Here is a 41451-nt window from a genome sequence, read left to right as displayed (position 1 = left end):
AGAGACAAAACATAACCGGATGCGCCCTAACTTCTTCGGCGCGCCCGCCCAGTCTTACCTCAAATCTTTCCGCCGTCCTTCCCTCCGAAGCATCGCTTCGTCGTTCCGTCTGGCGTCCCGTTGTGCGCCTCAGCGCCGCCGGTGAGGGGGTATTTACGGTTCTCGACCGACACCCGCAAGTGGTTTTTTCAAAAAAAGTGCATCGATCCGAAATCGGCCGCTCTGTACGGCGTTTGCGCCTTGTTTCATTGCGCTTCGCGGGTTCCGGCTCCGGGCCGCTTCGTTCAGGTCGCGGCCGGTTTCGGCCGGTCGGGGCGGAATCAGGCCCGGAATCATCGCCCCAGCCGGGTGGACCGGCCCGCGAAACCGCGTCGCGGGCCCCGAGTCACCGGCTCAGGCCACCGGTTCCAGCCCGACCGACCGGGCGAGCGCATCTGCCGCTGCCGCCGCCGAGTCGCCCGCCCAGGCGACGTAGTGGTCGGGGCGCACGAGGATCATGCTGGCGCCATAGGCCGTGTCGGCGGCGTCCTCGACGAGCGTCAGGGGCAACCCCTCGCGCTTCGCCAGAGCCTCGACCTCGCCGGCCGCGCCGGGCCGACCGAAGTTCAGGAGCGTGAACCCCTGCCCCAGCCGGTGGAACACGTTGGTGCCGTCCGAAAGGATCTGCGGGGCAAGGTGATGGCCCGGCCGCGCCTCGAACCGATGGTCGCCCCGGGCGCTCGGTGTGCCCCCCTCCCCCGCCACGATGGGCGAGCCTTCGTAGTTGGGTTCGAAGTTCGCGACCTCCGCGGCGGTCGCGTTGCGTTTCGCCCAGGCGTCTTCGAATGCCGCGCGATCCGTTTCCGGATTGTAGGTCTCGAGGAACCGGCGGTCGTCGTCGATGAAGAACTCGATGAAATCGCGCGCGGTGGAGGCAAAGACCGGCCGCCGCTCGGCGTCGTAGCTGTCGAGCAGCGCATCGCGCCCCCACCCCTGGAGCCGGGCCGCGATCTTCCAGCCCAGGTTGCGGGCGTCCTCGAAGCCGGTGTTGATCCCGTAGCCGCCGTAGGGCGGATGGGAATGGGCCGCGTCGCCCGCCACGAAGATGCGGCCCGCCCGGTAGCGCGTCGCGATCGACACCCGCAGGTCCCAGAACCCGACATAGTCGATCTCGAGGTCGAAGGGCTGGCCCACGACCTCCTGCAGAAGCGACTCGAAGTCATCCTTCTCGGTCGAGCCAGCGGGCACCGGGGCGTGGAAGAAGAAGCTGCCGATGTCGACGCGGCCGAAGAACTGCCAATAGCCCTCGAGGTCCGGGTGGAGCACGTTGTAGAACGCCTTGCCCGGATAGCGCTTGAGCATCTCGTGCAACTCCATCGAGCGGAACACCAGGAGCACCATCAGCTTGTCGTGGTCCGACTGCGTCTGCGGGATGCCCCCTGTTTCGCGCACGGTCGAGCGGCTGCCGTCGCAGCCCACGACGTACTGGGCGGTGAGCGTCTTCTGCCCCGGCCCGTCCCGCTCGGCCGCCACGACGGCGGCGTGGTCGCCCGTGTCCTCGACCCGCTCCACCGACCAGCCGTAGAGGATGTCGATGCACTCTATCTCGCGCGCACGCGCGCGCAGGACGCGTTCGGTTTCGTACTGCGGGAGGCGTTCGTTCGTGGTGAGGTAGTACTCGTTCACGCTGGCCCGGTTCAGCCAATCGTAGTGGTAGTCGCTCATCAGGTGCTTGTAGAGGGTGAGCCCGCCGATCCCCACCTCGTCGGGGATCGAGCGCGCGGCGCGCAGTTCCTTCTCGCAGCCCCAGAAATGCAGCGTCTCGGTGGTGCGCTGGGTCAGGTTCTGGCCCTTGGGGATCGGCTGCGGTTCCGGGTAACGCTCGATCACGAGCACGGGGATGCCGCGCTGGCCCAGCTCGATGGCCAGCCCCATGCCGACCGGCCCCCCGCCCGCGATGATGACGTCGTAATCGGTGCCGTTGGCCATATCTCAGATCATCCCCTGTTCCAGATAGATGTGCTTGGTCTCCATGAAGTCGTGCAGCCCTTCGGGCCCGTGCAGGCGCCCGAGGCCCGACTGGCCGTATCCGCCCGTCTCGGCCTCGGCCGCCAGGCGCATGTGGCTGTTGAGCCAGACGGTCCCGGAGCGGATCGCGCGGCTCATGCGCATGGCGCGCGAAAGGTCCGTGGTGAAGACACTGGCCGCCAGGCCATAGGGCGTGGCGTTCGCCTTGGCCACCGCCTCGGCCTCGTCCGCGAAGGTCTCGATGGAGACGATGGGGCCGAAGAGTTCGTCCTGCACGAGCGATGAGGACACATCGTCGATGCGGAAAAGGCTGGGTGTCAGGAACGCGCCTTTGTTCAGCGCCTCGCCACGCAGCACCATTTCGCCCTCGTCGCCCGCGCGCTCGATGATCGCCTTCAGGCGGTCGAGGTTCGCGCGGTCGATCAGGCTGCCCATCTCGCTTTGCGGGTCGTTTCCCGGCCCCACGCGCACGGCGGCGAAGGCGGCCTTGATCCGGTCCTCGAACGCCTTCGCGATGCTTTCATGGACAAGAAAGCGCGCGGCAGCGACGCAGATCTGCCCGGCCATCGTGAGCGCGCCGTGGGTGAGGTCGGTGACGGCCTGGTCGATATCGGCATCCTCGAAGATCACGGCGGGCGCCTTGCCCCCGAGTTCGAGCCCGACACGTTTCAGCGTGGGCGCCGCGGCCGCCATGATCGCCTTGCCGGTGGCGGACGAGCCCGTGAAGGAAATGGTGTCGATGTCGGGCGAAGACACGATGGCCTGCCCCACCTCGATCCCGTTCTCGTTGATCGAGTTGACCACGCCCGCGGGCATGGAGGGGCTTTCGGCCAGACACTGCATCACCCGGGCATGGACCAGCGGTGTCTGGTGCGCGGGCTTGATGAGACAGGTGCAGCCGGCCGCGAGCGCCGGCCCGAGCGAGCGGATCAGAAGCGTCACCGGTGCGTTCCAAGGCACGATGATCCCCGCGACCCCGGCGGCCTCCCGGTGGAAGAGCGACATCTGGCCCGGCATGATCTCCTGCATCGTGCCGCGCAGGTTGCGCGCGAGTCCGGCGTAGTACCGCACCTCGGAGATCGAGCCCATCGTCTCGCCCAGCGCTTCGGAGCGCAGCTTGCCGTTCTCGGCGACGATCAGGTCGATGATCTCGTCCTTCGCCGCCTCCATCCGGTCGGCGAATTCGAAAAGCGCCTGCGCGCGCATCCGGGGGGCGTGGGCCCAATCGGTGGTGAAGAACGTCTCGCGTGCCTGCCGCGCCGCCTGCTCCACCATCGCGGCGGAGCCTGCGTGATACTGTCCAAGCACGCTGTCGTCGGCCGGGTTCACGCTGTCGCCCAGCGCGCCCTCCGCGATCCAGCTGCCCCCGATAAAATGCCGTGCGGTGTCGTAGGTCATGGCGCCCTCAGATCGACAGGCCGAGAAGTTTCGCGGCGTTGTCCTGGTAGACCTTACGCCGAGTCTCCTCGGGGATGTCGAGCTCGTCGAGGATGCGGATGGTCTCGCGGATGTACATCGGGCCGGCCTCCGGGTCGAAGGGCGCGTCCGAGGCGAACATCACGTGGTCCTCGCCGAAGAACTCGATCGCGTGCTTGATCGCGGTGGCCGAGCCGAAGGTGGCGGTATCGGCATAGAAGTCCTTGAAGTACTCGAGATGCGGCTTCTTCAGCGCCTTGCGCACGGCGGCAAGATCGCGGTCCGTGGTCCGCGCGCCCATCTGGTCCCAGCCGGGGCCGACGCGGCCCTCGAAGAAGGGCACCATGCCGCCGGCGTGGTGGGTGACGACGTTGAGGCCGGGGTGCCGGTCGAACAGGCCCGAGAACACCATGCGCGCCATCGCGGCCGACGTCTCGTAGGGCCAGCCGAAGGTCCACCAGATCTCGTATTCCGACTGATCCTCGGTCAGGTAGTCGGGGAAGTTCGCGCCCCGCGCCGGGTGCATCCACACCGCCTTGCCGCTCTTGGCCATGTATTCGAAGAACGGCTCGAACTCCGGCAGGTCGAGCGGCTTGCCCCCGACGTTGGTGAAGATCTGCATGCCGACCGCGCCCAAGTCCTCAATGTTGCGGCGCGCTTCCTCGACAACCGCGTCGGGGTTGTTCATCACGGCCGAGCCGATGAAACCGGGGAAGCGGTCCGGATATTGCTGGCAAAGCTCCGCCATGCTGTCGGAGGCGATCTTCGCCAGGTCGAGCGACTTGTCGGGATCCGCGTATTTCTCGAACGGCGGCGAGGCGAGCGACAGGATCTGGCAGTAATCCTCGCCGAACATGTTCATCACCTCGAACCGGCGGTCGAGATCGGTCATCATCGGCACCGCTTCCGAGCGCCGGGTGATGTCGGTGGTCTCGCCCACGTGGTCGATCAGCGCCTCGTGAAAGGGTTTCGGCCAGATGTGGTTGAAGATGTCGATCTTTTTCATGTCGCTCACTACCTTTTGCGTCGTTCAAAGTTCTCCGAGGACCACGTCCTCGATGCGCATGTGCGTCAGGGCATCGCTGAGCCGCGTGGCGGCCGCCCAGATTTCGCCTGACAGCTCTTTCAGCTTCGCGTCGTCCAGCGTGTCGCGGTCGACGGTCAGGCACAGGACCGCCACGGGCGCCCTGCTCGCGTCGAAGACCGGGGCGGCGATGCCGACCACCCCGTCGGTCACCTCGCCGCGCGCGATGAGCGTGCCGCCCTTTCGCATCTGGCGCAGGTTGTCGGCGATCTCCTCGACCGTGTCGCCCATCCCCAGTTCGCGCAGGTCATCCAGGTTCTCGCGGATCTTCGACAGCATCTGCCGGCGCGGCAGGTGGGCGAGGATCGCCCGGCTGATCGCACCGCGCGCCAGCGGCATCGGGCGCCCGCGCGGGTAGCTCGACTTTGGTTCCGGCGAAGAGACCTCGGAGGCCACGCAGAGAAGCTTGTTGCCGTACCATCTAACCAGAAGCGCGGTCGCGGGATGCAGGGCGGCCAGGTCCTTGAGAACCGCACTGCCCTCCAACAGCAGCGCGTCGGACTTGCGCATGAGGAAGTCGAGCTCGACCACGCGCGGGCCCAGCGTGAGGCCGTGGGGGCCGTTCTGGCTCAGAAAGCCCGCGTCCTTCAGGGTCTTGATGTAGCGGTAGAGCGTGGGACGGGTGTAGCCGAGTTCGGCCATCATCTCGTCCGCGGTCCATTCCAGCCTGTTCTCCGTGAACAGGTCCAGAATGCCCAGGATACGCTCCGCGCTGCCGACCCCCGTGCTCATGCCCGCACCTCCGCCGTCGCGCGGCTGCGCCGGATCTCGTTGCCCATCAGGGCGATGCCGCCAAGAACCCCCAGCGCGTCGGAATAGATCGCCCCCTCGAACATGCCCGCGGGCATGAGCGAAAGAAGGCCGAAGACGGCGAACAGCACGCGTTTGCTCTTGCTCAGGCGCTGCGAGAAGTAGCCCGCAAGGGCCGAAGAGATCAGCCAGACCCCCACGATGGCGGTGACGAGCGCCAGCGCGATCTCGAACGGCGCACCGATCAGAATGAGCGTGGGCGAGAAGACGAAGAGCACCGGGATCACGTAGGCCGACCAACCGAAGCGCATCGCGGCCCAACCCGTCGCCATGGAGGGCGACTTTGCGATCGAGGCCGCCGCGAAGGCGGCGAGCGCGATGGGCGGCGTGATCATCGACATCATGCCGAAATAGAGCACGTAGAGATGCGCCGCGATCGGCTCGATCCCCACTTCGACCAGCGCGGGCGCCACGAGAGCAGCCAGCAGGACGTAGACCCCGAGGGTCGGAAGCCCCATCCCGAGGATGATGCAGACGATGGCCGACAGGGCCAGCAGGATCACCGCGCTGCCGCCCCCGATCTGGACCAGCAGGTAGGTCAGGTTGAAACTCAGGCCGGTCACGTTCAGCACGCCGATCACGATCCCGGAGGCGGCCGAGATCAGCAGGATCTCCACGACCCCGAGCCCGGTGCGCGACAGGGCCGACAGGATGGTGCGCAGCGTCGGACGAACGCCGTCGTAGCCGATGACCATCGACGTACCGATCAGGGCCAGCGCGGACCAGAGCGCGGCACGCTCGGGCTGGTAGCGTTGCCAGAACAGCAGGTAGATGAGTACCGCGAAGGCCAGGACGAAGTGCATCCCGACCATGACCTTGCGCCGGTCGGGAATATCCTCCTTCGGGATGGCCCGGATGCCCAGCTTGGCGGCTTCGAGGTCCGCCTGGATGAAAAGCGCGACGTAATAGAGGATCGCCGGCACGAGCGCGGCCAGGACGATCGAGGAATAGGGGACGGCCAGGAACTCGGCCATGAGGAAGGCGGAGGCCCCCATGACGGGCGGCATCAACTGCCCGCCGGTCGAGGCCACGGCCTCGATCGCGCCGGCCTTGTGGCCCGGGTAGCCGTCCCGCTTGATCATCGGGATCGTCACGACCCCGGTTCCCACCACGTTCGCCACCGCCGAGCCGCTGATCGACCCGAAGAGGCCCGAAGCGAGCACGGCGATCTTCATCGACCCGCCACGGTAGCGACCCATGCCGATGATCGCGGCGTCGGTGAAGAAGTGCGAACCGCCGGTGAGATTGAGAAGGACGCCGAAGAGGATGAAAGCCACGACCACGGTCGAGGCGATCGACATCGGCAGTCCGAGAATACCGTTGGAATCGAACGCCATGTAGCCCGACAGAAGCTGCCAGTTCTGCGGCCGGCCCTGAAGGCGGCCCGGGAACACGTCGCCGAAGAGTGCATAAAGAAGGAAGACGGCGATGATGATCACCAACGCCCAGCCGGTCGCCCGGCGCAGCGCCTCGAGCGTCAGGACGATCGCGATCAGGCCGGGCAGCCAGACCTCGAGCGGACGCGCGAAGATCATCAGGACGAGTTGCGGATACTTGACCGCGATGAAGCCGAAGGCGGCCATGGACGCGAGCGCAAGCACCACGTCGTAGATCGGCACGGTGGTGCGCTCGCTCCCCTGCCGGGCGGGCAGCGTGAGATACGCGACGGGCAGCACGAAAACGAGCATTGCCGCGAAGAATTGCTGCGGGTAGAGCCCCAACCCGAAGTACCGGTTCACCGACAGCGCCCAGCCGATGGCCGTGAGCGTCATGAGGGTGGCCAGCACGTTCGCGATCGGGCGCCAGACCGAGGGCGGAAGGCCGAAACCGGCCTCCCTTGTTTCCATAGCCGCCATCAGGGGGTCCTCAGTTCAAGCCCATCTCTTCGAAGAAGCGCAGGGCGCCCGGGTGGAACTCGGCGATGCCGGGATCGCCTTTCATGTTCTCCGGCTTGAACGCCCGCATCGGCGGGAACGTCTCGCCCATGACCGAGGCCTGTTCGTACATGGCCTTGGCCATCTCGTAGACGACGTCATCCGGCACGTCGGCATGGGTGAACACGACCTGCGGGAACGCGATGTAGGTGGTTTCCTCGAGGACACCCGGCATCGCGCCTTCGGGCAGGCTGGTGAAGAAGGCGGTGGGCCAGTGCTCGCGCGCGGCGGCAAGCGCCTCGTCGCTGTCGTCACCCACGCCGAGCGCACGCAGGCCGCCGACGGCCGCATCGGCCTCGCGCACCTTGCCCGCGCCGTGGGCGAAGATGAAGCCGACCGTGTCACCGGCCATGAACGCATCCGCGCCCGCGACCACCGAGGCGACCGAGACCTTCTCGACATCGTCACGCGTCATGCCGGCCGTGGCGTAGAAGGCCGACAGCTGCGGCAGGATGGTGTTCTGCGCGGTGTAGCCGTCCGTCATCGGTTTCCCCTTCAGGTCCGAGACCGACATGATGTCGCTGTCCTTGCGCACGAAGATCGCTTCGACCAGCGGCTGCAGGTGGCCCACGACGCGGATGTTCGGGTTCTCGACCCCGTTCCACCAGGCATCCCCGGTGATCGCGTAGTTGACCTCCTGAAGGTTGGCGACGCCGAACTCGATCCCGCCGGAATTCACGTAGGGAATGTACTGGTTCGGGCTGGTGGCGGGCTGGATCGTGGTGTTCAGCCCGTTGGCGTTGGCCGCGTTGGCGACCGATGTGCCGATGTTGTGAAACAGCGATCCCGGGTTCGACGTGGCGATGCCCACGTTCTGTGCCAGGGCGGCGCCGGTACCGGCCACAAGGCCAGCCGCCATCGCCGCGGACGCAATGAGTTTCCGCATTTTCTTTCCTCCCTAGTTGCGTCGCTCCCCTCCCCGGGAGCGAACCAAAATCTCACGAAATGAGATTCGGGTTCAGTTTGGGGTTGCTAAACATGGATGACAAGCACAATTTATCGACACGGCCCCGTACCGGGCCGAGGGAGGACAGTGATGACAGACGCGGACACCCCCGCGCCCGAGACCGGCGCAGAGGCGCTGCTGACCGGTCTGAAGGCCAGCGGGATCGATTACTTTTTCGCCAATGCGGGCACGGATTTCCCCTCGATCATCGAGGCGTTCGCGGCGCGCGACCCGGATACGATGCCCACGCCCGTCACCGTCCCGCACGAGACGGCGGCCGTCGGCATGGCGCATGGCTACTACCTCGCGACCGGCAAGCCGCAATCGGTCATGGTGCACGTGAACGTGGGCCTCGCGAACGCGGTGATGGGCGTGCTGAATGCCGCGTCCGACAACGTGCCGCTGGTGATGATGTCGGGGCGCACGCCACTGACCGAGGCGGGATACGCGGGCAGCCGCAAGTCCCCGATCCAGTATGGCCAGGAGATGTACGACCAGACCGCGCTGGTGCGCGACGCGGTCAAGTTCAACTACGAGATGCGCTACCCGGACCAGGGCGGCATGCTTGCCGCGCGCGCCGTGTCGCTGGCGCAGTCGGAGCCGCGCGGGCCGGTCTACCTGAGCCTCCCGCGTGAACCGCTCGCCGAGATGGTCAAGGCGCCGCGCCGCTCCGATCCGTCACCGCGCCCGGCCGCAACCCCGGCGGCGCCCGACCCCGAGGCGGTCCGGGCGGCGGCGGAGATGCTCGCCATGGCCGAGCGCCCCCTCGTCATCTGCCAGCGCGGCGACCCCGAGGGGCGCGTTGCGGCGGCCCTGTCCGAGTTGGGCCGGCAGCACGGGATCGGCACCGTCGAGCCCTTCGTGATCCGTAACGTGATGGCCTCCGACGGCCCGGCCTCGTTGGGCTATGCGCCCACGATGGCAAAAGAGGCCGACGTGATCCTCGTGGTGGATTCCGGCGTGCCGTGGATCGAGGAAACCCAGGCCCCGCAACCGGACGCGAAGATCATCCATATCGGCGCCGACCCGAATTTTGCCCGCATGCCGGTTCGCGGCTACCGCTCCGACCTTTCCATCACCGGCGACCCCGCGGCGACGGTCGCGGCGATCAGCGATGCGATGACGACGTCCGGGGACCGGCTGAAGGCGCGCCGGGACGACCTCGCCCGACGCGCGGCCGACCGGGACGCGCGGCGTGACGCGATGGTGTCAGAAGCGCGCGGCGCCGAGCCGATGGGGGCCGAGTGGCTCAGCCATTGCCTGTCGGAGATCATGGACGAGGACGCGGTGATCATCAGCGAACTCGGGCTGGTGCCCGGCGCGATGCGGATCAAGGGTCCGAACCGCCTGTTCTCCAACCCTCATTCCGGCGGGCTGGGGTGGGCGCTGCCCACCGCGCTCGGCGCCCAGATGGCGCGCCCCGGCAAACTCACCATCGCGGCGATGGGGGACGGCTCCTACATCTTCGCGAACCCCGTCGCCTGCCACCAGATCGCCGAGGCGCTGGACCTGCCGATCCTCGTCATCGTGAAGAACAACGCGATGTGGAACGCGGTGCGCCGCTCCGTCGTGCTGTCCTATCCCGAGGGGGCGGCGGCGCGCGCGAACGAGATGCCGCTCACCTCGCTCTCCCCGGTCCCCGACTTCGCGGCCATCGCCGGGGCGAGCCGGGCCTACGCGGAACGGGTGGAGACGGCTGACGCCCTGCCCGCCGCCCTGGAGCGCGCGCTTCACGCGATCCGGAGCGAAGGGCGCGCAGCGCTCCTCGACGTGCGCGTCGCGGTGTCGGACAGCCACTGAGGCGCGGCGTCTACCGCAGAAGGCCCATTGCTGCGAAATCAGCCCCGCGCGCGGTCGCAAGCGCCTCGGTCGAATCGTAGAGCAGCTCCAGCGCGTAATGCGGGTTGTGGACGTGGATGCCCGGATCGGCGTTCACGACCTTCCAGTTGTAGGCGGCGCGCAAGAGCCGCGGTGTCCAGCCGTTGTAGGCCACGGGCCGCCCGTCCGACTGATCGGCCACACCGTCGAGGTTGGCATCGGCGAAGAAATACGGGTAGCGCGCGCCGTCATAGAGCAGGCCGATCCCGGCGATCTCCTCGGCATAAGCGGTCATCTCGCGCATCAGCAGGTCGCTGTTGGCCCGGATGTCCGCCGCGATCCCCTTCTCGGTGTCGCCGCTGCCGTCGTAGCTCTGGCGCGAGATGCGGATCTCGTCCGGCTGGCCGGTCTGATGGCAGGTCAGGCAGATCGCCTCGTTCACCGTCAGGGCGTGCGGCTCGTGGCACGACAGGCAGGTCGCGACCGGCTTGGCATGCAGGAAGCGGCCGGAGTAGGTCTTGCCGGGGTAGTGATACCCCACACCACCATAGCCGCCGAGCCAGGTGGCCCCCGCGATCTTGTAATGCGGATTGACGAAGGACAGCTCCGGGTTCACCGCGTCGTCGGGCATGTCAGCGGTCGCGCCCGCCACCCGTTCGCCCGCGGCCCGGCCCGTGTGGCAGGTCAGGCACGGCACTTCGGCGGCCTCGGCCGGATGCGCGACGCCCGATGGCAGGGTCACCGTTTCGATCGTGGCCAGCCCCGGGTTGTGGCAGGTTTCGCAATCCACCACCCCGCCGGTGGGAACGGGCGATTGGAGCGGCCCGGGCGTGCTGCCATCCAGGCCGTGGAAGGCGCGAAAGCCCTGCCCCGAATGGCACGCGGCGCAGGCTCCCGGGATCTCGCCGTCCTCGTCCCAGTGAGAGAACGCTTCGGCGCCTGCATCGGCATGGGCCGAGCGCGCCCAGAGTTCGATCTGGCGCGCATTGCCGATGGCGATGCTTTCCGGCGTGTAGGGACCGGCGTCCGGAAAGACGTAGGTGGACAGTTCCTGACCCAACGCCTCGATCTCCCCCTCCGGTTCGGATTGGGCGAAAAGCGGCGGGGCCACGACCACGGCGAGCGCCGCGCAGAACGCCGTGATGCGTCGCGGCAGCCGGGAATTCTTGTGCATGATATACATAAATTCCTTCCGTAAAATGAAGGGGTTGGCAGGAAGCACTCTACAGGTAATCTGGATTCGTCACAAATTCTCGATAGCATCGGGACATCACACCGCGACCCGAAGGAGCAACGCGTGGCTTCTCGAAGTGCCATCGGATTGACCGTGCCCACCGGGGCGCCCGCGCGGGCCCCGGCGGACAGCGCGACCCGTATCACGAGCGAGGCCTCGATCAGTTCGCCGTTTCGCGGCGATTTCCGCGTTGAACTCCTGGTCGAGCCCGGCGACCGCGTGGCACAGGGCCAACCCGTGCTTCGCGCGATTAAGGCGCGTGACTTCGCCATCACCGCACCGATGCCCGCCCGCGTCGCCCGGATCGACATGGATCCCGGCAAGCGATTGAATTCGGTGCTCTTCTACCATGATGGCGAGGGCGGGCGGCATCGGTTCGACATACCGAAGGCCACGGACGGGGCCGCGATCTGGACACTTCTGGCCAACGCGGGCCTCTGGCGCGCCTTCCGCCAGCGCCCGGGCATGGTCGCGGCGTTCGGCGCGGCGCGGCCCGCCGCGATTTTCGTGATGGCCCACGACACCCGCCCCGGGGCGGGCCGCCCGCTCGACTGGGTTCATGACCGGGGGGCCGAGCTCGCGGCGGGTCTGAAGGCGATCGGGGCGCTCACCGAGGGCCCGGTCTTCCTCGTGACCCCGCGCGGCGCCGAGGTCGACATCCGCGATGCCTCTGACCGCGTCACGCGGATCGAGGCGCCCGCGCCGCACCCCTGGGGCCTAGCCGGGCCGCATATCCTGTCGCGCGCGCCCGCCAGTTTCGAGCGCCCGGTCTGGGACATCCACGTGGAAGCGGTCGCGGACATCGGCGCGCTCCTGAGAAGCGGCTACGTGCCGGAGACCAAGCATGTCGCGATCACCGGTCCGGGCATGCGCGCGCCGCTTCTGCGACGGGTGCAGCACGGCGCCGATATCCGCGAACTCATGCTGGGCAAGGTGGTCCCGGGCCGCCACATCGTGCTGGCGGGCTCCGCCATCGACGGCACGCGCGCGCGCTGGGTCGGGCACGGCGTGCACCAGGTGACCGCGCTCATGGATGCCGGCCCCGAAAAACCGCCGCACTGGCTGCGCGCGGCCCTCGGCCGGTCCGCGCGCCCCCTGCCCCTCGTGCCCACCGCCGGGCTCGACCAGGCGCTCTGTGGCGCGGTGCCGGTGATGCCGCTGATCCGCGCGATTTCCGCCGGGGATACGGAAAGCGCCCGGGCGCTCGGGGCCTTCTCGCTCGTCGAAGAGGACCTGGCGCTCATCGACTACCTCACCCAGGCCGCGCCGAAGGTCGCGGACATGCTGCGCACCCTGATCGACCGGGCCGAGGCGGAGGAGGTCGCGCCATGATCAAGGGGCTTTGGACCCGCGAAACCGTCGCGCTCTTCCTGCTGCTCGCGCTCCTGCCACTTGCGGTCACGTGGATCACGGCCGAGCGGTGGGACGGGATCGTACGCCTGCTCGTCACGCTGGTGATCGTCTACGCCTGGCAGCTCGCCTTCATGCTGCTGCGCGCGCAGCCGCCCTCGCTCGCGGGTGTCATCACGGCGCTCGCCATCGCGATGCTCGCGCCCGCCGCGCCCGGCCCCTTCGCCTACGTGCTGGGGGTGAGCTTCGGCGTGGTCATCGGCGAACTGGTCTTCGGCGGCTGGGGACGCAACATCCTGCATCCGGCGACGGTCGCCATCGCGTTCCTTGGATTCGGCTACCCCGCCGCGCCCTGGCCCGAGCTGCCGATCACGGCGACCTGGGGCGCGCTCGCGGCCCTCGGGATCGGGGTCGCCTTCGGGCTCGTGTCGATCCGGCTGATGGCGGGCGCGGCCATCGCGCTCGGGCTTGCCGCCCTCGCGGGCCTGCCGGTCGCCGACCCGTTCATCGCCCCGGCGATCCTCGTCACCTTCACCCTGCTCACATGCGACCCGGTCACGAGCGCGGCCACGCAGCTGGGCCGCTGGGCGCAGGGCCTGCTCTACGGCGGCCTCATCGCGCTGTTCCTTTCGCTCTGGACAGGGGCCGCCACCGTACAGCTTGCCCTGAGCGCCGCGCTGATCGCCAACCTGACCGCCCCCCTTCTGGACGAGCTCGCGCTGCTCGCCTGGCACGCCCGACGGAGACGACGCCTTGGCTGACCTGAACCCTATATCGCTGTGGAAACGCTTCCTCGCCCTGCCCAACGACAATCGCGGCAAGACGATCGCGGTGGCGATACTGGTCGCCGCGTTGTGCTCGCTGTTCGTGACCGGGGCGACGGTGGTCCTGCGCCCAATCCAGCAGGCGAACCGGGCGGCGGAAACCCAGCTTCGCCTCGAAGCGCTGATCGACGCCATCCCGGGGATGGAGGCGATGCTCGAGGCCGACGACGGCGCAACGCTTTCCACCGTGGTCGTGGACCTCGAAACCGGGATGGCGGCGCGCGACGTGACGCCGGACACGCTCGACGCCGCGCTTCAGGACCCTGCCAACTATGCCAACCTCGACGACAACCAGGACATCGCCGGGATCGACACGCGTCCGCGCTACGTCCAGATCTACATCCTGCGCCGCGACGACCGGGTCGAGACCGCGATCTTCCCGATGATCGGCTCGGGTTACAACGGGCCGATCGAGGCGATGGTCGCGCTCACCGGCGACATGAACACGATCGCGGGCATGACCGTCACCCGCCAGTCGGAGACCCCGGGGCTTGGCGCGCGGATCGAGGAGCCGGGCTGGCAGGCCGGGTTTCAGGGCACCCAGGTGCGCGATCCGGCCGGCACGATGAAATTCGCCGTGGCACGCGGGCCGGCCGTCTCGCCTTACGAGGTCGACGGCATCACCGGCGCCTCCCGGACCGGGCGCGGCGTTACGCAGATGGTGCGCTTTTGGCTGGGCCCGGACGGCTATGGCCCGGTGATCGACGCGATCCGGCGGAGGGAGTTCTGAGATGGCCCGCCGCACGCTTCGCCACATCTTCTTCACGCCGCTGATCCGGGAAAACCCGGTGACGCTCCAGATCCTGGGAATCTGCTCGGCGTTGGCGGTGACCACGTCGCTCGACACAGCGCTGACCATGTCGGTGGCCCTGACCACCGTACTGGTCCTGTCCGCGGCGATCATCAGCCTGATCCGCCGCCACATCCCGGTCAGCATCCGGCTGATCGTCCAGATCCTGATCGTCGCGTCGCTGGTGATCGTGATCGACCAGGTGCTCCAGGCCTATTTCTTCGACATCAGCCAGCGGCTGTCGGTCTTCGTCAGCCTGATCACCACCAACTGCCTCGTGCTGGGTCGCGCCGAGTCGTTCGCGCGCCACAACCCGGTTCTGCCGTCGGTCGTCGACGCGGCGGGCAACGGGCTGGGATACTCGCTGATCCTCGTGGTGATCGGCACCCTGCGCGAACTTTTCGGCAAGGGCACCCTGATGGGCGTGCCTGTCCTGCGCACGGTCGAGGATGGCGGCTGGTTCACACCGCTGAGCCTCATGCTCCTCGCGCCAAGCGCGTTCTTCCTGCTGGGGCTTCTCGTCTGGGCGATCCGCGCGACGCTCAGCGAGCAGGCCGAGCCCCTGGCCCACACGCCGCCCGACCGCCGGGAGGCCGCGGAATGACCGATCTTGGCGCCCTCTTCCTGCGCGCCATGTTCGTGGAGAACATGCCGCTGACCTTCTTCTTGGGGCTGTGCACCTTCCTCGCCCTGTCGCGCCGGGTCGACGCGGCGTTGGGGCTGGGTGTCGCGATGACGCTGGTGCTGGGCCTGACCGTCCCGCTCAATCGCGTGGTCTATGACCTGCTCCTCGCCCCCGGCGCCTGGGGCTGGGCGGGTTACCCGGAGCTCGACCTGAGCTACCTGTCGCTGCTGGCGTTCATCGGCGTGATCGCGGCCACCGTGCAGCTTCTCGAGATTCTTCTCCAGCGCTTCGTGCCCACGATCCACGCGGCCTTCGGGGCGTTCCTGCCGCTTCTCACCGTGCAATGCGCGATCCTCGGGGGGAGCCTCTTCATGGTGGAGCGGCGCTACGACCTGGCCGAAAGCGCGGTCTTCGGGCTCGGGTCCGGGGCGGGCTTCGCGCTGGCGGTGATCATGCTGGCCGCGATCCGCGGCCGGCTGGCCTATGCCGACCTGCCCGCCGGGCTGCGCGGCCTCGGCGCGGCCTTCCTGCTGACGGGCATGCTGTCGCTCGGGTTTTCCGCCTTCGCCCAGATGGTGACGTCATGAGCGAGATCCTCGTCGGATCCGGCGTCATGGTGGCGCTCGTGCTGATCCTCAGCCTCGGGCTTCTGGTGGCGCGGCGGGCCTGGCTGCCGCGCGGGGCGAGCCACGTGGTGGTGAACGGCGGGGACCCGATCATCGCGCAGCGCGGCGAAACGCTTTTGTCCACGCTCCACGGCGCGGACATCCCGATCCCCGCGGGCTGTGGCGGCAGCGGCACGTGCGGGCTCTGCCGGGTCGAGGCGACGGGGCCGGGCTGCAACGCCGTGCAACCCACGGAGACGAGCCTGCTGTCCGCGGCCGAACGGCGGGCACACACGCGGCTGGCTTGCCAGGTCGTGCTGGGCGGCGACGTGGACGTGACGGTGCCCGGCGACATCCTGGCCGCCGAAACCTTCGCCTGCGAGGTGGTGTCGAACCGCATGATGGCGCCGCTCATCCGCGAACTCGTTCTGCGCCCGGTCGAGCCGCGCGGGATCGCGCTACGCGCGGGCGGGTTCATGCAGCTCACGGCGCCGCCCTACGCGCTCGATTTCGCCGAGATGGAGGTCGACGCGGCCCACGCGCTGGCCTGGGACCATGCCGGCTGGCACCACCTCACGGCGCGCTCGGAGGAGCCCACGACCCGCGCCTACTCGGTCGCCAACCGGCCCGAGGACGAAGGCACCCTGGTCTTCAACATCCGGCTCGCCGTGCCGCCTGCGGGCCGCGAGGACGAAATCCGGCCGGGAATCGTATCCTCATGGCTGTTCGCGCGCGCGCCGGGCGACATGCTCGACGTGTCCGGACCCTTCGGCGAGTTCCACGTGCGCGACACCGCGAACGACATCGTCCTCGTGGGCGGCGGCGTGGGCATGGCCCCGCTGCGCGCCATCGCCCACGAACAGATCGCGGCCGGGGGCGATCGCCGGATCACCTATTTCTACGGGGCGCGCACGGTCGCGGACCTCTACTACGTCGAAGAGTTCGAGGGCATGGCGGCCGCACACCCGCGTTTCGACTGGGTGCCTGCGCTCTCCGACCCCGCGCCGGGCGACCGCTGGCAGGGGCCGACGGGTTTCATCCATACGGTGCTCGAACGGCACCTCGCCCGCCACCCGGCGCCCGAGACTTGCGAATTCTACCTTTGCGGCCCGCCCCTGATGATCTCGGCCGTGCTCGCGACGTTGCGCAGGCTCGGTGTGGAGCGGCAGATGATATATTATGACGACTTCGGAGGGTAACGCGATGCAAGACGGTGCCATATTCGGACGGCGGCATGTCCTGGCCCTGGGCGCGGGGCTCGCCGCCACGGCCGCAGGGCTGGCTGCCACACCGCTCGTCGGCCGCACCCCGGCAACCCGGACGGTGACGCGCGGGGCCTTCGGGACCACGTGGAGCGCCACCCTGCCGGATGGCGTGGACCTGGCGGTCTTCGTCCAGGCCGCCGACGCGATGCTCGCGGACCTCGACGCGGCGCTGTCGCCGTGGCGCCCGGACAGCGCGGTCAGCGTCTTCAACCGGGCCGGGCGCGGCGGGCACGCGCAAGGGCGCGACCTCCTTGCCGTGGCGCGCAGATCGCTCGGGATCGCGGCGGCGAGCGGCGGTCATTTCGACCCCACCGTGGGCCCATTGGTCGCCCGCTATGGCTTCGGCCCCATAGAAACGGGCGCACCCAGACCGGACTGGCGGCACCTCGCGGTGGAGGGCAAGGCGTTGGTGAAAACGAATGCCGGCACGACCTTCGACCCCTGCGGCATCGCCAAGGGGCACGCGCTCGACCGGCTCGCCGCGTTGGCGCAAGACACCGGCGCTCAGGCCGGTTTCGTCGAGTTCGGCGGCGAAGTCGTGGCCTGGGGCCACCACCCGGACGGACGCATGTGGCAGGCGGGGGTCGAGGACCCGCGCGCCGGCTCCACCGGCCTTGTCGGGATCATCGCGCTGGACGGCGCCGCCATCGCCACCTCGGGCAACCGGGTGAACGGCTACGATTTCGCCGGTCGCAGCTACGGCCACATCATCGATCCGGCCAGGGGCGCGCCGGTCCGAACAACGCTTCTCTCGGTATCGGTCGTGGCCCCCACGGCGATGGAGGCGGATGGCTGGGCCACCGCGCTCATGGCCGCCGGGCCGGGCGACGCCCACGGGCTCGCGCGCGACAACGACCTGAACGCCCTCATCGTGAGCCGTGAGGGCAGCGGGCTCGCCCTTACCCGCACCGGCCGGATCGCGGCCCTGATGAAGGAGGTGTGAGCGATGGAAGTTATCATTGTCTTCGCCATCACCCTGGCCAGCGTCCTGGGCCTGGCCGCCGGGCTGCTGCTCACCGGGCGCGCGCCGCAGGACAGCTGTGGGGCGGCCGCCTGCTCCGGGGCCTGCGACGTCTGCCCGCGCCGCAAGGAAGGACGCGCCGATGGCTGAACGCGAAATCCGGACGATCATGTCGCGCGACATGCTGATCTTCCAGGAAACCACGCCCATGCGCGACGCCATCGCCAAGCTCGTGGAAGGCGCGCAGCCGCTGGCCTGCGTCTGCGGCGAAGAAGGGGGGCTTCTCGGCGTGTTGACCCCGAAGGACTGTTTCACCACCGCCCTGAACGCGAGCTATTACCAGCAATGGTCCGGCGTGGTGGCCGACCACATGACGCGCACGCCGCGCACCCTTCCGGCGGATACCGACATCATCGCGGCGGCGGAGACGTTCCAGACCGACCCGTTCCGCGCCTACCCGATCACGGACAACGGTGCGCTCGTCGGCGTGCTGTCGCGCCACGACCTGCTGCGCGCCTTCCTCGACCTGGGCTGACCGCCCGCACCCTCAGGCTGTCAGACCGGCGTCCCGCATCGCCTCGAAGACTGTGTCGAGATGGTCGCGCATAGCCTCCGCCGCCCCGCCGGGATCGTTGCGCGCGATGGCGTCGACGATGGCCTGGTGCTGATCGCTGTGACGCCCGGTGAACTCGGTCACGCCGAGGCGGCGATATGTCAGCTCCCACTCCCGTTGCCAGGCCGCGTGACGACGCGCCCCTGCGAGGTAGTCGAGCAGGCCGAGGAGAATCGGGTTCGCCGTCGCCTCGGCGATCGCGCGGTGGAAGGCCGCATCCACCCGTTCGCAGGCGGCCCGCGTGGTCGCGCGCCGGCCCTGGGCCACGAGGTCGGAGAGATAGGCCACTTCCGGCGCGCTCGCCAGACCGGCAGCCTCACCCGCCACGGAGGGTTCGATGATGCGCCGCGCCTGCATCAACTGCAGCGGTGAAGCGCCTTGAACCAATATGTTTTCACGGATCGGATGCCCAAGGGGCCGCGGTCCGTAGAACGTGCCTTGGCCCACGTGCCGCCAGACCTCGTTCGCCCGTTCCATCACGGCAAGAGCCGCGCGCAGCGTCTCCCGGCTGCATCCAAGCTCCCGGGCCAGTGTCCGTTCGGCAGGCAAACGGTCCCCCGCCGCGAGCCCGCGATCCTCGAGCCACCGCCGCAGATCAACCAGAACCTGTTCGCTTCGCGCCGACATGGACCCCTCCGTTCCAGACCAATTTGCAGACCATTGCGCGCCCGTGCAACAGGCCACGCAACAAAGGAGCGTCGCCATGCTGACCATCATCGTGCTTGCCCTGGCCGGGTTCGCCGCCGGGGCCGTCAACGCCATCGCCGGCGGGGGCACCATTCTGTCCTTCCCCGCCCTCGTCTGGGCCGGCGTGCCGCCGATCATGGCCAACGCGACCGCGACCTTCGCCGCGCTTCCCGGATACATCGGCAGCGCCTGGGCCTATCGCAGCGACATCGACGGGGACGGCCGCCCCTCGCCCGCCCGGATCGTGGGCGTCGCGGTGCTCGGCGGACTGCTGGGGGCATTGCTCCTGCTGGTCACGCCCGAAGAGCTGTTCTCGGGCGTCGTGCCCTGGCTTCTGCTTGTGGCCACCGTCACCTTCGCCGCCGGGCCGATGCTGGTGCGCCACCTGGTGCGCACCGGGCGCAGCCTCTCGGAAATCGCGGCGCTGGCGCTGGTTCTCGCCGTCTGCATCTACGGCGGATATTTCAACGGCGGGCTGGGCATCCTGCTGCTCGCCGCGTTCGGAATCATCGGGATGACGAACCTGCACCGGATGAACGGGCTCAAGAACCTGATCTCCGCCGCCCTGTCGTCGGTGTCGGTGCTGGCCTATTCCATCGCCGGGTTGATCGACTGGAGCGCGTTGCTCGTCGTCGGGCTATCCTGCGCAATCGGGGGCTACGCGGGCGCGGTGCTGGCCCGGCGCATCCACAACACGGCGTTCCTGCGCGTGATCATCGTCGCGATCGGGCTCGCGATGACCGTGACCTTCTTCGCCCGCTCCTACGGCTGACTACTCGATTAGGTAGCGCGCGTTGAGCGGCAGGCTCGCCGCGCCCAGGGGCCGCGCGTCGGCCCCGAGGCTTCCCGCCTCGATCCGCGGGCGTGACATGCCGGTCATGTCGATCCCGTCCAGCACCTCGGCCGTGCGCGCCGTGAGGTCGGCCAGCATGTCGCGCGGCAGCCAGCCGTCGATCAGGATCGCCTCGAGGTCGAGCGTCGTCTGCGTCGCGCGGATCGCGTAGGCCAGCGCATGCGCGGCCTCGGCCAGCCAACCGTCGACGATGCCCGCCGGCAGGTTCCAGTCCTCCGGGTTTTCCCAGATATGGCGCACGTCGAGCCCCTCGCGGATGAGGCGGCTTTCCAGCGTGGAGAGCGAGGCGAGGTCGATCAGCGGCCGGATCTCGCCGTTCAGGTCAGGGACGAGAAGCGGGCCGAACCCGGCCGCGTTGCCCGTCGCCCCGGTGAAAAGCGATCCGCGCAGGACCAACCCGCCGCCGATGAAGAAGGCGATGTAGAAGCTTGCAAAATTTGCCGGCAGGTCGCTGCCGCCGAAGACGAGTTCGGCCGAACAGGCCGCGGTCGCGTCGTTCTGCAGAAAGACCGGAAGGTCGATGCGCTGCCCCAGCTCGGTGCCCAGGTCACGCGTCTTCCAGTCCGCCATGAGCTCGGGGGAGACGCCGATGCGCGGGGCCCAGCTCCACAGGTGGAAGGGCATGGCGATCCCCAGCCCCGCGACCCGGGACTGCCGACCCTTGCCCAGCGCCTGCGTGATGTCTTCCGCGCGGCTGACGGCGAAATCCAGCACCTTGTCGAAGCCCGGGTAGTCATAGACCTGCTTGCGGCGCTCGACGATGCTGCCAAGGAAATCGGTCAGCACCAGCTCGACGGATCGCCGCCCGACCTTGAGCCCCATGAAATAGGCCCCCTCGGGGTCGAGCGACATCGGGATCGAGGGCTGCCCCACCCGGCCGCGCTGCGGATCGCCACGCTTGATGAGCCCGTCTTCCTCGAGCGCGTGGATCAACCGGGCGGCGGTCTGGGCGGACAGGCCGGTGAGGCGCGCGATCTCGGCCTTGGCAAGACTTCCCCGGCGCCTGAGCAGCGTCAGGACCAACCGTTCGTTGCGCGCGCGCATCTCGCTCTGGTTGGTTCCGGACACGGCAAGACCGCCGGCGCCCGCGCCGGTTTGCTCGATCTCGTTCTCGTTCTGCGTCGGTCCTGATTCCACCGGGCGATCCAATCATTTTTCCGCGCCGGCCAGAAGCCCGCACAATAATAACTCTCTGGAAGTTATTTATTGACTTGGACGCCGAGTCGGGTCAAGAGTCGAGCTCAACGGGCTGGGAGGGCCTGTTCACAAGTGGAGGAACACATGCTGAAAACTGCGAAGCTCACCTCGATCGGCGCGGCCGCCCTGTTGGCGGGAAGCGGGGCCGCATTTGCCGAGGCGCACGACGACGTCTCCGCGTGCCTGATCACGAAAACCGATACCAACCCCTTCTTCGTGAAGATGCGCGAAGGCGCGACCGCGGCCGCCGAGGAACTCGGAATCGGCCTCAACAGCTATGCCGGCCAGGTCGACGGCGACAACGAAACCCAGGTCGCAGCGGTCGAAACCTGCATCGCCAACGGCGCCTCGGGCATCCTGATCACCGCGTCGGACACGGCCGGTATCGCGCCCACGATCCAGCGCGCCCGTGACGCGGGGCTGCTGGTGATCGCACTCGACACCCCGCTCGACCCGGCGGATGCCGCCGACGCGACCTTCGCCACCGACAACTACGAGGCGGGCCGCCTGATCGGCGCCTGGGCACGCGAACAGATGGGTGACGAGGCCGAGAATGCCGTCATCGCCACGCTGAACATCAGCCTCGCCCAGCCCACCGTGGGCGTCCTGCGCAACCAGGGCTTCATGGAAGGCTTCGGCGTCGACCTTGGCGATCCGAACCGTTGGGGCGACGAGCCCGACGACCGCGTCGTCTGCGACGAGGTCTCGGCCGGCAACCAGGAAGGCGGCCGGACCGGCATGGAGAACTGCCTTGCCGTGAACCCGAACATCAACCTCGTCTACACGATCAACGAACCGGCCGCCGCCGGCGCCTACGAGGCGCTGCTGGCCATCGGCCGCGAGAACGACGTGATGATCGTGTCCGTCGACGGCGGTTGCCCGGGCGTGCAGAACGTGGCCGACGGCGTGATCGGCGCCACCTCGCAGCAGTACCCGCTCGACATGGCGCGTCTCGGCATCGAGGCGATCTACGAATACGCCACCGAGGGCACGGTGCCGGAGCCGTCCGAAGGGCTCGATTTCTTCAACACGGGTGTGAACCTCGTCACCGACGACCCGGTCGACGGCGTCCCCTCGATCTCGGTCGAGGAAGGCCTGGAGCGCTGCTGGGGCTGACCCCGACAGCACGGCGGGCGTGATCGCCCGCCGACATCCTGTATAGTGCAGACGTGAAAACACCGTCCTGCCCCCGCGACCCCGGGGGCGGGACGCTTCAGCCAGCGCGCCGAGGGAGGGCGGACATGGCCAACCAGGACAATTACGAATCCGCCGTGAACGCGAGCGACAAGCAGGCCGAGTTCGACTACGAGCGCAAAGGTATCGTTCACCGCATCCAGCACACGCTTCACATGACGCCGTCCCTGGTGCCCCTCGTGGTGCTCCTGGGCGCGATCATCGTGTTCGCGGTCATCCTGGGTGGACGTTTCTTCTCGGGGCCGACACTGACCCTGATCCTGCAACAGGTGCAGATCGTGGGCATCCTCGCCGCCGCGCAGAGCCTCGTGATCCTGACCGCCGGGATCGACCTGTCGGTGGGGGCCATCGCGGTCTTCAGCTCGGTCATCATGGGACAGTTCACGTTCCGATACGGCATCCCGCCCGCCATCGCCGTGGCGCTCGGCCTAGCCGTGGGCACCGGGATCGGCGCGATGTCCGGCTGGCTCGTGAGCAAGGTCAAGCTGCCGCCCTTCATCGTGACGCTGGGCATGTGGCAGATCGTGCTCGCCGCGAATTACCTCTATTCGCGCAACGAAACCATCCGCAGCCAGGACATCCGCGAACAGGCCCCCTTCCTGGGGTTCATGGGGCAGCGCTTCGAAGTGGGCAGCGCCGTCGTGACCTTCGGCGTCGTCACGATGGTGCTCATCGTGGTGATCCTGGCCTATTGCCTGCGCTCCACCTCCTGGGGCCGCCATGTCTATGCCGTGGGCGACGACGCGGAGGCGGCCGAGCTGGCCGGCGTGAACCGCCACGGCACGCTCATGTCCGTCTACATGCTCACCGGCTTCATCTGCGCGATCGCGGGCTGGGTCATGATCGGGCGCCTGGGCTCGGTGTCGCCGTCGGCCTCGACCGGCGTCGTGGGCAACATCCAGTCGATCACCGCCGTGGTGATCGGGGGAATCTCGCTCTTCGGCGGGCGCGGTTCGATCTGGGGCGTCTTCTTCGGCGCGCTCATCGTGGGCACCTTCGAACTGGGCCTGCGCATGGCGGGCGCCAACGCACAATGGACGCTGCTTCTCATCGGCGTTCTCATCATCGGCGCCGTCGCCGTCGACCAATGGATCAGAAAGGTGTCGCTGTGATGTCCACCGAACCCATCCTCTCCGCCCGCAACCTCGTGAAGCGCTACGGCCGCGTCACCGCGATCGACCACTGCGACTTCGAGCTGATGCCGGGCGAAATCCTCGCCGTGATCGGCGACAACGGGGCCGGCAAGTCGAGCCTGATCAAGGCGGTGTCGGGCGCCGTGATCCCCGACGAGGGCGAGGTCTTCCTCGAAGGCAAGCGCGTGCGCTTCAACTCCCCGATCGAGGCGCGCGAACACGGGATCGAAACCGTCTACCAGACGCTCGCCATGAGCCCGGCCCTGTCGATCGCCGACAACATGTTCATGGGCCGCGAGATCCGCATGGAAGGCATCCTGGGCTCGGTCTTCCGCCGGCTCGACAAGAAGAAGATGGAAGAGATCGCGCGCCAGAAGCTCAACGACCTGGGACTGATGACGATCCAGAACATCAACCAGGCGGTCGAGACGCTTTCGGGCGGCCAGCGCCAGGGCGTCGCCGTGGCGCGCGCGGCGGCCTTCGGATCGAAGGTCATCATCCTGGACGAGCCGACCGCGGCGCTCGGCGTGAAGGAAAGCCGCAAGGTGCTCGAGCTGATCCTGGACGTGCGCTCGCGCGGGATTCCGATCATCCTGATCAGCCACAACATGCCGCACGTGTTCGAACTGGCCGACCGGATCCACGTCCACCGGCTGGGCAAGCGGCTCTGCGTGATCGACCCCAAGGACTACACGATGTCCGACGCGGTCGCCTTCATGACCGGCGCGAAGGAGCCCGAGGCCGTTGCAGCCTGAAGCCATGGCCCGCACCGCGCAGGCCGCCCTCGCGGACCTGCCGGCCGGGCGCAAGATGGTTGCGCTGGCGGGCCCGCCCGCGGCCGGCAAGACGACCGTGTCGCGCCTTCTGTGCGACCGGCTCAACGCGGACGGCCGCAGCGCCGTGGTGTTGCCGATGGACGGGTTCCACCTCGACAACCGGCTGCTCGAGACGCGCGGACTGCTTGACCGCAAGGGCGCGCCCGAGACCTTCGACGCCGCGGGCTTCGCACGGGCCGTGGCGCGGGCGGTGGCCGGCGAGCCGCTGGTCTTCCCGGTCTTCGACCGGCGTCGCGATATCGCCATCGCCGGGGCGGGGTTCCTGCCCGCGGAGACCGAGTTCGTGCTGGTCGAGGGGAACTACCTGCTGCTCGACAGGGACCCTTGGGCGGCGCTCGCCGCGATGTGGGATTTCGCGATCTGGATCGACGCGCCGGAAGCGGACCTCGAACAGCGGCTCGTGCAGCGCTGGCGCGACGAAGGGCTGGACGAAGCGCAGGCCCGGGCACGCGCCGTGAACAACGACCTGCCCAACGCGCAGATGATCATGGCCCGGCGCGGCGCCTGCGACCTGCACCTGTCGGCCGATCCGCTGGCAGGCTAGCGCCCCCTGCCCCTTACTTCCCGATGCTCTTGTGGCGCGACGTGAAGGTGAAGCGGCGCGCGATGTCGCGCAGCATCGCCGTGGTTCGCACGCGGGTGACGCCGGGAATGTTGTCCTCGGCGTGGAAGCGCAGGAACATCGCTTCGCGCTGCATGTCGTCGGGCAGAAGCTGGAGCCGCACGCCGTCGGTCATCTGCTCGTTGACATAGGCGGCGACCGGACCGACCCCCGCTATGTCGATCGTGCCGCGCGTACCGATATCGTAGAACCGACCCCGCACCCGGGCCGAGGCCAATGCAAGGCTCGTCATCCAGACCTGGGCGGTCTCCCCGCCCATGACGAGGCGCACCTGCTCCGGCGCATCGGCGACGTGACGTTCCCGCCGCGGCAGCTCGAAGCAGGCCACGATGGTCACGATGAGCACGAGCAGGTTGTAGATCGTCCAGAACAGGATCACCCACTTGCCGTCGCCCGCGTCGTAGAACGCGAAGCGGTCGGTGAAGATCCCGAGGGCGAGCCCCAGCACGGTCAGGGCCAGCAGGATCGCGAACGGCAGCAGCATGCGCCACTGCACCACGATCCGGCTGCGGTCGCCGCCCTTCGCGGTGACGCTGAAGGCGTGGCCGTGCGGCTTGATCAACCCGGTGATTGCCGCGCGCGCGATGGGATAGGCCCCGACCAGCTGGCTCACGTCGTTCAGGATCGGCACCACGTGACCGCGCGACATCATGTTCAGCGTCACGAGCACCCAGGCGTAGTAGGCCCCGAAATAGCTTATCACGTCGGCCAACTCGGCGTTCACCACGGTGATGTTGAAGAACCAGTAGAGCAGCGGGAACACCAGGGCCGCGAGGCGGAAGGTGAAAGTCGTCAGCCAGTAGAACACGGAGTCCGTGACGCTCCACCGATCGCGCAGGCGCAGGTTGTTCCTGCCCAGCGGGCCCAGCGAACTGCGCGCGATCTGCATGAGACCCAGGCACCAGCGCGCGCGCTGGGTGACGTATTCCTTGAGACCTTCGGGGGCGAGCCCCTCCGACAGCGCCTCGTTCAGGTAGACGGTGCGCCAGCCCCGGTCCTGGAGCGCGAGCGTGAGCATGAAATCCTCGGTGATGCTCTCGGTCGGGAAGCCACCGATATCCTGGAGCGCCTTGAACCGAATGACCGAGGACGTGCCGCAGCAGAACGCGATGCCCCAGGCATCGCGCGAGGGCTGCATGTGGTCGAAGAAGAAGCGCTGCTCGTCCGGATAGGACCGGGAGATCCCGAGGTTGTGCTGGATCGGGTCGGCGTTGAAGAAGTGCTGCGGCGTCTGCACCAGCGCCACGTCCGGGTCGTGGAAAAGCGCGAGCGACCGGCGCAGGAAGCCCCGGTGCGGCACGAAGTCCGCGTCGAGCACCGCCACGTAGTCGGGCGGCGTGTCACGCTCGGCCAGCCGTTCCAGGGCGTGGTTGATGTTGCCCGCCTTGGAGTGCTTGTTGTCCGGCCGGCGCATGTAGCCCACGCCGACGCGGTCACAGTAGTCGCCCAGCCAGTCGCGGCGCCCGTCATCGAGAACAAGCACCTCCTTGTTGGGGTGCCTCAGCGCCTTTGCGCCCACGATCGTGCGCTCGAGCACGTCGAGCTCTTCGTTGTAGGTCGCGATGAGCAGCGTGACCGAGGGCATCGGCCCCGGCGCCCACCAGTTCGCGTTCTCTGTCGCCTCGGCGCTGCGTGACTTCACGCGCATCATGATGAAGAAGGCGCTGATCGACCCGATGAGCGCCAGCGCCTCGAGCCCGAGAAGCGCCCAGCTCGCCGCCCAGTCGACGGTCAGGCCGAAAGGCGCGACCGTCTCGGTCGCACGCCACCAGATGTAGCGCACGGCGAGCACCACCGCGACCAGCAGCACCACCGTGCGATGCGAGCTCTTCCTCTTGTTGAAGACGAAGGGCATGACGGCCGCGATGCCCGCGATGAGGGCCAGCTGGTTGACGGCGGAGCCGAACTCGGACGGGTAGATCATGGCGTGGTGCTCAGTTCAGCAGGCGACGCAGCGGATCCAGCGGACGGTCCTCGAAGAAGACCCGGCCCGTACGCCCGATGCCGCACCCTTCCGACATGGGCGCGCGGCGCAGCTCGGGCACGATGAGCGTCACGTCGTAGCGTTCAAGGTGTTCGCGGCTGGGCTTGACCGCCAGCGAGTCATAGATGGTCGCCGCCCCGGACCCGGCCAGGCGCGCAACGGTGCCCTGCATCATGTGATCCTCGCCGGAGAGCCGGAAGGCCGCCGGGTCGCCGGTACGCAGACGGTTGTAGACGATCTCGGACACGCTGAGCGACACGACGGAGGACGCGCAATCCGCCACCTGCATCACCGGATCTCCACGCTGAACTGTCACGCCGTCCGCAGTCATCTTGTCCCAGATCACGCCGGCGGCGGGCGCGGTCACGTCGGCCGCGGTCAGCCCGATCAGCCGCTCGCGTTCGCGGTCGATCCGCTCCTCGTAGGCGGCGAGCACCGCCTTCGCGGCGACAAGGTCGTCCTGGATGCGGGTCGCCTCGAGACGCGCGGCGCCACTCCAGTAGGCATAGTTCCAGGCCGCCCCGGCGGAGTCGTCGAGGAAGATCTCGCGCCGCGCGGCGTCGATCTGGAACCCCAGGAGCGTCGGCGCGGCGAGCGAACCATCGAGCGTATCGTCACGCGACACGACCTGGTCCGTCGCGTTCGGCGCGGGCGTTGCCGACTCGGCGCCCGGATCGCGCAGCGGAAGTTCGACCGTGTCCCCCGCCTTCCGGCGCAGTTCCCGCAGGCGCGCGGTCGCGTAATCCTCGTAGGTGGCGGAGAGCCGGTCGCGCCGCTGCTCGACAGCGCTCTTGCGCGCTTCGAGCCGCGCGACCTCGGCCTCTGCCTTGTCGCGTTCCAGGATCAGGTCGTTCAGGCGGACGCGGTCGGCCCGGCTGTCCGTGACGGAAAAAAGCACCGTGTTCAGCGAGACTTCCGCCCCCACCGCGCGCGGCGACAGGGTGACCTCGCCGGCGACCGGCGCACGCACGGTGACGAGCGGTGCGTTCACGAAGGCGTCCGAGCTTGCGCCGGTGACCTGTTCGGCCACGATGATGTAAAGCGCACCGATGATGACGAGCGAGCCGACGACCAGTCGAAGATAACGCATGACGATTGTCCCAAGAAGTTCAGTTGGATTCGTAGGGCGTGTTTCTTACCCCAGCGTTAAGCAAAGGAAAGGATGAGATTGTCAAAAGTTTGGAAACTTCTAGGCGGAGCAGGTTTTTCCTTCGCGGCGCGCCACGGATGCCAGCAGTCCGAGGGTCGCCGGGTAATAGGGCGCGCCGTCCCCGCCCGTGGCGATTTCCGGCCCGCATGTGACGAGCCGCGCAATGGCGCGGTATCCCGCGAACGTGCTTGTTTCCAACGCCCGCCCGCCTCTCGTAAGCACCACCGGAGTTTCGCCCCCGCCTGCGAAGACCGGGATTTTCTGGCGCAGCGCGGGATGCGCGGCCTGCCCGGACCAGGAGAGGTAGAGCGCCACCCGGATCGCGTCATAGCCGTGATGGCCGCTGAATCCCTCGGCCCGCGTGAATCCGGTCGCGGTGAGCCGCGTCCAGTCGGGGACGAGCCCCGTTTCCGCCAATTCGCGCAGCAACGTCTCGCCATGGTCGGCGGCGCGCACCAGTTCGACCATCCCGGCATAGGTTCCCAGCTCGCGTAGCGCGCGCGGCATGACGTAGGACGGGTTGAACACGAGCGGGCCCGCGGGCTCCGGCGCGCGCGCCCACGGCAGGAGCACGGGTTCGGTCGGCGCGCGCGGATCGGGAGCAAGGCATTGGCCGCCAAGCGCCCGCGCGATGGCTTGAACCTCGGGCCGGGCCACGCCCCAGTTCGAGAACACCTCGGCCCGCATCAGCGCCCAGGCCCGCAGGAGATCGCCATCGGTCGCGCTGTGCAGATCGTCGTCGTCGCGCCGCCCCGGACGCCAGCGCCAGGCCATCAGGGCGTCGCCCCGCACCAGGAGATGCGCGCGCGTCCACGCCTCGATCGCATCGAAGGCCGCCCGGTCGCCATGCGCCTGGGCCAACAGGAGACCGTAGGCCTGCCCTTCGGAATGGCTGGCATTGTCCTGCAGATGATCGATGACGCGCCCGTCCGGCGCGAGGAAGCGATTCTTCCATTCCTGCCAGTCCGTTCGCGCCGCCGCCGAGAGTGGCGTCACGAAACTGTGGCCAATTGTGGCACCGGTGAGTCCGGCCAAAAGGGTACGGCGATCCATACCTATCCTTTATGAGAGGAAACGGCGCGACGAAAGCCTGCGCACCGCCACATCTCACCCCAGGGTTGTGCTTCGGAAACCATGTTCTCGCCCTAATCTCGACAAAAGGAAATGTGAACAATTGGTTAATTCGCAGAGAGGCATGACCACCATGTTGAGCATTGACCGCACTCCCTACTACCCCCGAATTCAATACGCGCTTCTCGTCTGCGCGGGCGGGGCGATCCTTCTGTCGATCCTGGTCCTTTTCCTGCCGGCTCAGCGCAAGATCGACGAAATCGCGTTCGAAGCACAGAGCGAGGTGACGCAGCACGCGGCCCGGTCGCTGCAGCTCGCCGCGTCGAACGTCCTGGAACGCGAGTGGGACAGTCTCGTGGGCTTCAGCGCCTATGTCGACGTTGACGACCACACCACCAGCCGCAACCTGTCGGACGTGGCCGCCATGGTGTCCGAAGGCATCTACTGGGCGGCCGTCACTGACCTGAGCGGCACCGTTGTCGCCGCGACTTCCGGGGTCGATGAAGGCACCGACATGTCCGACAGGGCCTGGTTCCGGAACGGGCTGCGCGGCGACCAGGTGGAAACGATCCCGGCCGCGGCCGGCGAGCCGGGTCATGGTGTCATCAACATGTCGCGCCCGATCCGCGACCCGATTTCCGGCCGTGTGAAGGGCGTCGCCGTCTACCGGCTTCAGACCGCGTGGCTCGAGACCTACATGGCCGACGCGGCCGATCGCCTTGGCGTCGACCTGGCCATCCTCGACCACCGCGGCGAAACGTTGTACGCGCACGGCGACCTGGTCGGTGCGGTCCTTGAGCCCAGCCTGCGCTCGAGCGCGGTCCTGGGCACCACCTTCCAGCCCCAGGTGTCGGGCGGCGCCGGGGAGCGCTATGTCTCCGGCATCCTGCCCGACATGATCGAGGGCGACATGCCGGCGTTCGGTTGGTCTCTGGTCGTGCGGGTTCCGCTGGCCGCCGGCCCGACCGCACTGGGGGGTGTCATGGCGTCCATGTTCTGGCCGATTGCCGCCCTCTTCACCGCGATCGCGGCAGTCGCCCTGATATTCGCCCTGCGGTACCTCAAGCCGTTGGCGGACCTGGCGCGCGACGCCGCGGCCATCGCGGACGGTCACGTGATCTACCCGCCCGAGGCCTACAGCACGCACGAAGCGCATCTTCTGTCGACCGCGCTGGCCCGGCTGCAATCGCGGCTGCACACGCTGACGACCGCGACCGACGACAAGAAGCGCTACAAACGCGTGGCCTAACACGCCACGAGAGGGGCAGGACATCGCCGGGGCGGCCCGACCGCCCCGGCGATTCGCGTTTTCCCGGTCCGAACCCACGCCGGGCACACCGCCACGCAACGGGGCGTTTTCCGATAAGTTGAGCCCGCAACACGGGGCACCCACCACACCTGCCCACCGTCAGCGGAAAAACGCAGATCACCTATACCATTGCGATCGGAATGTATTGATGTTCGTAATGAAACTCATAGATTGAATTGGGGGAGATAATAATGCTCATGCAATTTCGCAATGCGTGGGGTGCTCGGTGCGCCTGACCGTCAAGCAGATGGAAGTCCTGCACGCGATCGTCGTCGCAGGGTCGATCACGGCTGCGAAGCGCGTGCTGCAATTGTCGCAACCCACGATCTCCCAACAACTCGCCAAGATGGAGCGGACGCTTGGCACCCAGCTGATCTACCGCGGCCGCGGCGAGGCGCTCAAGCTCACGGCCGCCGGCGACTACTGGTACAAGACCGCCAAGCGCATCCTCACCGAGCTCGACCAGGCCGAACAGCAGCACCGCATGCTGTTCGACGAGAAGCGCCTTACGCTCCACTTCGGCACGACCCCGTCCCTGCGCGGGCGCTTCACCGAGGCCGCGGCGCGCACCGCGCTGGAGCAGAACCAGTTCGCGCGCTTCGATTTCGACTGGGCGATCACCTCGGAAGAGGTCGTCGAGAACATCAATGCGCACAAGTACAACTGCGGTGTCGTCTCGTCCGCATCGATCGACGACCAGCGCGCACAGTTCCACATCGAGCATCTCTTCCGCGACCAGATCGTCTGGGTGGTGCCCACGTCGGTCCCCGACGCGGCGATCGAACGGGCCCTGACGACGTTCGACGTGCCGGACGATGCGGAAGCGCTGACGCGCTACGTGGACGTGACCCCGGCGATCCCGTGGCGGGAGCGTTCGGACAACTGGTTTCGCACCATGCTGCCCTTCGCCTCGCCGTTCTTCGGCTGCATCACGCACCAGGCGGCGGTGGATTTCGTCGCCGCGGGGCTGGCCACCTGCCACACGCCGATCTCGCTCCTGCCGAACCTGCCCACCACGGTCCGCGACCGCATCAAGGTCTACGACATCGGCCAGCACATCCGTGACGTGGTCTTCGTCATGCCGCGTCACCTGCGCAGCCTGAAGCCCTTCGCGACCTTCTCGGACCGGATAAGCACCTATGCGCGTGAGACCTATTCCGACGTCGGCGCGAGCGAGAACATCCGCCCCCTGCCCGGCGTGGCGCATACCCACAAGGCTGCGGAATAACTCGAAAATTCATTTTCACAATGTAAGGCATTGAACCATCTGATCGGACTTCACGTTCCAATGGTTCCAGCCGCTGCCGGACGCTTGGCGTTCGGGGCGGATGGTTACGAAGGGAGGAATGTGAAAATGAAGATCACCAATCTGTCGGTTGCCGCCTTGGCTGCAACCGGACTTTTCGTGTCAGGAGCCGTCGCGGAGCCCGCGACGCCCGAACGACTCGAAATGTCCGCGATGGGTGACGAGGCCGCGAACTGGCTGACGGTTCACGGCAATTACTCGTCGCATCGCTATTCGCCGCTCGACGAAATCACGCCCGAAAACGTGGGCGACATGGAGCTTGCCTTCGCCGTCCCACTGGGCGGCACCGAGCCGTCGGCCTTCGGCGCCGGCGCGATGGAGACCACGCCGCTCGTCAAGGACGGCAAGTTGTACGTCACGGACCCCTGGGGCACGCCGTACAAGATCGACGTCTCCTCGGGCGAGAAGGGCCAGATCGAATGGATCTGCGACACGGCCGTGGACCGCGACCCGAGCCTTGGCATCCTCGTCGCGAACCGGGGTCTCGCGCTTTCGGGCGACTTGGTCGTGACCAACCTTCCGGATGGTCGGGTCGTTGCCTGTGACGACGCCTCCGGTGATATCGTCTGGGAAAAACAGGTCGCCGATCAGCCTGGAGAAGGGTTTACTGGCGCGCCTCTCGCCGTTGGCGATAAGATCATCGTCGGCCAATCCTACGGTGACTGGGCCACGCGCGGCTGGATCGCCGCTCTCGATGCGGCCACCGGCGACGAGATCTGGCGCTTCTACACCGTGCCGGAACCGGGCCAGCCCGGCTCCGAAACCTGGCTCTGCGAGGAATCGGGCAACCCCGATTGCTGGAAGACAGGCGGCGCCGCGGCGTGGGTGACGGGCTCCTATGACCCGGAAACCAACACGCTGATCTACGGCACTGGCAACCCGGTCCCGATGTATGACCCCGAGTATCGCCCCGGCGACAACCTCTACTCGAACTCGGCGATCGCGCTCGATGCCGACACTGGCGAACTGAAGTGGCACTTCCAGTATACGCCGGGCGACTACCTCGACTACGACGAGGTCGGCTCGCACCTGCTGATCGACCAGGAAGTCGACGGCGAGATGCGTAAGGTCGTGGCCCACTTCGGCCGTAACGGCATCTTCTACAACCTCGACCGCAACAATGGCTCGTTCATCAACAGCGGTCAGTATGTGGAGAAGCTGAACTGGACCCCGGGCATCGACCCGAAGACGGGCAAACCGGTCAACTACGATCCGAACGCTTCCCTGCAGAGCTACGCCGAGGATGTCACGCTTCGGCGTGACGGTGGCCCGATCGAGAACTGCCCGCACCTGCAAGGCGGCATCAACTTCTGGCCCACCGCCTACAACCCGGAAACCGGTCAGGCCTACGGCCACTCCATCGAGGGCTGTTCGGAACTTGAAACCGTTCCGGTGGCCCCGGAGGATGTGATTCCGGGCACCATCTTCACCGGTGGCTCGAACTCCGACAGCGGTGAGATGGACGGTTCGATCCTGCGTGTGAACGCGGCGACCGGCGAAGTCGACAACAAGACGATCCGCGAATACCCGGGCTATGCCGGTGTCATGCTGACGCCGGGCCTGGTGTGGGTCGGCGAGCTCGACGGCACCTTCGGCGCCTATGACGCCGACACGCTGGAACAGCTGTGGTCGATCAACGTCGGTGGCGTGTTCAAGGCCCCGGCCATGACCTACGCGGTGGACGGCAAGCAGTACGTCGCCATCACGGCCGGTCCGCTGGGCCTGGGCTCCTTCGGACACCCGGAGATCGAGCAGACGCAAGTGGCCAACATGCTCTACGTCTTCGCTCTCTGAGACTGAGCAGAAACCAGGGTGCCCGGCCGTGTCACACGGCCGGGCATCGTCTCTGAAAAACCCAAGATACCAAGAAACGCGAACCTCACAGGAAAGACAGGAATGATGGCAAGACGAACACTCGCAGCTGCGGCCGCCCTGGCCATGACGGTTTTCGCCGGCGGCGCGCTGGCACAGGATTCGGCGACCGACGAGGCGTTCGATCCCCAGGAATACGACATCGAACGCGGCAAGGAAGTTTACGAGCGCGTGGGCGTCTGCCTTCAGTGCCACGGCTGGGACGGCGACGGCATGGGCCGCAACCCGCGCTCCGTGGGCATCGCGCCGAACCTCAGGGAATTCCCCGCCGACGCGCAGCTTCTGCACGAGATCATCGCGTGCGGCCGCCCCTACACCGAAATGCCCTACCATGACCGCAACGCCTATTCCGACGGGCGCTGCTACGGCATGACGATGGACGACTTCGAGGACGGCGAAAAGCCGTCGCGCGGCAAGTCGATCCGCGACGACGATATCGACAACCTCGTCGCCTACATGCTGACCCACATGATCGGCGCCGGCGACACCACCTTCGAGCAGTGCGAGGAATTCTACGGAGAAGGCCACCGCAACTGCATCCCGCTCGAGGGCCGCTGATGACGGACGCGGGGCACATGCTTCGTCTCGGCCTCGCCGTGCTGCTTGTCGGCACGGCGACCGCCGAGGCCCAGTCCGGGCGCGACAGCCGGTCGAGCCTGGAGCCGCCGTTCGCGATCTGGGACGCGGAGATCGGGGAGCCTGTCTCGATCATCCCGGAAATCAACGTGAACGAATTGGCCTGCGGCACGAACGGCGGCCCCTATTCGCTACCCCTGGAGGAAGCAGAGGATTTCGCCACCTGCCCGCCCGAGGACTCCGGCCTGCACGAAGTGCATTTTTCCTACGACGACGAACTCGATTACATCGCCCGCGCGATGAATTCCGAATATGACGTGCTGCGTGACGGCACGACCGTGTTTTCCCACCCCGTGATGGTCTCCGTGCTCGTCGATGACGAAGGGATCATACAGGGTCAGCGCATCCTGACCGATCCGCGCGTCCCCCAGAGGGAACGCCGCCGGGCGGTCACGCTCATGCGCAATTTCGAAGCCCGCTACGCCGACTGGAACCTCGAATGCGAGGATCTTCCGCTGGACGAGGGCGAAATGAAGGTCGGCAACGTGTTCACCAAGCGCGTCTGCACCGGCACCTCGCCGGATGGCGAGATCAACCTGCGCCTCGACGCCCGTTACCTGCGCAAGGAAGGACAGATCGCGGTGAACCCCGAGACGCGCGAGCTGAACTCGACCTATTTCGAAAGTTTCACGCGGCTCGAGATGCTTGCTGCGCCCTACAAGCCCACCCCGCCGCCCGTGCGAGGTGCGCGTTGAGCCTATTCCTGGAACGTCCCGTCCGCGCGGAACGTGCGGGTGATTTCGGCCCCGTCGAGGAGCGCGCCGCGCATGTTGGCGCGCGAGAAGCGGCTTTCGGTGATTTTCGCACCGGTGAAGTCGGTCTCTCGCAGGTCCGAGCCCCAGAAATCCGTGTATTCGATCGTGGCATCGGCGAAGTTGGCGCGTGCGGCGTCGCTCTGCACGATCGACAGGTAGCTCATCGCCGCACCCGAGAAGTCGGTGCGCCCCAGGCTCGCCTCCTTGATGGAGACGTTGAACATCTGAACGCCGGAGAGGTCCGCATTGTTGATGCGCGCCGCGTTCATGTCGGTCTCTTCGACCGTGGCGTCGGCCAGAACCGCAGAGGTCATGCGCGAATGCTGCATCTTGGCGTTGACCAGCGTCGCGCCGGTCATGTCGGCTCCCGAAAGCTGCGCCTCGTAGAACAGCGCCTGGGTCAGGTCGGCGTTGGTGAACACCGCCCGGCGCAGCTGCGCCACGTTGAAATTGGCGCGCGTCGCCGTGACGTCGGCGAAGATCGTGCCGTTGAGCACCGCGCGGTGGAACCGCGCCCCGGTCAGGTCCGCACCGGTCAGGTCGACGCCCGAGAGGTCGGCCTTCTTGAAGTTCGCCTCGCGCAGATCGCACCCACGGCACTCCGTGATGACCCCGTCGCGCAGGTCCTGCACGACATCCGCCGCGGCGGGTGCAGCGGCCGCGAGAAAAGCGATGGTGGCGATCTGAATACGCATGTGGATCCTCCCTCAATCTGGATGGAGCATAGCCCATGAGACATGGAAAATCCACCATTTTATCGTTTATTTTCATAAGCTTAAGCGCGACCTTCGCGCTCTCCGCCGATGCCGAGAGCGACCCCGACATCGTGACCGGGGACGCCGATATTCTGGACGCCGACGTGATCAAGATCGGCAACCAGCGGGTCATTCTCTGGGGCGTCGACGCTCCGGAGCGCAACCAGTCGTGCTACAAAAACGGCCAGCGCTGGGGCTGCGCGGACGCAGCCAAGCGAACACTCGAGCTCCTCGCGGGCCGCGGCGAAGTGACCTGCTATCTCACGGGCGAGCCGGACCCGTTCAACCGCCGCTTCGGCGTGTGCGAATCCGGTGGTGACCAGATCAACGAGGAAATGGTGCGGCGGGGCATGGCGCTCGCCTTCGAGGAACAGTCGACGGACTATGTCGACATCCAGATGGAGGCTATCGTCGAGGAACGGGGGCTGTGGGCAGTCGACGTTCAATTCGAGCCGCCTTGGGAATTCCGCCGTGCAAACACACCGGGAGGGTATCGGTGACAGACAGTCATATCGAGCAGAACGAAGGGCTCGCGGCCCGCATCGTGGGCAACCGGGCCTGGGACGACCTGTTTCGCTGGGTGCTCCTCATGGCCGTGCTGTGCCTGGGGGCGGTGATCCTGTGGGACTACGGGTTCCTGGATTACCTGATCGAAAACGACATCTCGGGGATCTCCACCCTGATCATCATCGTCTTCGGGGTCGGCAGCCTCTATTGCCTGTGGTTCCTGTTCGATCTTTCGCGCGAAATGTCGGCGCTGGCCGAAGTGACCGAAGGGTTGGAGACCGGCGGGATCACCAGCATGGACGCGGCCCTCGCCAAACTCGGGCCGAACCGGCGGGTGCGCCGGGTGGTCGAAGACCTGGAACGGATGCGCCGGGCAAGCGGCGACGGGTCGCCCGACACGCTGCTTTCCGCCTTCTCTTCCTCCTGCCGCAGCCCCGTGCGCCTTGGCGTCTTCGTGTCCGACACGCTCTACAAGCTCGGCCTTCTCGGGACCGTCATCGGCTTCATCCTGATGCTCGTCTCGATGCGCGACCTGGGCGAATTCGACGTGGAGACCATGCGCTCGGCGCTCCAGAGCATGACCGGCGGCATGGCGGTGGCGCTTCTGACGACCATCACGGGCCTGTCCGCGGGCGTGCTCCTGCGGATGCAGTTCAACATCCTCGACAACCTCGTGCTGAAGATCGTGCAGCACCTGGTGCGCTTCTCCGAGGTGATCCTGCCCTCCGCGATGGCGAAGGACTAGGCCGCAGATGTTCGAGGATATCAGGGACGGCGAATACGACGCGTTCACCGACCTGCTTTTCAATGCGCTGGTCGGCTTCGCCTTCATGTTCTTCATCGCCTTCGCGATGATCAACCCGGTGGCGGAGACCGGCAAGATCGACACCGAGGTCGAGATCCTCATCACCGTGCGCTGGCCGGACGGGAACGAGGACGACATCGACGTCTACGTCGAGGACCCGGTCGGCAACATCGTGTGGTACCATGAACGCGAGGCCGGCCTCATGCACCTCGACCGTGACGACCGAGGACAGTTCAAGGACGTGCTGCTCGTGAACGGCCAGGAGGTCGAGAACCCGCTCAACCAGGAAACCGTGTCGGTGCGCGGCCTGATGAACGGCGAATACGTGGTCAACGTGGTGCATTTCATCGCCACGTCGACGGACCCCGTGCCGGTCACCGTGAAGATCGAGAAGATGAACCCCTCCGTGCGCGTCGTCTATTACGGCGAGGTCGAGCTGGGCGGCACCGGGGAAGAAGTGACCGTGGCGCGCTTCACGCTGGAGGACGACGAGATCGTCGATCTCAACAACCGGCCAAAGAGCCTCGTGGAACTCACGCGCACCGCCGGACGCAACACGCCCGGCGGCGCCCAGGATGTCGGAAGCGGCGAGGTTGTGGAATGACCCAGACGATCCTCACGCTCGCCGTCGCCTATGCCTTCGTGGTTGCGCTCGCGCTGCTCGTGCTCCTGCAATCGCGCTTCCCGCTGATCCTGCGCGCGGGCCTCACGGTGATGACCGTGGCCCTGATCTTCCTCACCTACCGCGGGATCGGCGAGATTCGCGGCCTGCCCTCGGACTCGGCCCCCCCGGAACGCTTCCGGCTCTACTGGGCGCAGGTGGACGAACCCGACAAGGTGTCGGGCGATCCCGGCACGATCTTCCTGTGGATCCGCGAGCTGGACGAAGAGCATTATCCCGTCGGCCAGCCGCGTGCGCACAAGCTGCCCTATAGCGAAGAACTCGCAGCCCTCGTGATGGAGGCCCAGCGCGAGATCGCCAAGGGCGAGGACATCGCGGGCGAAGTCGAGGATGCCGAGGACGAGGATACCGCCGAAGAGCTGGCCCAGGAAACCCAGTCCGAGACCGGGGGCAATTCGGCCCGGATCGGCCAGCGGGTGGTGGATTTCGACTTCGGTGCGCTGGAATTCGGTCCCGCGCCCGCCCCGGTGACACCGGACAAGGCGGAGTGATCAGCCGGTCAGGCTGGAATAGGCATCGGTCAGGTCATCGGCCCCGGATTGCGCGATGAGCGCCTCCGGCGTGCCCTGCGCCACGACCCGGCCCTTGACCAGCATCACCACGTCGTCGGCTTCCTCGACCTCGTCGACCAGGTGGGTGGCCCAGAGCACGGCCACCTTCTGCTCGCGCGCCAGCTTGCGGATGTCCGCGACCAGCGCGCGGCGCGAAGGCGTGTCGAGCCCTGCGGAGGGTTCGTCCATGATGATCAGGTCCGGATCGTTGATGAGCGCGCGCGCGATCTCGACCTTGCGCTGCTGGCCGCCCGAAAGCGTGCGCACCGGGCGCGACACCAGCTCGGCCAGCCCGAACTGTTCGGCCAGCGCATCGATGCGCGCGTTGAGCGCCCTGCCCCTCAGGCCGAAGAGACGCCCGTGGAAGCGCAGGTTGGCCCGGATCGACATGTCGAGATCGACCGAACGCGCCTGGAACACGACCCCCATGCGCCGCCGGATCTCGGGTCCGTCCTCGCGGTGGGTGAGGCCGAAGAGGCTGACCTCGCCTGCGTCCGGCACGAAAAGCCCGGCGATGATCTGGAACAGCGTGGATTTGCCGGCCCCGTTGGGCCCGAGAAGCCCGACGAAACGGCTTTCCTCCAGCGACAGGTCGACCCCGTCCAGCGCCTTCACCGCACCATAGCTCTTCTCGACGCCTTTCATGGCGAGCACGCTCATTCTGTCTCCTCCCCCGCGATGCGGGCGGTTTCGGCACGGATGGCGGCATCGTCGCGCGACCCGCGCGGCGCCTCTATGCGCCGGTCCTCGGCCACCTGCGCGGGGCGCCCATCGAGCAGGATCACCCGGTCGGCCAGCCGCGCGGCATCCTCGGGCTCGTGACTGACGAGGATCACGGTCGGCCCGTAGCTTTCGATCACCTCGCCGATCAGCGCCGACAATTCGCGCACCAGCTTGCGGTCGATCGACACGAAGGGCTCGTCGAGGATCAGAAGCCCGGGCGCCACCGCCAGCGATCGCGCCAGCGCCACGCGGCGCTGCATGCCGCCGGACAATTCCCCCGGCAGCGCGTCCTCGTAGCCTTCGAGCCCCATTTCGCGCAAAAGCTTGTGGGCCTCCTCCACCGAAAGCTCCGGGTTCACGACCCGCAGGTTTCCGGTCGCGGTTTCCCACGGGAGCAGCCGCGGATCCTGGAAGACGAAGCCCGGGAGCGGCGCCTTTTCGGGCGACTTTCCATCGACCTCGACCGTGCCGGTGAAGTCGGTGTCGATCCCCGCCACCATCCGTAGCAGCGTGGACTTGCCCACCCCCGAGGGGCCGATCAGCGCCAGCACCTCGCCCGCCGGAATCTCGAGCTTGAGATCCTCGAAAAGCGGCGTGGCGCCAAAGTGCTTGTCGGCAATGTCTATGCGGACAGGAACGCCGGACGCCATCCAAGAACCTTTGCTTCCAGTTGTCGCATCACCGCGTATTCGATCAGGATCACCACTGTCATGAAGGCCATCGTATAGGCGAGGATGCCCGCGATGTCGAAATTCTGAAAGAATATTCCGATGCGGAACCCCACGCCGCCGTCCGACCCCAGAACCTCGAACACCAGCACGATCTTCCAGATCAGCGACAGCCCCGTGCGCGCCGCCGTCAGCACGTAGGGCATGAGCTGCGGCACCACGAAGCGGCGGACCCGGCGCCAGAACGGCACACGGTAGACCCGCGCCAGTTCGCCGTAGCCATGGTCGAGCGCGCGCACCCCTTCGCGCATGGTCACGGTGACGAGCGGCGCCTTGTTGATGACGACCGCGAGGATCAGGGCGAACTCGGTCAGGCCAAGCCAGATGTAGCAGGTGATCGCGACCACGATGGCCGGGATGTTGAGACCGATCAGGACCCAGGACCCGAACAACTGGTCGGCGGCGCGAAACCGTCCGAAGATGCCACCCAGCACGATCCCCGCCCCCATCGCGACGACGAAGGCGATGGCCGCGCGCGTCAGCGTCTTGAAAACGTCCTCCAGCAGCGACCGCTCGGTCGCGAGATACCAAAGCTCGCCCACCACCTCGATCGGCGTGGGAAAGAGGCGGTGGTCAACGACCACCGCCAGTATCTGCCACGTTAGGAGGAGGAGTGGCAGCGAGAACCATTCCAGCCCGCCCGATATTCCTCGGGGGGATTTCCTACCCCGATCCATTCGGCCCACGGGCCCGGATCAGGTTCGGTAACCGGACCAGAAGGTCCCGTCGGGCATGGTCGTGGTGTCCTCCACAAGGTCGGGGCCACCATACTCGGCCATGATGTCATAGGCCGCGGCCGCGGCTTCGACGACCGCGTCGTCATAGTCGCGGATGATACCCTTGCGGTAATCCTCGCGCAGCGTCTCGAACAGCGTGTCGTCGTCGCCCACCCGCATCAGGTCGCGGATGTCGCTCCACACGGAATCGCGCGACAGGAGCATCTTCTTGGCCTCGAACGACGCGTCGAGGAAGCCGGTGATCGCCTTCTCGCGCTCGTTGGCCACGCTTTCGCGGAACACCCAGGTCAGAAGCGGCGGCTGGTTCGTGACGCCCAGACCTTCCATCATCTCGGTGACCGAGATCAGCTCCTTCATCCCGGCCGCCTTGGAGCGGGCGTTGAAGTGCCAGAAGTTGAGCGCGGCGTCGGCCTTGCCTTCGGCCAGGAGCTCGTTGACCAGCGGCGGCGCCCCGAAGCGCGCGTCGACCTTGTCGGACAGGCTCTCGCCCATCTCCTTGTTGTAATAGGCCTGGAGCGCCACCCAGCTCTTGTCCACCGGGCCGCCGGCGATGGCGATCGTCTTGCCCGGCAGGTCGGAAAGCGACTGGATCGGGCCGTCGGGATCGACCATGAGGCCGCCCACGGCGTAGCTGTGCGGCACGGCGGTGAAATCTTCGCCCTGCCCGCGCACGGTGGCCACCCAGATGAAGTCCGACAGCACGATGTCGACATCGCCCGACATCAGCGCCACGTGGCTTGCCTGCTTGCCCGACACGTCCTTGAGGCTCAGGTCCACCCCGTGCTTCTTGTCGAGCTCGTTGTTCTTGATCACGGCAAGCTCCCACTGCGCCGTGCCGTTCGCCAGCGCACCGACGGTCACGGGAACGACCTCGTTCGACGGCGGGCTGAAGGCCGCCGCCCGGCCAGCCGGAAGAGCCGCCCCCAGAAGGCCGGCGCCGAACATTGCAGAAAACTCGCGTCTTTTCATCATTTCTCCTCCCTCGCGGTCATCTTGCCGCGACTCTTGGCCCGAAGCTATCACCCACGGGCGGTGTCGTTTGCAATTCCGCATATTGAATAATCCTATTTGCCGGG

At 67.2% G+C, this 41451-nt stretch carries 41 protein-coding genes; 24 read left to right on the top strand and 17 right to left on the bottom strand.

What is annotated here, in order from left to right; translation table 11 throughout:
* Window positions 1–393: 393 nt before the first annotated feature.
* Genes GQE99_RS18360 through GQE99_RS18335 form a run of 6 tightly spaced genes read right to left on the bottom strand, consistent with a single transcriptional unit; the run spans window position 394 to window position 8137 of the window.
* Window positions 394–1968, bottom strand: coding sequence for an FAD-dependent monooxygenase (locus tag GQE99_RS18360; RefSeq protein ID WP_161353234.1), 1575 nt, complete (start codon window positions 1966–1968; stop codon window positions 394–396).
* Between the two features lie 3 nt (window positions 1969–1971).
* Window positions 1972–3405, bottom strand: a complete 1434-nt coding sequence (locus GQE99_RS18355; protein WP_161353232.1) for an aldehyde dehydrogenase family protein — start codon at window positions 3403–3405, stop codon at window positions 1972–1974.
* A 7-nt stretch (window positions 3406–3412) separates the two neighbouring features.
* Entirely contained in the window at window positions 3413–4429 is a 1017-nt protein-coding gene (locus GQE99_RS18350) for an amidohydrolase family protein (RefSeq protein WP_161353322.1), read from the bottom strand.
* 24 nt (window positions 4430–4453) lie between these two features.
* The gene (locus tag GQE99_RS18345) at window positions 4454–5239 is read right to left on the bottom strand and encodes an IclR family transcriptional regulator (protein WP_161353230.1); all 786 of its coding nucleotides are present in this window, start codon (window positions 5237–5239) and stop codon (window positions 4454–4456) included.
* Complete coding sequence (locus tag GQE99_RS18340; RefSeq protein ID WP_161353228.1) at window positions 5236–7173, bottom strand: TRAP transporter permease; 1938 nt, start codon at window positions 7171–7173, stop codon at window positions 5236–5238. Before GQE99_RS18340 ends, GQE99_RS18345 begins: the two co-directional genes overlap by 4 nt.
* A gap of 10 nt (window positions 7174–7183) precedes the next feature.
* Window positions 7184–8137 carry a TAXI family TRAP transporter solute-binding subunit gene (locus GQE99_RS18335; protein WP_161353226.1) on the bottom strand — a complete coding sequence of 318 codons (954 nt, stop codon included), beginning with the start codon at window positions 8135–8137 and terminating at the stop codon, window positions 7184–7186.
* Between the two features lie 150 nt (window positions 8138–8287).
* Here GQE99_RS18335 and GQE99_RS18330 point away from each other — a divergent pair, with 150 nt between their 5' ends.
* On the top strand, window positions 8288–9997 hold the full coding sequence (locus GQE99_RS18330) for a thiamine pyrophosphate-requiring protein (protein WP_161353225.1): 1710 nt from the start codon (window positions 8288–8290) through the stop codon (window positions 9995–9997).
* A gap of 10 nt (window positions 9998–10007) precedes the next feature.
* Here GQE99_RS18330 and GQE99_RS18325 read toward each other — a convergent pair whose 3' ends face one another.
* Entirely contained in the window at window positions 10008–11189 is a 1182-nt protein-coding gene (locus GQE99_RS18325) for a cytochrome c3 family protein (protein ID WP_202530891.1), read from the bottom strand.
* Window positions 11190–11312: 123 nt separating this feature from the next.
* Between GQE99_RS18325 and GQE99_RS18320 the strand changes: the two genes are divergently transcribed.
* The 9 genes from GQE99_RS18320 to GQE99_RS18285 are packed head-to-tail and all read left to right on the top strand — an operon-like array spanning window position 11313 to window position 18204.
* Window positions 11313–12581, top strand: coding sequence for a Na(+)-translocating NADH-quinone reductase subunit A (locus GQE99_RS18320; RefSeq protein ID WP_161353223.1), 1269 nt, complete (start codon window positions 11313–11315; stop codon window positions 12579–12581).
* Entirely contained in the window at window positions 12578–13360 is a 783-nt protein-coding gene (locus GQE99_RS18315) for an RnfABCDGE type electron transport complex subunit D (RefSeq protein WP_161353221.1), read from the top strand. Before GQE99_RS18320 ends, GQE99_RS18315 begins: the two co-directional genes overlap by 4 nt.
* Entirely contained in the window at window positions 13353–14153 is an 801-nt protein-coding gene (locus GQE99_RS18310; RefSeq protein WP_161353220.1) for an FMN-binding protein, read from the top strand. The genes GQE99_RS18315 and GQE99_RS18310 overlap by 8 nt, the downstream gene beginning before the upstream one ends.
* A gap of 1 nt (window position 14154) precedes the next feature.
* Window positions 14155–14817: an NADH:ubiquinone reductase (Na(+)-transporting) subunit D gene (locus tag GQE99_RS18305; RefSeq protein ID WP_161353218.1), complete on the top strand. Its 663-nt coding sequence runs from the start codon at window positions 14155–14157 to the stop codon at window positions 14815–14817.
* Entirely contained in the window at window positions 14814–15425 is a 612-nt protein-coding gene (gene nqrE / locus GQE99_RS18300; protein ID WP_161353216.1) for an NADH:ubiquinone reductase (Na(+)-transporting) subunit E, read from the top strand. Before GQE99_RS18305 ends, nqrE begins: the two co-directional genes overlap by 4 nt.
* Window positions 15422–16642: an NADH:ubiquinone reductase (Na(+)-transporting) subunit F gene (nqrF, locus tag GQE99_RS18295; RefSeq protein ID WP_161353214.1), complete on the top strand. Its 1221-nt coding sequence runs from the start codon at window positions 15422–15424 to the stop codon at window positions 16640–16642. Before nqrE ends, nqrF begins: the two co-directional genes overlap by 4 nt.
* A gap of 4 nt (window positions 16643–16646) precedes the next feature.
* Window positions 16647–17651 (top strand): FAD:protein FMN transferase, encoded by a 1005-nt coding sequence (locus GQE99_RS18290; protein WP_161353212.1) that lies wholly within the window; start codon window positions 16647–16649, stop codon window positions 17649–17651.
* Between the two features lie 3 nt (window positions 17652–17654).
* Entirely contained in the window at window positions 17655–17819 is a 165-nt protein-coding gene (locus tag GQE99_RS21325) for a hypothetical protein (protein WP_202530889.1), read from the top strand.
* Entirely contained in the window at window positions 17812–18204 is a 393-nt protein-coding gene (locus tag GQE99_RS18285) for a CBS domain-containing protein (protein WP_161353210.1), read from the top strand. Before GQE99_RS21325 ends, GQE99_RS18285 begins: the two co-directional genes overlap by 8 nt.
* A gap of 12 nt (window positions 18205–18216) precedes the next feature.
* Here GQE99_RS18285 and GQE99_RS18280 read toward each other — a convergent pair whose 3' ends face one another.
* Complete coding sequence (locus tag GQE99_RS18280; protein WP_161353208.1) at window positions 18217–18909, bottom strand: FadR/GntR family transcriptional regulator; 693 nt, start codon at window positions 18907–18909, stop codon at window positions 18217–18219.
* Between the two features lie 76 nt (window positions 18910–18985).
* On the opposite strand from GQE99_RS18280, the gene GQE99_RS18275 reads away from it, so the two are divergent.
* The gene (locus GQE99_RS18275) at window positions 18986–19741 is read left to right on the top strand and encodes a sulfite exporter TauE/SafE family protein (protein ID WP_161353206.1); all 756 of its coding nucleotides are present in this window, start codon (window positions 18986–18988) and stop codon (window positions 19739–19741) included.
* Here the strand turns inward: GQE99_RS18275 and GQE99_RS18270 are convergent, their stop codons facing one another.
* On the bottom strand, window positions 19742–20959 hold the full coding sequence (locus GQE99_RS18270) for an ROK family transcriptional regulator (protein WP_328794195.1): 1218 nt from the start codon (window positions 20957–20959) through the stop codon (window positions 19742–19744).
* 144 nt (window positions 20960–21103) lie between these two features.
* Between GQE99_RS18270 and GQE99_RS18265 the strand changes: the two genes are divergently transcribed.
* The 4 genes from GQE99_RS18265 (at window position 21104) to GQE99_RS18250 (ending at window position 24726) form a co-directional block, all read left to right on the top strand.
* Window positions 21104–22135, top strand: a complete 1032-nt coding sequence (locus tag GQE99_RS18265) for a substrate-binding domain-containing protein (RefSeq protein ID WP_161353204.1) — start codon at window positions 21104–21106, stop codon at window positions 22133–22135.
* Between the two features lie 125 nt (window positions 22136–22260).
* A complete protein-coding gene (locus GQE99_RS18260; protein WP_161353202.1) occupies window positions 22261–23325 on the top strand; it encodes an ABC transporter permease in 1065 nt (354 codons plus the stop codon).
* Complete coding sequence (locus GQE99_RS18255) at window positions 23325–24101, top strand: ATP-binding cassette domain-containing protein (RefSeq protein ID WP_235917273.1); 777 nt, start codon at window positions 23325–23327, stop codon at window positions 24099–24101. Before GQE99_RS18260 ends, GQE99_RS18255 begins: the two co-directional genes overlap by 1 nt.
* 4 nt (window positions 24102–24105) lie before the next feature.
* Window positions 24106–24726, top strand: a complete 621-nt coding sequence (locus tag GQE99_RS18250) for a nucleoside/nucleotide kinase family protein (RefSeq protein ID WP_161353199.1) — start codon at window positions 24106–24108, stop codon at window positions 24724–24726.
* Window positions 24727–24739: 13 nt separating this feature from the next.
* On the opposite strand, the gene GQE99_RS18245 is transcribed toward GQE99_RS18250, so the two are convergent.
* The 3 genes from GQE99_RS18245 to GQE99_RS18235 form a co-directional block, all read right to left on the bottom strand.
* Window positions 24740–26728 (bottom strand): glycosyltransferase, encoded by a 1989-nt coding sequence (locus GQE99_RS18245; protein ID WP_161353198.1) that lies wholly within the window; start codon window positions 26726–26728, stop codon window positions 24740–24742.
* A 10-nt stretch (window positions 26729–26738) separates the two neighbouring features.
* Window positions 26739–27878: an HlyD family efflux transporter periplasmic adaptor subunit gene (locus tag GQE99_RS18240; RefSeq protein ID WP_161353196.1), complete on the bottom strand. Its 1140-nt coding sequence runs from the start codon at window positions 27876–27878 to the stop codon at window positions 26739–26741.
* A gap of 99 nt (window positions 27879–27977) precedes the next feature.
* Window positions 27978–28991: a glycosyl hydrolase family 8 gene (locus GQE99_RS18235; protein ID WP_161353194.1), complete on the bottom strand. Its 1014-nt coding sequence runs from the start codon at window positions 28989–28991 to the stop codon at window positions 27978–27980.
* Window positions 28992–29133: 142 nt separating this feature from the next.
* On the opposite strand from GQE99_RS18235, the gene GQE99_RS18230 reads away from it, so the two are divergent.
* The 5 genes from GQE99_RS18230 to GQE99_RS18210 all read left to right on the top strand — a co-directional run bounded on the left by GQE99_RS18230 (window position 29134) and on the right by GQE99_RS18210 (window position 34827).
* Window positions 29134–30258, top strand: a complete 1125-nt coding sequence (locus tag GQE99_RS18230) for a cache domain-containing protein (RefSeq protein WP_161353192.1) — start codon at window positions 29134–29136, stop codon at window positions 30256–30258.
* Between the two features lie 286 nt (window positions 30259–30544).
* Complete coding sequence (locus GQE99_RS18225) at window positions 30545–31546, top strand: LysR family transcriptional regulator (protein WP_161353190.1); 1002 nt, start codon at window positions 30545–30547, stop codon at window positions 31544–31546.
* A 126-nt stretch (window positions 31547–31672) separates the two neighbouring features.
* Complete coding sequence (locus GQE99_RS18220) at window positions 31673–33418, top strand: pyrroloquinoline quinone-dependent dehydrogenase (protein ID WP_161353189.1); 1746 nt, start codon at window positions 31673–31675, stop codon at window positions 33416–33418.
* A gap of 105 nt (window positions 33419–33523) precedes the next feature.
* Window positions 33524–34054: a c-type cytochrome gene (locus GQE99_RS18215; RefSeq protein ID WP_161353188.1), complete on the top strand. Its 531-nt coding sequence runs from the start codon at window positions 33524–33526 to the stop codon at window positions 34052–34054.
* Entirely contained in the window at window positions 34054–34827 is a 774-nt protein-coding gene (locus tag GQE99_RS18210; protein ID WP_161353186.1) for a hypothetical protein, read from the top strand. Before GQE99_RS18215 ends, GQE99_RS18210 begins: the two co-directional genes overlap by 1 nt.
* 2 nt (window positions 34828–34829) lie before the next feature.
* On the opposite strand, the gene GQE99_RS18205 is transcribed toward GQE99_RS18210, so the two are convergent.
* On the bottom strand, window positions 34830–35582 hold the full coding sequence (locus tag GQE99_RS18205; RefSeq protein WP_161353184.1) for a pentapeptide repeat-containing protein: 753 nt from the start codon (window positions 35580–35582) through the stop codon (window positions 34830–34832).
* A 35-nt stretch (window positions 35583–35617) separates the two neighbouring features.
* Between GQE99_RS18205 and GQE99_RS18200 the strand changes: the two genes are divergently transcribed.
* Genes GQE99_RS18200 through GQE99_RS18185 form a run of 4 tightly spaced genes read left to right on the top strand, consistent with a single transcriptional unit; the run spans window position 35618 to window position 38127 of the window.
* Window positions 35618–36142 (top strand): thermonuclease family protein, encoded by a 525-nt coding sequence (locus GQE99_RS18200; RefSeq protein ID WP_161353182.1) that lies wholly within the window; start codon window positions 35618–35620, stop codon window positions 36140–36142.
* Entirely contained in the window at window positions 36139–36894 is a 756-nt protein-coding gene (locus GQE99_RS21900) for a MotA/TolQ/ExbB proton channel family protein (RefSeq protein WP_161353180.1), read from the top strand. The genes GQE99_RS18200 and GQE99_RS21900 overlap by 4 nt, the downstream gene beginning before the upstream one ends.
* Before the next feature lie 7 nt (window positions 36895–36901).
* Window positions 36902–37558: a hypothetical protein gene (locus tag GQE99_RS18190; RefSeq protein WP_202530887.1), complete on the top strand. Its 657-nt coding sequence runs from the start codon at window positions 36902–36904 to the stop codon at window positions 37556–37558.
* On the top strand, window positions 37555–38127 hold the full coding sequence (locus GQE99_RS18185) for a hypothetical protein (RefSeq protein ID WP_161353178.1): 573 nt from the start codon (window positions 37555–37557) through the stop codon (window positions 38125–38127). Before GQE99_RS18190 ends, GQE99_RS18185 begins: the two co-directional genes overlap by 4 nt.
* On the opposite strand, the gene GQE99_RS18180 is transcribed toward GQE99_RS18185, so the two are convergent.
* From GQE99_RS18180 to GQE99_RS18165, 4 genes are all read right to left on the bottom strand, one after another.
* Window positions 38128–38847: an ATP-binding cassette domain-containing protein gene (locus GQE99_RS18180; protein WP_161353176.1), complete on the bottom strand. Its 720-nt coding sequence runs from the start codon at window positions 38845–38847 to the stop codon at window positions 38128–38130.
* Entirely contained in the window at window positions 38844–39560 is a 717-nt protein-coding gene (locus GQE99_RS18175) for an ABC transporter ATP-binding protein (RefSeq protein ID WP_161353174.1), read from the bottom strand. The genes GQE99_RS18180 and GQE99_RS18175 overlap by 4 nt, the downstream gene beginning before the upstream one ends.
* Window positions 39533–40222, bottom strand: coding sequence for an ABC transporter permease (locus GQE99_RS18170; RefSeq protein ID WP_328794190.1), 690 nt, complete (start codon window positions 40220–40222; stop codon window positions 39533–39535). Before GQE99_RS18170 ends, GQE99_RS18175 begins: the two co-directional genes overlap by 28 nt.
* Before the next feature lie 111 nt (window positions 40223–40333).
* Complete coding sequence (locus tag GQE99_RS18165) at window positions 40334–41344, bottom strand: ABC transporter substrate-binding protein (RefSeq protein ID WP_161353171.1); 1011 nt, start codon at window positions 41342–41344, stop codon at window positions 40334–40336.
* Window positions 41345–41451 lie beyond the last annotated feature (107 nt).

It is taken from the genome of Maritimibacter harenae (genome assembly GCF_009882975.1).
GTDB classification, from domain to species: Bacteria; Pseudomonadota; Alphaproteobacteria; order Rhodobacterales; family Rhodobacteraceae; genus Maritimibacter; species Maritimibacter harenae.
The sequence above is the reverse complement of the archived record's forward strand: the minus strand, read 5'-3'. Positions and strand labels throughout refer to the sequence as shown.

Coding starts and splice junctions, on each gene's coding strand:
- GQE99_RS18360 (WP_161353234.1), bottom strand. CDS start 1,968: ATGGCCAACGGCACCGATTACGACGTCATCATCGCGGGCGGGGGGCCG.
- GQE99_RS18355 (WP_161353232.1), bottom strand. CDS start 3,405: ATGACCTACGACACCGCACGGCATTTTATCGGGGGCAGCTGGATCGCG.
- GQE99_RS18350 (WP_161353322.1), bottom strand. CDS start 4,429: ATGAAAAAGATCGACATCTTCAACCACATCTGGCCGAAACCCTTTCAC.
- GQE99_RS18345 (WP_161353230.1), bottom strand. CDS start 5,239: ATGAGCACGGGGGTCGGCAGCGCGGAGCGTATCCTGGGCATTCTGGAC.
- GQE99_RS18340 (WP_161353228.1), bottom strand. CDS start 7,173: ATGGCGGCTATGGAAACAAGGGAGGCCGGTTTCGGCCTTCCGCCCTCG.
- GQE99_RS18335 (WP_161353226.1), bottom strand. CDS start 8,137: ATGCGGAAACTCATTGCGTCCGCGGCGATGGCGGCTGGCCTTGTGGCC.
- GQE99_RS18330 (WP_161353225.1), top strand. CDS start 8,288: ATGACAGACGCGGACACCCCCGCGCCCGAGACCGGCGCAGAGGCGCTG.
- GQE99_RS18325 (WP_202530891.1), bottom strand. CDS start 11,189: ATGCACAAGAATTCCCGGCTGCCGCGACGCATCACGGCGTTCTGCGCG.
- GQE99_RS18315 (WP_161353221.1), top strand. CDS start 12,578: ATGATCAAGGGGCTTTGGACCCGCGAAACCGTCGCGCTCTTCCTGCTG.
- GQE99_RS18305 (WP_161353218.1), top strand. CDS start 14,155: ATGGCCCGCCGCACGCTTCGCCACATCTTCTTCACGCCGCTGATCCGG.
- nqrE (WP_161353216.1), top strand. CDS start 14,814: ATGACCGATCTTGGCGCCCTCTTCCTGCGCGCCATGTTCGTGGAGAAC.
- nqrF (WP_161353214.1), top strand. CDS start 15,422: ATGAGCGAGATCCTCGTCGGATCCGGCGTCATGGTGGCGCTCGTGCTG.
- GQE99_RS18290 (WP_161353212.1), top strand. CDS start 16,647: ATGCAAGACGGTGCCATATTCGGACGGCGGCATGTCCTGGCCCTGGGC.
- GQE99_RS21325 (WP_202530889.1), top strand. CDS start 17,655: ATGGAAGTTATCATTGTCTTCGCCATCACCCTGGCCAGCGTCCTGGGC.
- GQE99_RS18285 (WP_161353210.1), top strand. CDS start 17,812: ATGGCTGAACGCGAAATCCGGACGATCATGTCGCGCGACATGCTGATC.
- GQE99_RS18280 (WP_161353208.1), bottom strand. CDS start 18,909: ATGTCGGCGCGAAGCGAACAGGTTCTGGTTGATCTGCGGCGGTGGCTC.
- GQE99_RS18275 (WP_161353206.1), top strand. CDS start 18,986: ATGCTGACCATCATCGTGCTTGCCCTGGCCGGGTTCGCCGCCGGGGCC.
- GQE99_RS18265 (WP_161353204.1), top strand. CDS start 21,104: ATGCTGAAAACTGCGAAGCTCACCTCGATCGGCGCGGCCGCCCTGTTG.
- GQE99_RS18260 (WP_161353202.1), top strand. CDS start 22,261: ATGGCCAACCAGGACAATTACGAATCCGCCGTGAACGCGAGCGACAAG.
- GQE99_RS18255 (WP_235917273.1), top strand. CDS start 23,325: ATGTCCACCGAACCCATCCTCTCCGCCCGCAACCTCGTGAAGCGCTAC.
- GQE99_RS18250 (WP_161353199.1), top strand. CDS start 24,106: ATGGCCCGCACCGCGCAGGCCGCCCTCGCGGACCTGCCGGCCGGGCGC.
- GQE99_RS18245 (WP_161353198.1), bottom strand. CDS start 26,728: ATGATCTACCCGTCCGAGTTCGGCTCCGCCGTCAACCAGCTGGCCCTC.
- GQE99_RS18240 (WP_161353196.1), bottom strand. CDS start 27,878: ATGCGTTATCTTCGACTGGTCGTCGGCTCGCTCGTCATCATCGGTGCG.
- GQE99_RS18235 (WP_161353194.1), bottom strand. CDS start 28,991: ATGGATCGCCGTACCCTTTTGGCCGGACTCACCGGTGCCACAATTGGC.
- GQE99_RS18230 (WP_161353192.1), top strand. CDS start 29,134: ATGACCACCATGTTGAGCATTGACCGCACTCCCTACTACCCCCGAATT.
- GQE99_RS18220 (WP_161353189.1), top strand. CDS start 31,673: ATGAAGATCACCAATCTGTCGGTTGCCGCCTTGGCTGCAACCGGACTT.
- GQE99_RS18215 (WP_161353188.1), top strand. CDS start 33,524: ATGGCAAGACGAACACTCGCAGCTGCGGCCGCCCTGGCCATGACGGTT.
- GQE99_RS18210 (WP_161353186.1), top strand. CDS start 34,054: ATGACGGACGCGGGGCACATGCTTCGTCTCGGCCTCGCCGTGCTGCTT.
- GQE99_RS18205 (WP_161353184.1), bottom strand. CDS start 35,582: ATGCGTATTCAGATCGCCACCATCGCTTTTCTCGCGGCCGCTGCACCC.
- GQE99_RS18200 (WP_161353182.1), top strand. CDS start 35,618: ATGAGACATGGAAAATCCACCATTTTATCGTTTATTTTCATAAGCTTA.
- GQE99_RS18190 (WP_202530887.1), top strand. CDS start 36,902: ATGTTCGAGGATATCAGGGACGGCGAATACGACGCGTTCACCGACCTG.
- GQE99_RS18185 (WP_161353178.1), top strand. CDS start 37,555: ATGACCCAGACGATCCTCACGCTCGCCGTCGCCTATGCCTTCGTGGTT.
- GQE99_RS18180 (WP_161353176.1), bottom strand. CDS start 38,847: ATGAGCGTGCTCGCCATGAAAGGCGTCGAGAAGAGCTATGGTGCGGTG.
- GQE99_RS18175 (WP_161353174.1), bottom strand. CDS start 39,560: ATGGCGTCCGGCGTTCCTGTCCGCATAGACATTGCCGACAAGCACTTT.
- GQE99_RS18165 (WP_161353171.1), bottom strand. CDS start 41,344: ATGAAAAGACGCGAGTTTTCTGCAATGTTCGGCGCCGGCCTTCTGGGG.